Origin of the sequence: Anabaena sp. AL09 (assembly GCF_001672255.1) — a bacterium.
Taxonomy (GTDB): domain Bacteria; phylum Cyanobacteriota; class Cyanobacteriia; order Cyanobacteriales; family Nostocaceae; genus Dolichospermum; species Dolichospermum lemmermannii.
Genome location: NZ_LJOQ01000020.1, coordinates 12,931 through 70,601 on the forward strand (window position 1 = coordinate 12,931; position 57,671 = coordinate 70,601).

At 38.5% G+C, this 57,671-nt stretch carries 48 protein-coding genes and 1 riboswitch (1 of these 49 running past the window's edge); of the genes, 34 read left to right on the forward strand and 14 right to left on the reverse strand.

Going from position 1 to position 57,671, the window contains the following annotated elements; all coding sequences use genetic code 11:
• Window positions 1-426: tetratricopeptide repeat protein (locus AN490_RS03565; protein ID WP_300000012.1), on the reverse strand; the 426-nt coding region annotated here is incomplete at its 3' end.
• Window positions 427-533: 107 nt separating this feature from the next.
• The gene (locus AN490_RS03570) at window positions 534-992 is read right to left on the reverse strand and encodes an NADAR domain-containing protein (RefSeq protein ID WP_300000014.1); all 459 of its coding nucleotides are present in this window, start codon (window positions 990-992) and stop codon (window positions 534-536) included.
• Between the two features lie 17 nt (window positions 993-1,009).
• Here AN490_RS03570 and AN490_RS03575 point away from each other — a divergent pair, with 17 nt between their 5' ends.
• The 3 genes from AN490_RS03575 (at window position 1,010) to AN490_RS03585 (ending at window position 6,071) form a co-directional block, all read left to right on the forward strand.
• Window positions 1,010-1,144, forward strand: coding sequence for a hypothetical protein (locus AN490_RS03575; RefSeq protein WP_256370355.1), 135 nt, complete (start codon window positions 1,010-1,012; stop codon window positions 1,142-1,144).
• Between the two features lie 424 nt (window positions 1,145-1,568).
• Entirely contained in the window at window positions 1,569-4,667 is a 3,099-nt protein-coding gene (locus tag AN490_RS03580) for a plasmid replication protein, CyRepA1 family (RefSeq protein WP_300000016.1), read from the forward strand.
• Window positions 4,668-4,760: 93 nt separating this feature from the next.
• On the forward strand, window positions 4,761-6,071 hold the full coding sequence (locus AN490_RS03585) for a tetratricopeptide repeat protein (protein ID WP_300000018.1): 1,311 nt from the start codon (window positions 4,761-4,763) through the stop codon (window positions 6,069-6,071).
• 146 nt (window positions 6,072-6,217) lie between these two features.
• Here the strand turns inward: AN490_RS03585 and pyrE are convergent, their stop codons facing one another.
• The gene (pyrE, locus tag AN490_RS03590) at window positions 6,218-6,835 is read right to left on the reverse strand and encodes an orotate phosphoribosyltransferase (RefSeq protein ID WP_300000020.1); all 618 of its coding nucleotides are present in this window, start codon (window positions 6,833-6,835) and stop codon (window positions 6,218-6,220) included.
• A gap of 404 nt (window positions 6,836-7,239) precedes the next feature.
• On the opposite strand from pyrE, the gene AN490_RS03595 reads away from it, so the two are divergent.
• The 11 genes from AN490_RS03595 to AN490_RS03645 all read left to right on the forward strand — a co-directional run bounded on the left by AN490_RS03595 (window position 7,240) and on the right by AN490_RS03645 (window position 19,201).
• Window positions 7,240-7,485 carry a FeoA family protein gene (locus AN490_RS03595; protein WP_213716835.1) on the forward strand — a complete coding sequence of 82 codons (246 nt, stop codon included), beginning with the start codon at window positions 7,240-7,242 and terminating at the stop codon, window positions 7,483-7,485.
• A complete protein-coding gene (feoB, locus tag AN490_RS03600) occupies window positions 7,482-9,281 on the forward strand; it encodes a ferrous iron transport protein B (RefSeq protein WP_300000023.1) in 1,800 nt (599 codons plus the stop codon). Before AN490_RS03595 ends, feoB begins: the two co-directional genes overlap by 4 nt.
• Before the next feature lie 18 nt (window positions 9,282-9,299).
• Window positions 9,300-9,713: a deoxyhypusine synthase family protein gene (locus AN490_RS03605; RefSeq protein ID WP_300000109.1), complete on the forward strand. Its 414-nt coding sequence runs from the start codon at window positions 9,300-9,302 to the stop codon at window positions 9,711-9,713.
• A 179-nt stretch (window positions 9,714-9,892) separates the two neighbouring features.
• Window positions 9,893-10,105: a chlorophyll a/b-binding protein gene (locus AN490_RS03610; protein ID WP_148764697.1), complete on the forward strand. Its 213-nt coding sequence runs from the start codon at window positions 9,893-9,895 to the stop codon at window positions 10,103-10,105.
• Window positions 10,106-10,355: 250 nt separating this feature from the next.
• Window positions 10,356-11,255 carry an MbnP family copper-binding protein gene (locus AN490_RS03615; RefSeq protein WP_300000026.1) on the forward strand — a complete coding sequence of 300 codons (900 nt, stop codon included), beginning with the start codon at window positions 10,356-10,358 and terminating at the stop codon, window positions 11,253-11,255.
• Entirely contained in the window at window positions 11,252-12,400 is a 1,149-nt protein-coding gene (locus AN490_RS03620; protein ID WP_300000036.1) for a methanobactin export MATE transporter MbnM, read from the forward strand. The genes AN490_RS03615 and AN490_RS03620 overlap by 4 nt, the downstream gene beginning before the upstream one ends.
• Before the next feature lie 455 nt (window positions 12,401-12,855).
• Complete coding sequence (locus AN490_RS03625) at window positions 12,856-14,946, forward strand: TonB-dependent receptor (protein ID WP_300000037.1); 2,091 nt, start codon at window positions 12,856-12,858, stop codon at window positions 14,944-14,946.
• A gap of 17 nt (window positions 14,947-14,963) precedes the next feature.
• Window positions 14,964-15,824, forward strand: a complete 861-nt coding sequence (locus tag AN490_RS03630; protein WP_300000038.1) for a (2Fe-2S) ferredoxin domain-containing protein — start codon at window positions 14,964-14,966, stop codon at window positions 15,822-15,824.
• Window positions 15,825-15,888: 64 nt separating this feature from the next.
• On the forward strand, window positions 15,889-17,100 hold the full coding sequence (locus tag AN490_RS03635; RefSeq protein WP_300000039.1) for an ABC transporter substrate-binding protein: 1,212 nt from the start codon (window positions 15,889-15,891) through the stop codon (window positions 17,098-17,100).
• The gene (locus AN490_RS03640; protein WP_300000041.1) at window positions 17,100-18,188 is read left to right on the forward strand and encodes an iron ABC transporter permease; all 1,089 of its coding nucleotides are present in this window, start codon (window positions 17,100-17,102) and stop codon (window positions 18,186-18,188) included. Before AN490_RS03635 ends, AN490_RS03640 begins: the two co-directional genes overlap by 1 nt.
• Entirely contained in the window at window positions 18,185-19,201 is a 1,017-nt protein-coding gene (locus tag AN490_RS03645; protein WP_300000043.1) for an ABC transporter ATP-binding protein, read from the forward strand. Before AN490_RS03640 ends, AN490_RS03645 begins: the two co-directional genes overlap by 4 nt.
• Before the next feature lie 162 nt (window positions 19,202-19,363).
• Here the strand turns inward: AN490_RS03645 and AN490_RS03650 are convergent, their stop codons facing one another.
• The 8 genes from AN490_RS03650 to AN490_RS03685 form a co-directional block, all read right to left on the reverse strand.
• Window positions 19,364-20,143, reverse strand: coding sequence for a hypothetical protein (locus AN490_RS03650; RefSeq protein ID WP_300000045.1), 780 nt, complete (start codon window positions 20,141-20,143; stop codon window positions 19,364-19,366).
• Window positions 20,144-20,596: 453 nt separating this feature from the next.
• Window positions 20,597-21,418 carry an ABC transporter ATP-binding protein gene (locus AN490_RS03655; protein WP_300000047.1) on the reverse strand — a complete coding sequence of 274 codons (822 nt, stop codon included), beginning with the start codon at window positions 21,416-21,418 and terminating at the stop codon, window positions 20,597-20,599.
• Window positions 21,393-22,205 carry a cobalt ECF transporter T component CbiQ gene (cbiQ, locus tag AN490_RS03660; RefSeq protein WP_300000049.1) on the reverse strand — a complete coding sequence of 271 codons (813 nt, stop codon included), beginning with the start codon at window positions 22,203-22,205 and terminating at the stop codon, window positions 21,393-21,395. The genes AN490_RS03655 and cbiQ overlap by 26 nt, the downstream gene beginning before the upstream one ends.
• Entirely contained in the window at window positions 22,202-22,504 is a 303-nt protein-coding gene (locus AN490_RS03665) for an energy-coupling factor ABC transporter substrate-binding protein (RefSeq protein WP_300000051.1), read from the reverse strand. The genes cbiQ and AN490_RS03665 overlap by 4 nt, the downstream gene beginning before the upstream one ends.
• Entirely contained in the window at window positions 22,491-23,273 is a 783-nt protein-coding gene (locus AN490_RS03670; RefSeq protein ID WP_300000053.1) for an energy-coupling factor ABC transporter permease, read from the reverse strand. Before AN490_RS03670 ends, AN490_RS03665 begins: the two co-directional genes overlap by 14 nt.
• Window positions 23,274-23,297: 24 nt before the next feature.
• Window positions 23,298-23,438: riboswitch (cobalamin riboswitch) on the reverse strand.
• Window positions 23,439-23,697: 259 nt separating this feature from the next.
• Entirely contained in the window at window positions 23,698-24,246 is a 549-nt protein-coding gene (locus AN490_RS03675; RefSeq protein ID WP_168652352.1) for a fasciclin domain-containing protein, read from the reverse strand.
• A gap of 103 nt (window positions 24,247-24,349) precedes the next feature.
• Window positions 24,350-26,395 carry an NAD-dependent DNA ligase LigA gene (gene ligA, locus AN490_RS03680; protein WP_300000056.1) on the reverse strand — a complete coding sequence of 682 codons (2,046 nt, stop codon included), beginning with the start codon at window positions 26,393-26,395 and terminating at the stop codon, window positions 24,350-24,352.
• 165 nt (window positions 26,396-26,560) lie between these two features.
• On the reverse strand, window positions 26,561-27,625 hold the full coding sequence (locus tag AN490_RS03685) for a vWA domain-containing protein (RefSeq protein ID WP_300000058.1): 1,065 nt from the start codon (window positions 27,623-27,625) through the stop codon (window positions 26,561-26,563).
• A 103-nt stretch (window positions 27,626-27,728) separates the two neighbouring features.
• Between AN490_RS03685 and AN490_RS03690 the strand changes: the two genes are divergently transcribed.
• The 8 genes from AN490_RS03690 to murI all read left to right on the forward strand — a co-directional run bounded on the left by AN490_RS03690 (window position 27,729) and on the right by murI (window position 41,180).
• Window positions 27,729-28,700: a glycerophosphodiester phosphodiesterase gene (locus tag AN490_RS03690; protein ID WP_300000060.1), complete on the forward strand. Its 972-nt coding sequence runs from the start codon at window positions 27,729-27,731 to the stop codon at window positions 28,698-28,700.
• On the forward strand, window positions 28,693-29,883 hold the full coding sequence (gene chrA / locus AN490_RS03695; RefSeq protein WP_300000062.1) for a chromate efflux transporter: 1,191 nt from the start codon (window positions 28,693-28,695) through the stop codon (window positions 29,881-29,883). The genes AN490_RS03690 and chrA overlap by 8 nt, the downstream gene beginning before the upstream one ends.
• Before the next feature lie 288 nt (window positions 29,884-30,171).
• Complete coding sequence (gene pruA / locus AN490_RS03700; protein ID WP_300000064.1) at window positions 30,172-33,156, forward strand: L-glutamate gamma-semialdehyde dehydrogenase; 2,985 nt, start codon at window positions 30,172-30,174, stop codon at window positions 33,154-33,156.
• Between the two features lie 119 nt (window positions 33,157-33,275).
• A complete protein-coding gene (locus tag AN490_RS03705; RefSeq protein ID WP_271821172.1) occupies window positions 33,276-33,500 on the forward strand; it encodes a hypothetical protein in 225 nt (74 codons plus the stop codon).
• A gap of 550 nt (window positions 33,501-34,050) precedes the next feature.
• Complete coding sequence (locus tag AN490_RS03710) at window positions 34,051-35,463, forward strand: cation:proton antiporter (RefSeq protein ID WP_300000066.1); 1,413 nt, start codon at window positions 34,051-34,053, stop codon at window positions 35,461-35,463.
• Window positions 35,464-35,992: 529 nt separating this feature from the next.
• A complete protein-coding gene (locus AN490_RS03715; RefSeq protein WP_300000068.1) occupies window positions 35,993-37,843 on the forward strand; it encodes an N-acetylmuramoyl-L-alanine amidase in 1,851 nt (616 codons plus the stop codon).
• A gap of 241 nt (window positions 37,844-38,084) precedes the next feature.
• Window positions 38,085-39,956 carry an N-acetylmuramoyl-L-alanine amidase gene (locus AN490_RS03720; protein ID WP_300000070.1) on the forward strand — a complete coding sequence of 624 codons (1,872 nt, stop codon included), beginning with the start codon at window positions 38,085-38,087 and terminating at the stop codon, window positions 39,954-39,956.
• A 369-nt stretch (window positions 39,957-40,325) separates the two neighbouring features.
• Window positions 40,326-41,180 carry a glutamate racemase gene (gene murI / locus AN490_RS03725; RefSeq protein WP_300000072.1) on the forward strand — a complete coding sequence of 285 codons (855 nt, stop codon included), beginning with the start codon at window positions 40,326-40,328 and terminating at the stop codon, window positions 41,178-41,180.
• A 58-nt stretch (window positions 41,181-41,238) separates the two neighbouring features.
• Here murI and AN490_RS03730 read toward each other — a convergent pair whose 3' ends face one another.
• Window positions 41,239-41,511 (reverse strand): hypothetical protein, encoded by a 273-nt coding sequence (locus AN490_RS03730; protein WP_325064818.1) that lies wholly within the window; start codon window positions 41,509-41,511, stop codon window positions 41,239-41,241.
• Window positions 41,512-42,263: 752 nt separating this feature from the next.
• Here AN490_RS03730 and sds point away from each other — a divergent pair.
• Window positions 42,264-43,235: a solanesyl diphosphate synthase gene (sds, locus tag AN490_RS03735; RefSeq protein WP_300000074.1), complete on the forward strand. Its 972-nt coding sequence runs from the start codon at window positions 42,264-42,266 to the stop codon at window positions 43,233-43,235.
• A 222-nt stretch (window positions 43,236-43,457) separates the two neighbouring features.
• Here sds and AN490_RS03740 read toward each other — a convergent pair whose 3' ends face one another.
• Complete coding sequence (locus AN490_RS03740; protein WP_041458069.1) at window positions 43,458-43,931, reverse strand: hypothetical protein; 474 nt, start codon at window positions 43,929-43,931, stop codon at window positions 43,458-43,460.
• A gap of 211 nt (window positions 43,932-44,142) precedes the next feature.
• On the opposite strand from AN490_RS03740, the gene hetZ reads away from it, so the two are divergent.
• From hetZ to AN490_RS03795, 11 genes are all read left to right on the forward strand, one after another.
• The gene (hetZ, locus tag AN490_RS03745) at window positions 44,143-45,330 is read left to right on the forward strand and encodes a heterocyst differentiation protein HetZ (RefSeq protein WP_015080665.1); all 1,188 of its coding nucleotides are present in this window, start codon (window positions 44,143-44,145) and stop codon (window positions 45,328-45,330) included.
• A 194-nt stretch (window positions 45,331-45,524) separates the two neighbouring features.
• On the forward strand, window positions 45,525-46,301 hold the full coding sequence (locus tag AN490_RS03750) for a PatU (RefSeq protein ID WP_300000076.1): 777 nt from the start codon (window positions 45,525-45,527) through the stop codon (window positions 46,299-46,301).
• Between the two features lie 261 nt (window positions 46,302-46,562).
• On the forward strand, window positions 46,563-48,899 hold the full coding sequence (locus tag AN490_RS03755) for a DUF3488 and DUF4129 domain-containing transglutaminase family protein (protein WP_300000078.1): 2,337 nt from the start codon (window positions 46,563-46,565) through the stop codon (window positions 48,897-48,899).
• 446 nt (window positions 48,900-49,345) lie between these two features.
• Window positions 49,346-49,612 (forward strand): extracellular matrix/biofilm regulator RemA, encoded by a 267-nt coding sequence (gene remA / locus AN490_RS03760; protein ID WP_015080662.1) that lies wholly within the window; start codon window positions 49,346-49,348, stop codon window positions 49,610-49,612.
• Between the two features lie 266 nt (window positions 49,613-49,878).
• Window positions 49,879-50,484: a guanylate kinase gene (gene gmk / locus AN490_RS03765; protein WP_168697111.1), complete on the forward strand. Its 606-nt coding sequence runs from the start codon at window positions 49,879-49,881 to the stop codon at window positions 50,482-50,484.
• 63 nt (window positions 50,485-50,547) lie between these two features.
• Window positions 50,548-51,159, forward strand: a complete 612-nt coding sequence (locus AN490_RS03770) for an IS607 family transposase (RefSeq protein WP_300000084.1) — start codon at window positions 50,548-50,550, stop codon at window positions 51,157-51,159.
• 19 nt (window positions 51,160-51,178) lie between these two features.
• Window positions 51,179-52,129 carry a transposase gene (locus AN490_RS03775; protein WP_300000086.1) on the forward strand — a complete coding sequence of 317 codons (951 nt, stop codon included), beginning with the start codon at window positions 51,179-51,181 and terminating at the stop codon, window positions 52,127-52,129.
• Window positions 52,116-52,355 (forward strand): zinc ribbon domain-containing protein, encoded by a 240-nt coding sequence (locus AN490_RS03780; RefSeq protein ID WP_300000088.1) that lies wholly within the window; start codon window positions 52,116-52,118, stop codon window positions 52,353-52,355. Before AN490_RS03775 ends, AN490_RS03780 begins: the two co-directional genes overlap by 14 nt.
• 189 nt (window positions 52,356-52,544) lie before the next feature.
• The gene (gap, locus tag AN490_RS03785; RefSeq protein ID WP_300000090.1) at window positions 52,545-53,570 is read left to right on the forward strand and encodes a type I glyceraldehyde-3-phosphate dehydrogenase; all 1,026 of its coding nucleotides are present in this window, start codon (window positions 52,545-52,547) and stop codon (window positions 53,568-53,570) included.
• Between the two features lie 154 nt (window positions 53,571-53,724).
• Window positions 53,725-55,155: a pyruvate kinase gene (gene pyk, locus AN490_RS03790; protein WP_148764744.1), complete on the forward strand. Its 1,431-nt coding sequence runs from the start codon at window positions 53,725-53,727 to the stop codon at window positions 55,153-55,155.
• A 123-nt stretch (window positions 55,156-55,278) separates the two neighbouring features.
• Window positions 55,279-56,280, forward strand: coding sequence for a transaldolase (locus AN490_RS03795; RefSeq protein ID WP_300000093.1), 1,002 nt, complete (start codon window positions 55,279-55,281; stop codon window positions 56,278-56,280).
• A gap of 387 nt (window positions 56,281-56,667) precedes the next feature.
• Here AN490_RS03795 and AN490_RS03800 read toward each other — a convergent pair whose 3' ends face one another.
• On the reverse strand, window positions 56,668-57,671 hold the 3' portion of the coding sequence (locus AN490_RS03800; protein ID WP_300000095.1) for an MAE_28990/MAE_18760 family HEPN-like nuclease. 31 nt of this gene lie beyond the right edge of the window; 1,004 of the gene's 1,035 nt are visible here — the last part of the coding sequence; its start codon lies off the right edge, out of view; the stop codon is at window positions 56,668-56,670.

Sequence of the window (57,671 nt, forward strand, 5' to 3'; positions counted from 1 at the left end):
CCAACTGCGATCGCCCACAGCCCTAAATATGGGTAAAGCTTGGTTGTAAAAGACCAGTGCCTTTTGCTTTTCTCCTAAATCAGAGTAGACAAGACCGATATTATTGAGAGTGATAGCTTCCCAACTGCGATCGCCCACAGCCCGATACAATAATCTAGCCTCCTGCAATTTTTGAATTGCTTGTCGCAGTGACTCTGCTGATCCTTGTTGATAAAGTGCCTTTCCCTCTTCCAAAAGCCGTTCTGCATTTTCCTTTGTTGCTGCTGGAGATTGAGCAATTTTTGAGGAATCATCTTTTGCCAAAACACGGCTAGAGTCAGTAACTGCACTCACACAACCAAACAACAGAATACTAGTAGACAAAGTTATATAGCCCTTACCTACCAGTAACATCAGCCAATCATGTTGTTGTTTTCTACTTTTCATCAGAATTAATACGTGGTAAAATAGCAACCTCTGTTTATAATATCAGCTTTTTTTGATGATATTCTCAGTAAACAATATTTTATACAAGCGACTAGTATAAAAGGTTTTCATCTTTTCAAGAATTGTGAGCGGATTTCTGCACGTACACTCATGAGGATTTTACCGAGATGATTTTCTCCTGTATGATTTGCACCACAGCCCCAGAAACAGTCTGTAGGGGAATTTTCTATAAGCATTTCATCACCTGTGATTAATAATATTTCCCTAATATCAGCATGAGTGATAAATTTTTGTAGTACCCCAATCCGCATAACTTGAGTTTTGACCAATTCCCAATCTGGACGGAAACGACGAGAGGGACAACGCCCTAAAGCAGCAGCCTGTTCAGGACTAACAGCAGCGCGAATTAAAGGTATAATGGGAGCATCGGGACTACCAACAAACTTTTGTGCTTGATAATAATGCTCAACGGTAGGCCAGTCAGTACCGTCAATGTTAATACTGTGGGGAGAAAAGTTAGAAAAACAACCATAGGGCTGGGAAACTTGATAAAAGTAAATAGTCATTTGCAAAATTCTCTTTTATGACTACAGATGCTTTTGAACAAACAAATTGGGTGTGGGAATTTTCCTTATTCCAACAACAAGTAGGGGAATGGATAGAATACCAATTTTCCCGGTTTCAAAAAACTTTACCAGAATTACCGCCTGGTTGTTGAGATACTCACCGACCTAAAGGTGCGGTGATTCTTGACGCTTCACCGACTGACGCTAACCTTTGCTAGTCTTACTCTGTCTCTGCACCCGTTTAGAGTCGTGGCAATGGCCTATCCCGACACTTAGGCTTGGCTGAGTGCAAGCTTTTTTCAAAAAACATATTGTCTATTAAGTTTTTCTGGGGATTTTATTTCTTGGAATTCCCCAAGCTATTGGTAATAATATGACCCGTGCTGCTTCTGAGTTACGCAAACTGTCTATCTATGCTCCTTGCACAGCCCTAACCACACCTTGATATATTCACAGAAGTATTTATCAAAACAAAGTAAAAAAAATAACACTGAAATTTGAAAAATTATTTTATAAAAAATCAGCCTAGCCGTGCTAAAGTTTTGATCTTGTTATATTCCTTAGCTGCTTCAGCTTATGCATCTGCCTTCTTTACATCCACAACATTTTGAAGAATTAGTCAAGAGCAGTGGTATAAACTTAGACTTAATTCCTTTGAATTTCAAATCGCTTCAAGGCATAAATGCTTATGAATATTTGCTGATTTCTGACCAACTCCCTCGCACCAATACAGGGATGATTAAAAACGCTTGGTTACAGCGGTATAACCATGTTACAGAAGGTGGTTGGTGGTGTTCTGGACTAGACCCTCTCAATAATTGGCATAAGATGGAATGGGGATGTTTTAAACCCAACCAACCGCGACAAAATCAAAAAGGTAAATCCATCAAATATGAACATCCTCCCAGCACCCCCACACGCATATTTTGTTTACGCATATCCTTACAAATTTGGCAACAAGTTGGCCAACGTTACAACTTAGCCATACCGGAAAATATTACTATTAATCATGATGGTGAAGCCGAAGGTTTTTGGTCATGGGTAATTAAAAATAAAATAGCCATTGTCATTTGTGAAGGTGTGAAAAAAGCCGCAGCCCTTTTAAGCCAAGGATATGTTGCTATTGCTATTCCTGGTATTAATAGCGGTTATCGAGTTATTAAAGATGAATTTGGCAAAGTTACCCGGCGGCAATTAATACCTGATTTAGCAGTATTCACAAACATAAAACGCAACTTTTATATTTGTTTTGATTTTGAAACCCAAGCCAAAAAAATTGCGGCTGTCAATAATGCTATTTCTCAATTGGGTTGTTTATTTCAACAACAAAACTGTCCTGTTAAAGTTGTCGAACTTCCAGGCAAAGAAAAAGGAGTTGATGAATTTATCATTGCCAAAGGTGCAACAGCCTTTGATAAAACTTATGGTCAAAGCCTAGATTTAGATATTTATATTGCCCAAACCAAACCCCATACAGAGTTAACAATTCCCGCTGCACTTACTGTTAACCGTCCTTATTTGGGAAAAATTGCCTTTCCTACCTCTGGTTTAGTAGGAGTGAAATCAGCCAAGGGTACAGGTAAAACCACAGCATTACAAAGCATTGTTCAACGAGCAAAAAATCATAATCAACCAGTTTTATTAATTACCCATAGAATCATCTTGGGACGGTTTTTATGTGATAAAATCGGGATTAAATGGGGTTTTGAGCATGAATCATGGCGGATAGAAACTGATGAAGTAGCTGTTAAGTGTCCGTTACCAATTACGCCATCTTTGGGATTATGTGTAGATTCAATTTGGAAATTAAAACCCGAAGATTGGCACGGTGCAATATTAATTTTAGATGAGGTTGAGCAGTCTTTATGGCATTTACTCAATAGTAATACCTGTAAACAAAAACGAGTTAAAATTCTTCGTATTTTCCAACAACTAATTTCTACAGTTCTCACAACAGGAGGTTTGATAATTGCCCAAGATGCCGATTTATCAGATGTATCTTTAGAATATTTACAGACCTTAGCCGGAATTAAATTAAATCCTTGGGTAGTTGTCAATGAATGGAAACCGGAAAAAGGTTGGGATACAACTTTTTATGATTCACCCAATCCCACACCCCTAATTCATCAATTAGAATTAGATTTAATTGCTGGACGTAAATGCTATGTTACTACCGATAGTCGTTCTGGTCGCTACAGTTGTGAAACTATTGAACGTTATTTAAAAGAACGTTTACAGAAACTCAGAAGAGAATTTCCTGAAACTTTAGTAGTTAGTAGTCATACTACTAATACACTTGGTCATGCAGCCGTTGATTTGATAGCTGCTATTAATCAAAAAATCACTGATTATGATACTGTTTTTGTTACCCCTAGTTTGGGAACAGGAATTAGTATTGATGTTCAACATTTTGACCGAGTTTATGGCATTTTTCAAGGGGTAATTCCTGACTCAGAAGCCCGTCAAGCTTTAGCAAGAGTTAGGGATAATGTTCCCCGTATTGTTTGGTGTGCTAAACGCGGTATTGGCTTAATTGGTAGTGGCAGTACAAATTATCGGTTACTATCTAATTGGTATCAAGAAAATCAAAAAGAAAACTTAGCTTTATTAAGTCCATTACATAAAATAGATGTAGATTTACCTCTAGTTTATGATCCTATTCATTTACGCACTTGGGCAAAATTATCTGCTAGGGTAAATGCTTCTATTCGTCTTTATCGGCAATCAATGCAAGATGGATTAATAACTGATGGTCATCAAATTCAAATGCGAAGTAATGAAGTCCAAAATAACATTCTTCGTGATTTGCGTTTAGCCTTTTTTGCCACTGAACCTAGTGATGTAGAAAATCGCAAACGGTTAATTGTAGAAATTGTTAAAGTGCAGAAAGATTGGGGACAAAGTCTTCAAAAAGCCAAGGAAATTAAACGCAAAATCAAAGAAATTAAGCAGCAAAATCAATCAGCAGCAGCAAATTCTGTAGCTAATGCTAAAGATATTGACTATGTGGAATATGAACAGCTATTAACTAAACATTCTCTTAGCAATGGAGAACGTCATCAAGTTGATAAATATATTCTCAGACAAAGGTATGGAATTGTAGTTACTCCCCAGCTCAAATTACAGGATGAAAAAGGTTATTATGGACAATTATTAATTCATTATTATCTGACTCATGAAAGTGAATATTTTCATGTAAAAGATCAGCAAGAATGGAGTCAGCAGTTATTGTGGGGTGAAGGTAAAGTTTTTCTCCCAGATTTAAGAACTTATACGTTGAAAGTAGAAGCTATGCGGGCTTTAGGAATAATGCAATTTCTGGAAACAGAAAGAGTATTTAGTGAAAATGACGCTGATTTAATTTGGCTAAAAAATGTAGCTGGACAAAGTAGTAGACATATTAAACGCGCTTTAGGTATTGATTTAGTTAGAGGTAAAGAATCTGTTGCGGGAATTAAGTTATTAAGCCGACTTTTAGGTTTGTTAGGTTTGAAATTACAGCAAGTCAATGATGGTTATAAAATTGATTTAGACACTCTAAATGATGGTAGAGATAAAATATTTGCAGTTTGGCAACACCGTGATGATTTGATGTTAACTACTTTACATAATATGGAATGTGAAATTGTAGATTTATCTAAAAAGTCTCAACAGGAAGCTGTACTGATAAGTTAAACAAAAAAACAGATCCCCGACTTCTCAAAGAAATCGGGGATATATCTGATCTATCTGTGGTAAAATCTATTTTGTGTGCTTACAAGTTACAAAATGAATAAAAATATTGATTTTGATGTTGTTAATGCTTTACACCAACAGGGTTTAGATCATTATCATGATGGTAATTATCAACAAGCACTGGCTAATTTTGATGCGGCTTTAGAATTATATGCTAATTTTTCGATGGCTTATATTAATCGAGGTAATATTTTTCATATTTTAGGTAATTATGAAAAAGCTATTGCTGATTATAATCAATGTATAAAAATCAATCCTAATTTTCCTGAAGCTTACCATAATCGGGGTAACAGTTATTATGCTTTGCAAGAATATCAAAGTGCAATTTCTAATTATAATCGTTCTCTAGAAATTAATCCTAAATTTGGTGCAGCTTACTACAATCGGGGTTTAGTTTATGCCCGTATTCAAGATTATTATCAAGCAATTGCTGATTTTAATCAAGCATTAAAAATAGTTCCTGATGATATTCAAGCATACTATGAACGGGGTTTAGTCCATAGTAATTTGGGAGATTATGAAAATGCCATTAAAGATTACAACCAAGCATTACAAATTAATCCTACATTAGTTTCAGTATATGGTTTTCGAGCAAATGCACATCACCACCTGGGAAATTATGAAAATGCGATTATTGATTATAATCAAGCATTACAAATTGATCCTCATTTAGCAACAGCTTACTATGGAAGGGGCATGGTACGAGAAGCTATACAGGATCTTATTGGTGCAGTTGCAGATTATACTCAAGCTATAGAAGTATCTCCAGAATTTGCCTCAGCTTACTGTAAGCGAGGAGATGCTTACAAGTTGTTAGGTAATATACAAACAGCTATTCAAGACTATAACCAAGCATTAAAGATAGATTCTGATTCTTTAGCAGCATATTATCATCGAGGAAGTAGTCGTTATATAGCTAAAGATTTTACAGGAGCAATTAGTGATTTTACTGAAGCTTTACGATTAGATTCCCAGTCTGCTGTATTTTATAGCGATCGCGCTAATGCTCGTTATGCCCTAAAGGAGTATCAAAAAGCTATATCAGATTATACTCAAGCCATCAGCATTAACCCTAATTTAGCTGAAGACTGGTTTAATCGAGGTCGTAGTCACTTTCTAGTAGGAGAATTAAATATCGCATTAGCAGATTTAAACCAATCTATTCAATTGCAACCACGCTATCCTTTAGCTTATTTAGTCAGAGCAGACATACATAGACATTTGGGGAATCAGCTAGACGCAATCGCCGATTTCCGTAAATCTGCTGATCTCTATTCTCAGTCAGGAAACACGCGATATTACCGGGAGATTACCAATCTGATTTCCAGAATTTCTCAGTCGTGAACAGGGAACAGGAAACAGGGAACAGGGAACAGGGAACAGGGAACAGAGTATAAATTTATTTACTTCCTTCTTCCTTCTTTCTTCTTTCTTCTTCCTCCTGATAGCGAAGCGTGGCGTTAGCCATACTCCTCAACTCCTGCTATAAATTAATTAATTTCTCGATAGCGTTTTTGAAGATCCTGAATTGTGAATAAAGCCTCAAATTGTAACCCAGCCGACTCATATAACGCCCCACCACCTTGCAATCTATCTATTAGGGAAATTACCCTGTCTACCGTATAACCAGCCGCCTGTAACCGCTCCACAGCCTTGAGCGCAGATTGTCCAGTTGTTACCACATCTTCCAAAACTACGACTTTTGCACCCTGGGGTAAACTGGGACCTTCAATGTAAGCCATTGTCCCGTGTCCCTTGGCTTCCTTGCGAATAATTAAAGCTGGTATCAGTCTATTTTCATACACAGAAACCACACTAACTGCGGAGACAATCGGATCAGCCCCCAAGGTTAAACCAGCTACAGCTTGAGTATCTTCAGGCAACATTGGTAACAATAACCTCGCCATAGCCAAAGCACCTTGAGGATGGAGTGTGACTTGTTTACCATTAATATAGTAAGAACTACGTTGTCCAGAGGAAAGAACAAAATCACCTTCTTGATACGCAAGCTGGCAAAATAAATCTAGTAGCTTTTGACGGAGAGTAGTTAAATCAGTGGTAACTGCCCAAATATCTGTGTTGCTAGAGGTTTGAGTGGAATAAGACATTACAAACAATTAAAAGTTGTGTTAAACCAAAATTGAAACTCAATAGAGTTATATTTATTAAGCATAAATTAAGATTTACCCAAAACGTAGCGAGAATTAAATTAATTTAATTCTGTCCGCAGAAACGAGCTTGGCTTTCGCGCTGAGAGTGTCAATCTCCCTCTTCGCTGATGACTACCTTACCTCGAAAGATAAAGTAATTGTAGATGTTGTAAAACAGTCATTATCAAGATCCCCGACTTCTTAGAGAAGTCGGGGATCTGACTCTTACACGCAAATCAAATAGATTTGCTATGTAGTACAAAATTACAAAAAACTGCTTGAAATAATTTCTGATCTTTTTTGTAAAAATATGAGATTATATTGATAATTACTCTCAATACAACTGAGAATTTTTCTAAATAATGGTAAAAAATCATCTTGGCTTGTTACAGCCTGGTCAAATTGCCACAATTACTCAACTGCACAGTGAATCTGGATTACAACAACGCCTTCTAGCAATGGGTTTCCGCACCGGTAGGCAAATTGTGATGTTGCGTCGGGGATGGCTTTCTGGTCCACTCCATGTCCGCATTGGCACAACAGAAGTGATGCTACGTTGCCGGGAAGCTAGAGAAATAGAAGTTATAAATGTGAGTAGGGGAATATGACTATCAAACAGATTGCGGTTTTGGGAATGCCAAATACTGGGAAATCTACCTTTTTTAACCGTTTTACAGGTGCTAATGCGAGTATCGGCAACTGGCCGGGGATGACAGTAGATTTGATGATGGCAAAAATCAAGGTTGGTGAGGAAGAAGCCGAGGTAGTAGATTTGCCGGGAATTTATGATTTACGGGGTTTTTCGGAAGATGAAGCCGTGGTGCGGCGGTTTTTGGAAAGTACACCAGTTCACTTAGTAATAATTATTCTTAATGCAACTCAACTTGACCGCCAAATTAGTCTAGCTTTACAGATCAAACATTTACATCTTCCCGCAGTATTATTACTAAATATGGCAGATGAAGCCCCAAAATTTGGGGTGAAAATTGAGCCTAATAGAATAGCCAAGCATTTGGGAATACTAGTGCTGCCCATTAGTGCTAAGTATGGTGATGGTTATGATCAAGCAGTAAAAGCGATCGCACAAACTCTCCAGCAACAGCAAGAAGCAGTCACAGCAGGTTCTTTAGCACAGTGTTCTGCGTGCGATAGCAAAATTGCCTCAGAAATGAGCAGCTTATTGGAGGATGCAGTGTATACTCCGGAACAAGTTGAGGAAAACCTGACAACACGCTTAGATAGAATTCTGTTACATCCAGTATTTGGCTTACCGTTGTTTTTTGCAGCCATGTTTTTGATGTTCCAGATAGTATATGCCCTGGGAACACCTGTGCAAAAGTTTATGGGAGATACCCTGGACTGGTTTAAGGGAGTAGCACTAGAACCAGTATTAGGCGGTTTACCAGCATTTTTGAAAGGTTTCTTAATTGACGGTCTTTATACTGGTATGGGAACAGTTGCGGCTTTTATCCCCATCATTGTTTTATTTTTCTTCTGCATGGCCATTGTAGAAGATAGTGGTTACTTGTCGCGTTCAGCATTTTTGATGGATGCTTTTATGGAACGATTGGGGTTAGATGGTCGTTCTTTTGTCATGTCGTTGATGGGATTTGGCTGTAATGTCCCCGCAATTATGGGAACAAGGGTGATGCGTTCCCCTGGGTTGCGAATGCTTTCCATGCTCGTTATCCCCTTTTCTTTGTGTTCAGCACGACTGAATGTATTTATTTTCATGACTACAGCTTTATTTTCTCCTCACATTGCACCTGTAGTTTTATTTAGTTTGTATTTATTTAGTTTTGTCGCAGCTATTTTGACCGCATTTTTGTTTAGAGGCAGATATCCGAATAAAGAACCATTGGTATTAGAATTACCACCTTATCGCTTTCCCACCATCAAGCAAATGTGGTTACGTGCTTGGGGAGAAATTAGACATTTTTTAAAGTGGTCAAATCGGTTTATTATCTTTGGTGTGGTAGCGATTTGGTTATTAAATAATTTGCCTTTTGGTGTCCCAATTGCCAGTTCCCAAACATTATCAGGAATGATTGGTCAAGCCACACAACCATTATTAGCACCAATTGGAATTAATGCTCAATTGGCTGTAGCTCTGATTTTCGGCTTTATTGCTAAAGAAATTGTTTTAGGTGGTTTAGCGGTAATTTACGGTAAGGCTGAGGGTGCAGATTTAATGGGGACTATTGCCCATCAAATAGATTGGGTACAGGCTTATAGTTTTATGTTATTTACTCTCCTTTATGTCCCTTGTTTGTCAACTGTTGCTGTTTTGAAAAGTGAATCTAAAAGTTGGAAATTTGCAGTTATATCTGTAGTTTGGTCTGTTGGTTTAGCTTGGGTAACAAGTTTTATTTTCTATCAAAGTGCAAGAGCTTTAGGATTTTAATTTTTCACAGCAATTTTTATCTGCTTAGACCATTCCACGAATGGCTCAGATTTCCGGGAGTTAACCCAGTGTAAACTAGCTTCAAACTATACTGGCTTGGTGATGATTGGTGGTGGTGTGCCGAAAAACTTTGCTCAGGATACGGTGGTAGCAGCGGAAATGCTGGGTTTTGATACAATTATGCACAAGTATACAATTCAAGTTACCGTTGCTGATGAACGAGATGGGGCTTTATCTGGTTCTACTCTCAAAGAAGCGCATTTTTGGGGCAAGGTGGATAAAGCTGCTGAACAAATGGTATTTGCAGAAGCAACTGTGGCTTTACCATTGATTGCGGGCTATGCCTATCATAAGGGTAATTGGCGCGATCGCCAACCACATCATTTAGCTGATTTATTTACCAAATCTCAATCTAAGGTACTTGCAGTATAGGTTTCCTCAACGGCTTTGCTGACAAATTTTTTCCTTTCAGCCCTAACTGAACTTGATTATACGGTATACCTAACAGACTTTGTACGGTATCCCGTATTTTTTATTTATGTCAAGCCCTTGCAAAAAATGTTTACAAAATGTTATATTAATTTACATAAGAAAACAAAAAAGAAAAAAACATGACAGCTAAAGGCTTTACCACCAACGAACTCGGTCAACTCAACAGCTTTGCGATTGAACCCAAAGTATATGTAGACGAAACCCCAAGAGTAGGTTTTACAGAATACGCAGAAAAGCTCAACGGACGTTTAGCAATGATTGGTTTTGTCTCACTCATAGCTGTGGAAGTAATCACAGGAAATGGCTTTATTGGATGGTTGACAAACCTGTAAATCAGTTTTTGAATCAACAAATAAAACATTAATTAAATTAGGAAAATATTAAATAATCTCACATGGAGTCTTAGTTTTTTAAACTAAGGCTTCTTTTGATTTAAATATGTAGCGATTTCTCCAAACCCACAAAATCGAAAATCAAGTTTGACAGTTTGTCTTTTGACTTAGTGATTTATTTAACTGAAAATTGAATACAGTAGAGATACGGCTACTTTCAGACTAACTTTATATATTCATACAAATAACCATGAAACGGCAATTATTATTAACATCTACCACAACAGCAGTAATTATTTTGGCTGGAAATTTTGGTGATGTTACCAAAACTGTAGCTCAAACGAGTAACACCCAAGAAGTAAAAATTAATTTTCAAGCAAGAGTAGATAAACAACCTTTTGAATGCGGTAAAACCTATACTTTAGGTAAACCAGCCACAAAAGTTACTCCTGATGACTTCCGTTTTTATGTATCTGATCTTGCCTTAATTGATAATAATGGTAAATCTATACCTGTGAGTTTAACACAGGATGGAAAATGGCAATATCAAAATGTCGCTCTTTTAGACTTTGAAAATAAATCTGGTGGTTGTGCTAATGGTACAGTCGAAACACGCAATCAAATTGTTGGGACAATACCCAAAGGTAATTATCAAGGGTTACAATTTACTTTAGGTGTTCCCTTCAATCTTAATCATGCTGATTCTGTCACTGCATCATCACCATTAAATCTGACTTCTTTATGGTGGAATTGGCTATTTGGTTATAAATTTGCTCGTTTGGATTGGAAAACCCAAACTCACGATTCTCAGGTAAAGCATGGTGAAAAAAGTGAAAAATCTCAGGGTTTTCCGATTCATTTGGGTAGCACTGGTTGTCAAGCAATTGAGGGAAGTCAAAAACCATCAACTTGTAGTAATTTGAATACCTCAAAAGTCATTTTCACCAAGTTTGATGTTAATAAAAATGTCGTAATCGCTGATATCGCATCCTTAATAGGAAACACAAATTTAACAATTAACAAAAAAAATACACCTCCTGGTTGTATGTCATCTCCTGATGATAGTGACTGCAATGTGATTATGACTAATTTCGGTCTACCTTTTAATGGTAAACCTGCTGCTAAACAGAAATTTTTTAGAGTTGAATGAAATTATCTCGCTGGTTCACCTTGCTGACAATTTGTCTGTACTCAGTTTGTTTATCAATGGGAATGAGTACAGCTATTTCTGCATCTTCAACTTCAGCATATAATTGGAATATTCCAGTTTGGATGCCTAAACCAACTGTACCAGCCGATAACCCGATGAATTCCCAAAAAGTGGAATTGGGAAGACATCTTTTTTATGAGCAACGGTTATCAATTACAGGTGAATTTTCCTGTGCTACTTGTCATCTGCAAAAATTGGCTTTTACTGATGGTAAAACGGTAGCAGTGGGCGCAACTGGGGAAAAACATCCTCGTAACTCCATGAGTCTTGCTAATATTGCCTACAATCCCGTATTAACTTGGGCTAATCCTTTAATAACAAAGTTAGAAAATCAAGCTTTAGTGCCAATATTTGGGGAACATCCAGTAGAAATGGGGATGGTAGGAAGGGAGAAACAAATATTAGCAATGTTGCGGGATGATTCAAAATATCCGCAGATGTTTAAAGATGCTTTTAGAAATGAGAAAAATCCCATCAACCCCAGCAATTTAACGAAAGCTTTAGCAGCTTTTGAACGCAGTTTGATTTCTGTGAGTTCTCCCTATGATAAATATCGCTTTGGTGGTGATGCTAATGCCATTTCTCCAGCAGCGAAACGGGGTGAAAAATTATTTAACAGCGAAGATTTAGAATGTTTTCACTGTCATGGGGGAATTAATTTTACAGATTCAGTTATGCACGAAAAATTAGCTTTTCAAGAAATTGCTTTTCACAATACTGGACTTTATAATATTGATGGCAAAGGTTCTTATCCAGCAAATAATACCGGTGTTTATGAAATAACTTCCAAACCAACAGATATGGGTCGTTTTAAAGCTCCTACTTTGCGGAATATTGCCCTTACTGCTCCCTATATGCACGATGGGAGTATAGCGACCTTAGAAGAAGTAATTGACCATTATCAAGAAGGTGGCAGAACTATTCATACAGGGGAACTTGCCGGAATTGGTAGTACAAATCCTTTCAAAAGTGAATTTATTAGTGGGTTTAAATTAAGTGAATGTGAAAAACAGGATTTACTGGCATTTTTACGAAGTCTGACTGATGAAGAGTTTATTAAAAACCCCGCTTTTAGTAATCCATAAGGAGATAAAGTAACAAAGTAATTATCAATATAAGTAGGTGAACTGAAAAATTTAAAGGTATGTGAAGAAAAGTAAAATCGCCCAAAACTCTCTTCCTGTTCCCAGTTAAGAGTTCCCTGTTCCTACTTAGCATTTCCTAGTCTAATGAAGTACAAAATTATCCGCGTTTATCTTGCTATAACGACAATTTTCAATGCCAACCTATTTAGACATCAGTATAAAAAGTATGCTGCTCTTGGTGACTAGTTGAATTGAGGCCAAACTGCTATTGCAATTTTTACTATTTATGCGATAATGATTATTATTCTCACATAAATGCAGTGCGACTTCTTTCTATCTTTATTGTTGCAGTCTTTTTCTGGCGTGTAATTGAGTAAATTACCGTCCTGGTTAATGAAAAACACTGCTACTTTGACTTGCTCAAATTTTCAGTTATACAGGTGTTTAGGTAAAAAATGTCTACTAATTTAGTTGCGAAACTGGGAATTCAAATTGTTGCATCTAGTGTAACTATGACCTTGGGCATATTGTGTGAGAATTACAAAGTTATAGCAGCAGAAATTCCCCAACACGAAGAACCAGTCACAGAGAAAATTACTCAAAATACACCAGCAGATACTGAAGAAAAAGAAGCTGATATTGAAATAAATGTCATTGAAAAATTATTAAATGAACCTGTTTTTTCACCCTTTCGTCAGGAAGGAACAGTCAAAGATTCTACTCGGCCAATTTATGTAATTACGGGTGAAGAAATGGCAGCGCAAGGTGCGAGAACTGTCAGAGAAGCGCTTAAATTTCTGCCTGGTATATTAGGTGATGGTACAGTAGGAACAGAAGTTAATGCTTTAAGTGGTCAATTAATTCGTGGTTCTAATACTGGTCAAGTATTAATATTACTTGATGGTAGACCAATTAATAATGTGGGAAGTGGTGGTTTTGATCTTTCTGAATTTACAACTAATAATATTCAAAGAGTTGAAGTATTACCAGGAGGAGGTTCAACTCTGTATGGTTCTGATGCAATTGGGGGAGTAATTAATATTATCACCCGTCGTCCTACAGAGAAAATTACCACAGAAGCAAAAGTCAATTTTGGTGCTTACGGACTTAACCAACAGAGTATTCAAAATAGCGGTAAAAAGGGTGATATTTCTTGGGTTGTAGGTTACAACCGTACCCAAGCTGAAAATAATTATCCTTTTTCTATTCCTGAAGCTAATTTTTCAGGAACTCGAAAAAATAATGATGCACTTTATAACAATTTCAATGTCAAATTAGAAGCAGATTTAGGAAAACGAAATACTCTAAGTTTTTCGACTTTATATTTAAATAAAGAACAAGGAACACCAGGAGGAGTGCCAATTCCTTTTCCAGTCAATGGACAAGCTTTTTTTAATTCACTTACAGATAAAAATCGCAAATACACAGATCAAGTTTTAACTGATTTAACTTGGAATTCAAAATTAGGAGGTGGAGATGATTCTTTATTAACAGCTAGAGTTTATGGTGATTTTTTGAATACTCGTTTTGATCCTAGTGGTTCAAGTCGCTTTGAAACCAACCAAACTTCCTACGGAATTCAAACTACACACAGTTGGAATTTTGCTAAAAATCAAAGTTTAGTTTATGGCTTTGATTATCGCACTGTCAATGTTCGGAATACTTCTTTTAGCTATTCCACTAATAAAGAAACATTGAACTATGATAATGATATTAATCAAGGAGCATTATTTGCCAAATATGAAGTAGCATTAATTCCTAATTTAACTGTAAATTTAGGTTTACGTCAAGACTTTAGCACCTTGGTAAATGGTTCAGTTACATCTCCTTCTGTGGGGACAAAATTTGCTGTTTCTGACTCAACAACTTTAAGAGCAAATTATATTCAAAATTTCCGAGTTCCCACCATTGCTAACTTATTTAATGTCAATCCTAGCAATATTGGCAACCCAGAACTTAAACCAGAAAGAGGTGATAGTTATGATATTGGTATTGACCAAAAACTTGGTGATATTGGTTTACTAAGATTAACCTTTTTCAAAAATAGTGTATCAGATACAATTGCCTTTAAGCGACTGATACCACCAGTAAATGGTAATACAGGAACTTGGGAAAATATCGGACTGGTGGAAACTACAGGAATTGAGGCTAGTTTGAATTTGCAACTGGCCAAAAACGTTTATACTTTCGTTAATTACACAGCAAATGATCCACGTATTTTGAAAAGTTCTAATGCGGCGGAAATTGACAAAGAACTGCGCTTTGCTGGTGCAGATAAATTAAATTTGGGAGTTTCTTATGAAAATCCTCAAGGTTTGTATTTAGGTTTATTAATGAATTCCTTAAATGGATATCCTACTAATAATACAAATACAGAATTTTTATCTGGTTATACCACCTTTGATTTTAAACTGCGTGTACCTTTAAATGATAAACTGGTGGTTACAGGTAGCCTGGAAAATCTCTTTAATCAGCGTTATCAGTTGTTTCCTGGTTTTCCTGACGGAGGGAGAGGTTTTCAAGTTGGTTTGAGTTCTACGTTTTAATACAAGGAGAGTTTTTTATGGCTGATTTTAATTGTTGGGTAACACCAGTAAATGAAAAAACAATTGAAGCTACGGGAAATGATTGGCAAATTGAGTATGAGTTTTTTGATTGTCAAGGTGATGTTCTGGCTTGTTTAGCTTATACTTTATTTCAAGAAAATTGGCATCAAGTTGGTTTGGGACATTTGGAACAAGGTAGTGTTTTAGAGTTGGAGTTTCATGAAGCACCTAAAAAATGCGTTCTCTATGATGGATATTTAACTGTTATTACTAGAGATTGGCATTTTCATTTATGTATTGAGGAAACTCTAGGTGGTCCTAATGCTGAAACTTCTATCGAAGTAAGACAGCAACGTTTGATTAGTAAGGGTGCATTTTATAGAAGGATAAATCCCGAAGGAGAACCGAGAAGTTGGGGTATTCAATTTTGGAATGGTGCTGGTGAAAAGGCTATGACGATATTTTTACCTAATCCCTATGTAGAGGATGAAAATTTGCTTCCTGAAGGTAAGGCTGATTTTAGAAAGTTGGATTTTTATCAGGAACTTAGAGATGTTTATGTATTAGGTAAAAAGCCCATTCCTTTTACTAAAAATCCTCTCAAATGTGCCTATATTGCAGTTTGCACTTCTGGACGTTGTTATCCTTCTCGAAAATGGCAACCTACTTTTGAGGCTTTAAAGGCTGCTGTTGAGAAGGCGGAATTAGATTTGGAAGTGAGAACAAGTGGTTGTTTACAGGTTTGTAAGTTAGGGCCTGTTGTTTATCATTCTACTGATAGAACTTGGTACAGTCGTGTTAAGCCGGAAGTTGCAGAAAGAATTGTACAGGAACATTTGGTTGAGGGGAATAAGGTTGTTGAATATATATATCCTTAGTTGGTGTTTTTCTGGGGTAATTTTCTCACGCAGAGGCGCAGAGGCACAAAGAGAAATATGGAAGATGGTTTTTAGGAAGTCTCAGGTTATTATTTTTCTATGTCAGTTGTTTTTAGTTGCTGTTTTGGTTGTTTCTTGTCAAGGTTCTCAGAATAGTCCGGTTGTTAGTTCAGTTAATAATGGCTGTGTTCAAAAGTATGATTCTAATGTTGATTATTTTCCCAATAAGGTGAAGGTTACTCATGCTATCGGTTTTGCAGTTGAATATTATAAAAACTACAAAGTCGTGACGATTAAAAATCCCTGGAAAGATGCTAAAACAGGTTTTAAATATGTTTTGGTTCAATGCGGTACACCAATACCACCAGGGTTCGAGAAATCCCAAATATTTACTACACCTGTAAGTTCTGTGATTTCTCTTTCTACAACTCATTTACCACATTTTTCTAAGTTAAATGTTGTTGATAAGTTAATCGGTGTTAGCGATATTAAACAAGTAACTACACCAGATTTTATTGACAGAATCAAGGCTGGTAAGGTGGTATCTGTTGGCAATAATTCTACTGTGAATGTGGAGAAAGTTTTAGAACTTAATCCTGAGTTAGTTACCACTTTTGGTACTGGAAATCAACAAACTGATAGTTTTCCTAAGTTGTTGGAATCTGGGTTAAAGGTGGCGATAAATGCTGAATATATGGAAGATACGCCACTGGGGAGAAGTGAATGGTTAAAGTTTACTGCTTTATTTTTTAATAAGGAGGAAGAGGCGGAAAAAATCTTTGCTGCAATTGCTAAGAAATACGAAGATATTGCTACTAAAGCTAAAGCTGTTAAAAATCGTCCGACTGTGTTTGTAGGCTTCAATTTTAAAGGGACTTGGTATACACCAGGTGGTAATAGTTATGTGGCTAAATATCTAGCCGACGCAGGTGCAAATTATCTTTGGAGTGAGGATAAATCTTCTGGTAGTTTACCTATATCTTTTGAAGCTGTTTTTGAACAGGCTGCTAATGCTGATTATTGGTTGAATCTTAGACAATCTTGGAACAGTTTAAAAGATGTTGTGACTGAAGATAATCGTTATGGTGATTTTCATGCTTTCAAAAAAGGAAATCTCTATAATAATAATGCTCGCCTTAGTCCCAATGGTGGTAATGACTACTGGCAAAGTGGTATTAGTAACCCTGATGTGGTTTTATCTGATTTAATTAAAATATTTCATCCAGAAATATTACCTAATTATAACCTATTTTACTATCAGAAAGTGAATAAATAATGTTAATCAAAAAGCATGAGGTTATTAATAAATTTTTACTCTGGAAATTTATTAATAAGAAATATTTGATTTTCTCGATTTTACTACTATGTTTAATTTTGGCATTCTTACTGGATTTAGGTTTTGGGGCTGTGAATATTCCCATTCATGAGGTTATGAATATCTTGCTGGGACAAGAAGCAGAAAAGACAACATGGACAAATATTATTCTTAAATTTCGTTTACCTAAAGCTTTAACTGCAACATTAGCTGGTGCAGCTTTAGGGGTAAGTGGCTTGCAAATGCAAACTCTATTTAAAAATCCTTTAGCGGGTCCTTTTGTATTAGGAATTAGTTCTGGTGCAAGTTTAGGAGTAGCGTTGGTTTTACTGACAGCAAGTTTGACTGTACCGACGTTATTAACTGATTTAGGAATGATTGGTGATTTTAGTTTAGTCATAGCGGCAAGTTTTGGTGCAGCATCAGTATTAGGGTTGATGTTAGTTGTTTCCCGTCGTGTACAAGATACAATGACTTTATTAATTTTAGGTTTATTATTTGGATATGCGACAAGTGCAATGGTAAGTATTTTGTTGCAATTTAGTTCACAAGAACGGATTCAAAGTTATATAATGTGGACTTTTGGAAGTTTCACTGGGGTAACTTGGCAACAATTAGCTATTTTAACTCCAGTTATTTGTGTAGGTTTATTAATTGCTGTGCTGCAATCAAAATCTCTCAATGCACTTTTATTAGGTGAATCTTATGCACGCAGTTTAGGGTTAACAGTCCAAAAAACCAGATTTTCTGTGATTAGCAGTGCTTCTATATTAGCAGGAGCGATTACTGCTTTTTGTGGACCGATAGCATTTTTAGGTGTAGCAATTCCCCATCTTTGCCGCAGTCTTTTTAATACTTCAGATCATCGGATATTAATTCCTAGTGTTATTATTATGGGAGCAATTTTAGCCTTATTTGCTGATTTGGTTGCCCAAATTCTGATAAATCAAATGGTTTTACCTTTAAATGCTATTACTGCTTTGATAGGAACTCCTGTTGTTACTTGGGTAATTCTACAACGTAACTCTAGAAAATCTTTTCCGTCATGAGTAACTCAATTCTGAAAACTCATAATTTAACTATTGGTTATAAGACTTCCCAGAAAACTATTCGGAATGTTGCATCTAATATTTCTACATCTTTGCAAACAGGAGAATTAGTTTGTCTACTTGGTCCTAATGGTGCTGGTAAGTCTACTTTATTGCGAACTCTGGCAGGAATGCAACCACCAATTGCTGGGGAAGTCAAACTTTTAGAAAATGATATTTACAAGTTACCACCACAGGAATTAGCAAAACTTTTAAGTTTGGTATTGACTGAAAAAATTGATGTGGGAATGTTATCAGCTTACGCTTTGGTGAGTATGGGCAGATATCCTTATACTGACTGGTGGGGAAAGTTAACACCTGAAGATGAGGAGATTATTAATTGGGCGATGAAATCTGTGGGAGCGGTAAATTTAGCCCAACGGAATGTGAGCGAATTAAGTGATGGTGAACGACAGAAAATTATGATTGCTAGGGCTTTAGCGCAGTCGCCTATGGTGATGTTATTGGATGAACCAACAGCATTTTTAGATTTACCACGCCGGGTGGAAATTATGCAATTGTTACGTCAATTAGCAAGGGATACAAATCAAGCAATTTTGCTTTCTACCCATGATTTAGATTTAGCTTTGCGCCTTGCTGATAAAATTTGGCTGTTAGGAATTAATGGTATTCTTCACGTTGGCGCACCAGAAGATTTGATATTAAGTGGTGCATTTGCTGATACTTTCCGCAGTGAAGGTGTGGAATTTAATATTTTTTCTGGGGAATTTAATCTGCATATACCTGAAAAAGGAACAGTTAATTTAATAGGTGAAGGTGTTGCTGCTATTTGGACAATTCGCGCCTTAGAAAGAGTAGGATTTACAGTTTTACAAGGTGGTAAATCTGCACAAATTACAGTAGAAGTTATTTCTAGTCCTGAACAATTTGTTTGGCAAATTACCAAGAATAGGGATGTTTCTATATATTATTCTGTGTCTGAAGTAATTAAATTTTTGAACATCATTAGATAGTATCCGCTCAATAAATGGGGGTGGACTACCTGTTCGGGAACGATTTTACGCCATTTGAGGCTTGTCATGGAAGGATTTACCCCGGATTATTGAGCGGTTACATTAGATAAATCATGAATGGGAGATGTAAATCTCCCACTTCTTTAACAAATTGTCTTTTGATTAAACAAGATAACTGGTATTTGGCACAATGGGAAATATTGCATACTCATACCAAGCTGTCCAGATAAAACTCCGAATCCAGCGTTGACGTTTTTCTGCACTTAATTCATACGCAAATGCACCGGAAGATTCATCAATGGAAGATAAATGGGAGTTACAACCACAGCCATGTTGATAGGTAAAACCGTATTTGGAGGCTATACTTTGCACTTTCATTTGGATTGCAAATACCTTACCTGCGTGGAGGATAGCATCCCAAGAACGTTTATGTTCTATATCCCGTTGATCAAATCTTAAAGCCCGTTCTTCAAACACATGATCTCGATAAATTGGAGCTAAATGCACATGATAGAAACTAGCTGGTAAATCATATCCAAATTCATCAAAAAGTTCTAACCCAATGCGAGCTACTTTTACTTCGTTACTGTACTCAGAACCCTTTGATTCAAGATTATGTAGAACTTCTGCAAAGTTTGGATAGTTATGAACCATAAAGTCATGTCCATAAAATTCCAGAGTTTCCTGTGCCATTTGTCCAAATAGCTGGGAAAATGACGGTATTAAATGAGATAAATGGGGGCGTTCATTAAACAAATCAACATCACCATATTGCAGTTTATATTGAAATAACTGCGCCATTTCCACATAAATTTGTGGATTACTGAATCTGACGTTTGCTCTACCTTTAGCGATATCTTGCCATACAGAAGGTAGTTGAGAAAGGGTAACGGCATTTTCACCAACAATGACTGCAACACTAGAGAGTTCTTGAAGCTGCATATCTGATTCCCACAGAGAGTTTAATTAGTTAAGTAGGTGGACGTGAAATAACCAAAATGTGTAACGATATGTAAATTTACCTCAATACGTTATTCTGGTTGAGTTTTAGCCATTTCACAAAACGAGATATATTTTGATTTTCCTCCGCCCACCTACTTAGTTTACTGTAAAGAATCCCTTTTTTATCTTTTCAACATAATAATAAATGTTTGAGAGACTGTCTTTTGACATTTAACTTACAAGTAGGTTGGGTTGACGCAAGGAAACCCAACATTTCGGAATTTTGTTGAGTTGCGCTTCCAACATTTCGGAATTTTGTTGAGTTGCACTTTCAACATTGTCGGAATTTTGTTGGGTTGTACTTCCAATATTGTCGGAATTTTGTTGGGTTGCGCTGTCGCTTAACCCAACCTACAATATATGCACAAAAATATATTACGGTTAAATCTATTTTCAACCATCTTTTAATATTCGTTGTCGGACTCGTTCTATAATTATTCCCTCTTCAGGAGATAACCCATTAACTAACATTTCATATATTAATGGTACACCCAATTCTAATTCTTCCAAAAGTGTCCGCTGGCTAAATACATCTTCTGGTGTTCCTTCTAGCATCAATTGTCCTTGATCCATGACAAAAACCCAATCTGCCCAACGATAGACTAAATCTAAATCGTGAGTTGCCATTAATAGAGTATTTCCATTTTTATGAATTTTCTTGAGGGTTTTCATCAAGTTTCGAGTATGTCTTATATCTAAATATGCCGTTGGTTCATCTAATACTAAAAGTTGTGGTTGTAGTACCATGATATCAGCTATGGAAACTCGCTTTTTCTGTCCTAAACTTAAATGATGTACTGGCTTTTCTGCTAAATCAGTTAACCCAAACTCAATTAAAGCTTGTTCGACTCGATTCTTAATTTCTGTTTCCGGTAAACCTAAATTACACAAACCATAAGAAATATCTTCCTCAACCGTAGAAGCTACTAATTGTTGTTCTGGATCTTGAAATACTAAACCAACTTTTTGGCGAATTTTACTGAGATGTTGACGATTATAAATTAATGGTTTACCACACCATTTGACAATACCAGAGTTTGGTTTATAAAGTCCATTAGCTAATAAGAAAAGTGTGGTTTTTCCACAACCATTTTGACCAATTAAGGCACACTTTTTACCGGAAGAAATCCTCATGGTTAAACCATTTAAGGCTGATTTTTCTGAACCTGGATAAGTGTAATGTACCTGTTCAAATTCGAGTAAATATTCCTGCATTTTGGCAAATTTCTAATCCTATTAATAATACACAGCCACAAATTGCTTCAATGATATATCGTGGAGATGAACGATAACGTCGGGGATGCCAAAATCGCAATTCACCACTAAAACCCCTTGCTTGCAATCCTAGAGAAAATTGACTATATTGTTGTAGAGTCCGTTGTAATAATTGTCCGATTAATAATGCTAAACTTTTCATGCTAGTATGCCAATTGCGGTAGCCACCACGAGAATTTTGTGCTGTCAATAATTCATTAGCTGTTTTGAGTAAAATGAAAATAAACCGATACATTAGTAATAGCAAATCAGTTAAAAGTGCTGGAAATCTCAACTGACGGAGAGTTTGCAAAATTTCTGTGAACGGGACAGTTAACATGAGAAAATATAAACAAGATGTAGAAGCTAATGATCTAGTTACAATTTCCCATGCTTGAATAATGCCACTACGACTGATATAAATATAGAAATGTCCAAAATTTAGCCCATACCATGAGTCTAATTGTGCAGTTTGCAAATTAGCAATTGCAACTCCATTTACCATTAGTGCTGGTAAACTTGTTAAACAAAAAACTATGGTAAACATTAACAATCGCCAATAAACACCAACCGGAATTTTTGCATAAATTACTGTCCAAATGCTCATCCAAATTACTATCAAGATTTGGACTAAAGGATGAGCGCAAAGAGAAATAATCAGAGTCGTCAATGCAAAAATAAGTTTATGTTCTGGTGGTAATCTTCTCAGTTGATTAGTATAAGCTAAAGTATCTAATTGTAGGGTCATTCTTCACGTTTTGGCTGTTGAGAACGTCCTTTATAAATACCTATTGCATAACCAACTACTCCCGCACCTAACGCCGCTTGAGAGGCAAATAATAAACTAGCTATTTCTCCACTGGCTGGTTCAAATGGCGATTTAAACCAGGGTTTATATTCAGGTTGGATTTCTGTAATAGCGGCTTTGGCTCTATCATCAGAACCAGCAAATTTACCACCCCGCACAAATATTAATGGTGCAACTGCTAAAGCTAAAACGCCTAATATTAAAAACCAGTTATTTAAACTTTTTTTAGATTGGTTCATGACTTTGATTTTTTCCCTTAATTAATTGCAGAAGTTCCAATTCTTGAGGATTATAAGATTGTAACCAGTTCCAAACCAAGACAGTTAGTAATCCTTCACTAATTGCTAAGGGTACTTGAGTAATAGCAAAAATTCCCGCGAACTTGATAAATGAAGCGATAAATCCGCCCACAGGTACAGGAAAAGCCAAGGCAAGTTGGATAGAAGTAATAATGTAGGTGAGTAAATCTGCCAAAGCCGCGGCTAAAAATATGGCGATTTTTTGTTTACCACTCAGGCGCATTGTGAGATTATAGATCCAATAAGCTGCGAATGGGCCAGCGATCGCCATCGAAAAAGCATTTGCACCCAAGGTAGTTAATCCACCATGTGCCAGTAACAAAGCCTGAAATAACAAGACTAAGCTACCCAAAACTGTCATGGTCAGGGGTCCAAACAGCACCGCACCTAACCCTGTTCCTGTGGGGTGAGAACAGCTACCTGTGACAGAAGGGATTTTCAACGCTGACAGCACAAAGGTAAAAGCACCAGCCAAACCTAACAAAAGTTTCAATTCTGGGTTAGCTTGGGTAATGCGAGTCAGACTCCGCAATCCTAAAACAAAAAATGGTAATGCCACAACCCACCAAAATATCGCCCATTGCACAGGTAAAAACCCTTCCATAATGTGCATTGCGTAGGCAGGTTTGGGAAAATTAACTACCAGGTAAAAACTAATAACAGCCATGAAGATGAGATTAACTAACCCCGGTTTTTTCCTAGATATCATCTGTACCTCGCAGATTTATATAAACATCTTTTCTTTTTTATCGGCGGGCATCCTGACTCACCATATTATGGCTCACAGTTGCGGGACAGCGCCGGATTTGCACCAGACTTTCCCCCTCACGTCCAATGGCTGTTCCCCATCAGAACCGATTTTGGTAACTATATCACATAAAAATAAGAAATAAATCACAATATCATGTTGTTAATCTGCAAGGTGGCAAAATAAATCTAGTGTCAATTTACCCAACTACTTACAAGTCATTAAAAGTTGTGTTACACCGAAGTTGAAACTCAACAGACTGAATACCATTTTGGAAATTTACTACGTCAGTAAAAATAATGGGTTCTGGAGTTTGATTTACTCACCCCAGAACTCAAGACTATTCTGCAAATCATCCCACAAATTATTGGCTTGAAAAAAAATTCTACAACTTCACGTCAGGGGGAAGCAGCACTTTGTCAATTACATGAATTACGCCGTTACTAGCTTTGACATCTGCTTTGGTAACTTTAGCATTACCTATAGTGACTCGACCTTTCTTAACTTGAATCTTTACTGAAGCACCTTCAACTGTTTTGACATCACCAGCCTTGATGCTTTTAGCAGTAATTTCCCCAGGAACTACATGATAGGTCAAAATCTTGACTAAGGTGGCTTTGTTTTCTGGCTTCAACAGTTTTTCTAAAGTTCCTTTTGGCAAAGCTTTGAATGCGGCATCTGTAGGTGCAAATACGGTGAATGGTCCTTTAGCTGATAAGGTTTCGACTAAACCAGCCGCTTTGATAGCTGCTACTAAGGTTGTGAAAGAACTGTTACCACTGGCTACTTCTACAATTGTCCCGACAGTCTGTGTACTGGTATGGGGTGTAGCAGGTTTTGCCGCAGGCTTAGTTCCAGCGAAAGCGGGAACACTGACGAAAAGAGTTGTGGCTGCAATGGCAATACTAACTGTTTTGGTAAATAGGGAATTCATCGTTTTTCACGGTTAAAAGTGTTTAAGATGTGAAAATTCTTGTTAATTTATCTTCACAATAAAAACTGTAACAGAATTTAACAATTTATGTCTGTTGACTTACTTATTCTGTCAGCATTGCCAATAATTGCGCCTCAGTCAATTGGCTAATTTCCAACTTCCGCGCTTTCTCTAACTTAGAACCGGCATCTGCACCTACAACTAAAAAGTCTGTTTTTCTGCTAATTGAATCAGTAATTTTACCGCCTGATTTTTGAATTAAAGCTTTGGCTTCATCGCGTTTTAAAGTTGGTAATGTGCCAGTAACGACAAAGGTTTTACCAGCAAATTTTTGATTAATTTCGCCCACAGCTTGGGCTGCTGTGCTGTTTGCTAATTCTAAACCAATAGCCTGGATACGGGATATTAAGCTTTGATTGGCTGGGGTGCGAAACCATTGATAGACTGATTGGGCAATTTCTGCACCGATACCATAAACACCTGCAATATCCGATTGTCTGGCGGCTGTTAAGTCTTCGACGGTGGTAAACTTCTCTGTTAATAATTGGGCGTTGACGCTGCCAACGTGACGGATGCCTAAACCATATAATACTCTAGCCCAGGGTTGCGTTTTTGATTGGGCGATCGCATTGATCAATTTTTCCGCCGATTTTTTTCCCATGCGTTCTAATGCACACAAGTCTTCTATTTGCAAGTCATATAAATCAGCAACGGAATGGACTAAGCTTTTATCTACAAGTTGATACACCAACTTTTCGCCTACACCTTTAATATCTAACGCGTCACGACTGACCCAATGTTCAATTTCACCCTTGAGAATGGCGGGACAGGAAGCATTTATACATCTAGTAACTGCTTCTCCAGTTTCCCTGACTACTATCTGTCCACACGCGGGACAATGGGAAGGCATAATGAAAGGTTGGGTATCAGCGGGACGCAGTTCTTTAATTACCCGGACGACTTCGGGGATGATTTCCCCGGCTTTGCGAACAATCACGGTGTCGCCAATACGGATGTCTAATTGTTCAATGCGATCGCTATTATGTAAGGTAGCACGGGAAACTGTTGTTCCTGCTAATTGTACGGGCAACATTTCCGCTAAGGGAGTTAATGCCCCGGTTCTGCCGACATTGACAGTAATTTTTTCTACACGGGTTGGGGCTTCTTCGGCTGGATATTTTAAGGCTATAGCCCAGCGGGGAAACTTCTGTGTAAACCCCAATTGTTCTTGCAGTCTAAAAGTATTTAATTTGACGACAACACCATCTGTCATATAGGGAGAATTCAGCCGTTCTGTATCCCAATATTGATAATATTCAACAACTTCAGCAATAGAATGGCAGAGTTTATGATTGGTATCAACTCGAAAACCAAGTCTTTGCAATAATTCTAAAGCTTCCCATTGGGTATTCGCAATACTGGAATCATCCAACCCCGTAATATGCAAAGTATAAGCAAAGAAATCTAACTGTCGTTGTGCGACAATGCGGGAATCGAATTGTCTAAGCGTACCAGCCACAGCATTGCGCGGGTTAGCAAATACCTGTTCACCAGCTTTTTGTCTTTTCTCATTAATTTCCTTAAACACCTGTAAAGGTAGAAACACTTCTCCCCGTACTTCCACTTTAGCAATATTTTCCAATCCGTCAAAATTCAAACGCAGGGGAATTGACCGAATAGTTCTCACATTTTGGGTAACATCTTCACCCATTACCCCATCTCCTCTCGTTGTCCCCCTTACTAAAAGCCCATTTTCGTAAGTTAATGCTAAAGCAGCACCATCAATTTTTAACTCAGATACATATTCTATTTCTCCGGTATCATACTGAGTTGGCGAGTGTCGCCGCCAACGTTGATCCCAACTTTGCAATTCTTCAATATTGAAAGCATTTTCCAAACTATACAGCGGGATATTATGGCGGACTGAGGTAAAATGGGTTGCAGGACGCTCACCAACGCGCTGAGTCGGACTGTCAGAAGTAATTAATTCTGGATTTTGCGTTTCTAATTCTTGCAATTCTCGATACAGTCGATCATAAACCGTATCCTCCATAATTGGCGCGTCTAGAACATAGTAGGCATATCCAGCTTGTTGTAATAAACGCCGCAATTCTTCTATGCGTTTTAGGTCAGTTTTTGTTGGTAACATTAGATTGATGATCAAATATAATTTTCAAAAGACAACAGTGGTCACAATTAAGAATTTAGAATGACAATCTTACTTTAAATATTAACTTAATCTTGTGCGATCGCCGATTGTGAATAATCAGATACCCAACTTCTTTAATCAGTCGGATATCCATGATTATATCTATTATTTATCCCAATCTTGTACCTCATATAAAAATCGAGTGTTACCAATTAACTTTCGATTCGCTGAGGTACTTTGGACAAATACCACATATTTTTCCAGACTACTAGGTTTAATTCTCATTGTAGCATCCATCGGTAAACCCAGCATTTCTCTAGCAGCACTGCCTGCAAATAAATCACCTGTGACTCTATCCATCAAAATAATTTCTTTTTTAGCTTGGATAGTTTCAGTTTTAGTAAACTCATAAAAACCCCTACCTACCTTAAAGCTTAAACCATTTTCTAAAACAAAAGCCTTAATAGAAATATCATTTTCTACATCCAAAACTTGAAATCTTCCTGGTGTTACAGCCCTTAAATCAGTTGATTCATAGTAGGATGTAGTCTCACGTTTCATCATGGTGTTAAATATTTTATTTAACCCCCGACTCATGCGCCCTTCTTCAATAACTTCCTGTTCATAAGCCTGTAACTGTTCATTAGAAGATTGTTGATAACAAACAGCCAAAAATAAATCTGTAATATAGGAAAATTGGTCAAGATTAAGATGAAAGCCCCCAGATTTATTCGCTAATTCCTGATAAAATGGTGTAGCATGAGAACGATTTAATGCTTGGACTCCATATACAGAAATTCCTAATTCTGATAATTTTTCTAATTCCTTACGCCAATTTAATTTTTGCGGATTATGTGCTGGTGCATGGGGAATATCATCACCAATTAAAACTAGTGATTTAGATGCAGATTCACTCCAATTTAAAGATTGTGATTCATGCAATACTAACTCATAACATTCCGGTGCATCTCCTCCTCCAGTCGGTTCTACATTCTGCACAAAATCACAAATTGCATCTACATCATCAGAGATATTAAATATTTTTGTGACATAAGTTGAACCTTGATCACAATAGTCACCATGAGCAATAATCCCAATTTTAATTAATGGTAATTCATCCATTAATCTGGTAACAGTTTGTTTAATCTTCTTTCTGACTTGGGTAAGACAGGGATACATACTTCCAGTTGTATCAAAGCTGAAAACAACTTCTATATTACTAGTTGTCATAGTCCGATAATTCAGATAATTATGTTATGATTTTAGCGCAATTTGAAATTGTTGTCCAAAATAATGATAATTCTCAACATTTTGTCACTTAATTACCAAAAATATGAATCAAGAAATTAAACATCCTCTCATTATCGCTCATCGCGGTGCAAGTGGCTACCGTCCTGAACATACTTTAGCAAGTTATGAGTTAGCAATTGATTTAGGTGCTGATTATATTGAACCTGATTTAGTGATTACTAAAGATGGTATTTTGATTGCGCGTCATGAAAATGAAATATCAGAAACTACCGATATTGCTAATCATCCAGGATTTGCTCATTTAAAAACTACGAAAATTATTGATGATGAAATTAAAACTGGTTGGTTTACAGAAGATCTTACCATAACAGAAATCAAAACTTTAACAGCACAAGAACGCATTCCCCAACTTCGTCCCCAAAATACAGCTTATAACGGTATATTAACTATTCCCACTTTTCAAGAAATCATTGATTTAGCAAAGCATAAAAGTCAATTAATTGGTCGCCATATTGGCATTTATCCAGAAACAAAACATCCCAGCTATTTTCAAGCTATTGGTTTACCATTAGAAGATACTTTATTATTGAATTTGCAGGAAATTAATTTACCGATATTTATTCAATCTTTTGAAGTTAGTAACTTGAAAGAATTATCTCAGAAAACTGATTTACCCTTAGTGCAATTAATTAATGATATTGGTAAACCTTATGATTTTGTGATTGATAATGATCCTCGCACTTATACAGATTTATTAAGTCAAAAAAGTTTGAAAGAAATTGCGGAATATGCCCAAGCAATAGGTGTGCATAAAAACCTATTGATTCCTAGAGATATTCATGGTAAATTATTATCACCGACATCTTTAATTGTAGATGCTCATGCAGCTAATTTACAAGTTCACGCTTGGACTTTTAGAAATGAGGATTTTTTCTTACCTTTAGACTTGCAAGGAAATCCGCAAAAAGAATATGAAATATTTTTTAGTTTAGGTATAGATGGTGTATTTAGTGATTATCCAGATATAGCTTTAACTGTCAAACTCAATGAATAATTTATCATTCAATCGCTTAACTCAAGTTGCTAAACTTTTTCTCAAATTAGGCATTATTGGTTTTGGTGGACCAGTTGCCCATATTGCTATGATAGAAGATGAAGTAGTTAAACGTCGTCAATGGTTGACACAAGAACATTTTCTAGACTTATTAGGGGTAACTAACTTAATTCCTGGACCCAATTCCACAGAAATGGCTATTCATATAGGATACATTTATGCAGGGTGGTTAGGCTTAATTGTTGCGGGAGTTTGTTTTATTTTACCTGCGGTTTTAATTACAGGTTTATTTGCTTATTTATATGTCAATTATGGGACTTTACCCCAAGTTTTACCTTTACTTTATGGAATTAAACCTGTTGTTTTAGCAATTATCATTAATGCTATTTGGGGTTTAGGGAAAAAAGCAATAAAAACACGACAATTACTGATAATTGCCATAGCAGTTGGCTTAATTACTGGGTTTGCTAAAGTTAACGAAGTTATGGCTTTATTGCTAGGAGGAATATTAGGAATGATTTGGTTATGCAGTAGTAATCAAATTAATTTAATGATAATTGGTTTAACTACAAGTACATTTTTGCAAACTACTGCAACTGTGAATACAGCTATAAATAATCATGTATCTGTACCTTTGTGGCAATTGGGTTTATTTTTTCTCAAAGTTGGTAGTGTGCTGTTTGGTGGTGGTTATTTATTAATAGCATTTTTACAAGGAGGATTAGTAGAAGAATTCGGTTGGTTAACACAACAACAATTATTAGATGCTATTGCTATTGGGCAATTTACTCCTGGTCCTGTACTTTCTACTGCGACATTTATTGGTTATATAATTGCTGGATTTCCGGGGGCAATTGTGGCAACTTTGGGAATTTTTCTCCCCTCATTTTTACTTGTTGCTGCTTTAAATCCTTTCATGAATCCTATTCGTAATTCATCTTGGACAAGACCTTTTTTAGATGCTGTTAATGTTAGTGCTGTAGCTTTAATGGTATTAACTACAATCCAATTAGGAATGGCTACTTTAATAGTACCAAAAACTCCTTATGTGGATTTTTTAGGTTTAGGAATTTCTATTATTTCGGCAATTTTAGCAATTCGCTACCGCATTAATGCTGCTTACTTGATTTTAGGAGGTGGTATTATTGGTTGGAGTGCGTTAATGTCCGGTTATCTTGGTTAAGAAGATAAATTATCTGCTAGAATTTTCGCATTGCGATTACTTGCTTCTTTGCGTCATACTTGCAATTGTGCATTTGTCGGGTTTTTGGTACAACCTCCTAAGCAAACTATACCTGTCCCCAAAGATACTAAAGCTCAGTTTTTCCACATATTCGATAAAACGACATTCAAAACTACTAGGAAAGGTTACAAAATGGCGCTAACTAAGTTAGAAATAACACCGTAATCCATTTTGAGAAAATCATTCAACATTACTTCAAAAAAATATTGTTTGGAAACTGACAAATTTATGGTATTACAAGTAGAAAACAGCACTTACGAAGCGAAAACCCAAGAAATTGCTAAACAGGTTCTCGCTGCTACCCAGGAAAATCGCTCATTTCTATCTGCTTTACGCGACCAAATGCGCTGGGATGATAAACTACTCGATTGGGCTATGAGTAATCCGGGTTTAAGAGTACAATTATTTCGGTTCATTGATACTTTGCCCGCAATACATAGTAAATCAGAAATCGCCTCCCATATGCAAGAATATTTGGGAGATGAATCGGTAGAACTACCCACAGCTTTAAAAGCAATCTTAAATTTTGCTAACCCCGATTCTATGCCCGCACAGGTAGCAGCGACAACCGTGGGAACTGCTGTAGAAACTTTAGCACACAAGTATATTTCCGGCGAAAATATTAAGCAAGTCATCAAAACCGTTGAGAGACTGCGAAAGGAGAAAATGGCTTTCACCATTGATTTACTCGGTGAAGCGGTAATTACGGAAGTAGAAGCGCAATCTTATTTAGAAAGATACCTGGAATTGATGCAGCAATTGGTAGAAGCATCAAAAAATTGGGCGAAAATTCCCGCTATTGATGAAGCTGACGGCGAAAATATCCCGAAAGTTCAGGTTTCTGTCAAATTAACGGCGTTTTATTCCCAATTTGACCCTTTAGATGCTCAAGGTAGTGAAGCAAGAGTCAGCAATCATATTCGGACTTTACTCCGTCGCGCTCAAGAATTGGGTGCAGCAGTCCATTTTGATATGGAACAATATGCCTACAAGGATATTACTTTTACCATTCTCAAAAAACTGTTACTGGAAGAGGAATTTCGTCAACGCACAGATATTGGCATGACAATCCAAGCATATCTGCGTGATAGTGAACAAGACGCTAGAGATATCATTGCTTGGTTAAAACAACGCGGTTATCCTCTCAGTATTCGCTTAGTTAAAGGTGCGTATTGGGATCAGGAAACTATTAAAGCTGCTCAAAAGCATTGGCCACAACCAGTTTATAATGATAAAGTCGCCACCGATGCCAATTTTGAGACGATTACGCAACTATTACTCGAAAATCATGAGTATGTCTATTCTGCCATAGGAAGTCATAATGTGCGATCGCAATCTCGCGCCATAGCCATAGCGGAAAGTCTCAATGTTCCCCGTCGTCGCTTTGAAATGCAAGTTCTGTACGGCATGGGTGATAAAATAGCTAAAGCTTTGGTAGATAAGGGTTATCGCGTACGGGTTTATTGTCCCTACGGTGATTTGTTACCGGGAATGGCTTATTTAATTCGGCGGTTGTTGGAAAATACGGCGAATAGTTCGTTTTTACGGCAAAATCTGGAAAATCGTCCCGTTGAGGAGTTGTTAGCACCTCCAATTATAGATATGTTTCGCGCAAAGGCGCAAAGGAGCAAAGAAGAGAAGGAAGGTTTTGTTGGTGTTGCGGATACGGATTTTGCTCAAGGAGAAAAAAGGAAAAAATCAAGTTTAGCTTTTGAAAATGTGCGTCAGCAGTTGGGGAAGACTTATTTACCTTTGCTGAATGGGGAATATGTGAATACAACTACTTTTGTTGATTCTCTTAATCCTTCTAATTTTAGTCAGGTTGTTGGTAAGGTGGGCTTGCTAAGTGTTGAACAGGCTGAGGAAGCTATGCAATTTGCAAAAGCGGCTTTTCCCGCTTGGAAGAAGACCTCAGTTAAGCAACGCGCTGATATTTTGCGTCAAGCTGGGAAGTTAATGGAGGAACGACGCGCTGAACTTTCCGCTTGGATAGTTTTGGAGGTGGGGAAACCTGTTAAGGAAGCTGACGGGGAAGTTTCGGAAGCTATTGATTTTTGTCTTTATTATGCTGAGGAAATGGAACGGTTGGATAAGGGTGTAATTTATGATGTGGTTGGGGAAACCAATCGTTATATTTACCAACCCAAAGGAATCGCTATTGTGATTTCTCCCTGGAATTTTCCTTTGGCTATTGCTTGCGGTATGACTGTCGCTGCTTTGGTTTCGGGAAATTGTACTTTACTCAAACCGGCGGAAACTTCTTCTGTTATTACTGCAAAATTTACAGAAATCTTAATGGAAGCGGGAATCCCTAAAGGTGTTTTTCAATACGTTCCTGGTAAGGGTTCTCAAGTCGGCGCTTATTTAGTTAATCATCCTGATACTCATGTCATTGCTTTTACTGGTTCTCAAGAAGTAGGTTGTAGAATTTACGCAGAAGCCGCAATTCTCAAACCTGGTCAAAAGCATCTCAAGAAAGTGATTGCGGAAATGGGTGGCAAAAATGGCATCATTGTTGATGAAAGTGCTGATTTAGACCAGGCTGTTGTCGGCGTTGTCCAATCTGCTTTTGGTTATAGTGGTCAAAAATGTTCTGCTTGTTCACGGGTGATTGTGCTTGAACCCATTTATGATGCGTTTGTGGAAAGGTTGGTAGAAGCCACAAAATCCTTGAATATTGGGGAGACGGAGTTACCCAGTACCCAAGTTGGTCCGGTAATTGATGCTATTTCGCGCGATCGCATTTTGGAGTATATTCAAAAAGGTAAACAAGAAGCAAAAGTCGCGTTAGAATTACCCGCACCCAGTCAAGGTTATTTTATCGGTCCGGTGATTTTTTCGGAAGTACCCGCAAATGGAGTCATAGCCCAACAGGAAATATTTGGCCCTGTCTTAGCGGTAATTCGAGTTAAAGATTTTCAAGAAGCAATAGATGTTGCCAACGGCACAAATTACGCTTTAACTGGTGGTCTTTATTCTCGCACACCTTCCCACATTGAACAAGCGCAAGCAGAATTTGAAGTTGGGAATTTATACATTAATCGGAATATAACTGGTGCAATAGTATCTCGTCAACCATTTGGCGGGTTTAAGCTTTCTGGAGTCGGTTCAAAAGCAGGAGGACCAGATTATTTGCTGCAATTCTTAGAACCACGCCATATCACAGAAAACATCCAACGTCAAGGTTTTGCCCCAATTGAGGGTGCTGAATAATTAATAACTTGTAGGGGTTTAGCAATGCTAAACCCTTGCAAATTATTTACCATATCTTGACAAATTACTTGTAATCTTGTATTTTTCTTTAGCACACAGGTTTAAATTAACAGAAAACAATGTCTAGCAAATTTGATGATTTTCTAAGTTTATACGGGAGTAAATTACCGTTACATCTTGTAGATAGTTCTGTTTATGTAAATGATACACTAGAAATAGCTAATAGAATTGCTATAGACTTGTTTGGTGAAGAAGTATCTGAAAATACAGTTATTTCTATCTATGACAGAATTAAAGGAAAACACGATGAATTAAAAGATGCTGATGAAGATTATGAAGATTAAATAAACATAAAATAAGATGTTGGGTTTTCTTAACCCAACATACCGTGATTTTAATTATTTATTCAGTGTTAAAACATAACTAACCATAGTGCTAAACCAACAGAAAATCAGCTATATTGTGCCGACGTAATCGCAATTTATAATTGCTTATATTGAAAATCACGGAGTAACCATTATTATCCTGTCAATCCTTAAATCCTGGATATCCTGATTCTGACTATCCATTTTAATATATCCCCGACTTCTTCAATAAGTCGGGGATCTGAAACTAATTATCTATTTTTGGGACACTCTGGTAAGCTTTTATCAGCGTAATTACAATCAAAATGAATTAACGCTTTTCTACTAGATTCAAAGACTCCAAATCTATAGTATCGCTTAAATTCTCAGCATAATGCAAGTTTGTAGCTTTGTCCGTGTAAACGCGATTTATAACCGCCGGTCTAATTGTATATCACAACTTATAGCTGTTATTAGCGGTGTATATATACCTGAATAAATTCCCGTCAAAAAAAGAGTAAAAATAAAGAAATTGTTATTCAGATAACCAATGCAGCTTATCAGTGCAACCATTCCCTTATTGGCCACAGCCACAGCCACCGCAGACAGTTCCATGGTATTAGCCGCTGTCCTCTTAAGCTTAGTCGTAATTTACTTTGCCAGCAAAGTTGGTGGAGAATTATGTAACAAAATCGGCTTACCAGCAGTTTTAGGTGAACTTCTCGGTGGTGTAATTATCGGTGTTTCCGTACTCCATTTGTTAGTCTTCCCAGAAGGTGGTACAGACGCTTCTAATTCCTTAATCATGACCTTCTTGCAACTCACCGCTGGATTAACCCCAGAAGCCACACCACAGGTATTTGCAGCGCAGTCTGAGGTGGTTTCAGTTTTATCAGAATTGGGTGTAATTATCCTCCTGTTTGAAATTGGCTTAGAATCCAACCTCAAAGACCTCATGGCTGTTGGTGTTCAAGCCTTCGTAGTGGCTACAGTCGGGGTAATAGTCCCCTTTGCAGCAGGTACAGTGGGATTAATGACCATATTTGGGATTAGTGCCATTCCCGCGATTTTTGCAGGTGCAGCTTTGACAGCAACCAGTATTGGTATCACCTCCAAAGTTCTTTCCGAATTAGGACGCTTGAATTCTAAAGAAGGGCAAATTATTCTCGGTGCAGCCGTTATTGATGATGTTTTGGGAATTATCGTTCTCGCGGTAGTTGCCAGTTTAGCCAAAGATGGTGTAGTTGATGTGGGTAACGTCATTTATCTGATTATTAGTGCCAGTGCTTTTCTCATTGGGGCGATAGTTTTTGGTAATGTCTTTAATAAATCATTTGTAGCGATCGCAGATCAACTCAAAACCAGAGGGGAATTAGTCATCCCTGCCTTCATTTTTGCCATAATCATGGCTTACCTCGCCTCAGTCATCCATTTAGAAGCCATTCTTGGGGCTTTTGCCGCCGGGTTAGTTCTCGAAGAAACCGACAAACGCAAAGAACTCCAAAAGCAAGTTATCCCCATTGCTGATATGCTAGTTCCAGTTTTCTTCGTCACAGTCGGGGCAAAAACCGATTTGGGAGTCTTAAACCCAGCCATTCCTACCAATCAGGAAGCCTTAATCATGGCAACTTTCCTGATCACAGTCGCCATCATTGGTAAAGTAGTGACAGGCTTAACAGTATTTGGTCAACCCGGCATTAACCGCTTGGCCATTGGTGTGGGGATGATTCCCAGAGGTGAAGTTGGCTTAGTATTTGCTGGTGTCGGTGCAGCTAGTGGTGTCCTCTCAAAACCATTAGGAGCAGCAATTATTATGATGGTTATTATTACCACATTCATCGCTCCTCCCCTGTTGAGATTTGTATTTCCAGAATCAAACACCTCAGCAAATTTAGATAGCAACTCTGGCAAAACATTAGCAGTAGAAATACCACAATCTCTCGTAACTACAAAAGATGATTAGTAATTTGAATTTCACCTCAAATTCTGCTGTAAATCGCACAGAAGATAGTTGAAAATTTTCTCTGCTGTAGTTTTTACATTTACTATATCAGGAGGTTGGAAGAAACTTCTCTCATCCAATCTCCGTCTCCTGTAATCTGGAAACCCTCTAATTTTAAAAATGGTTATTATTTCTACCTTTAATTAAATTTACTTTTTGGTTTTCTTTTGGTTTTATAAAACTTTCCTTTCCCCCCCATTTTAGTAGCCTTGATAATGTTTTGTATTCCTATTTTTTCTCAGGACAGTTTTTACAGCTTAAAGATGTTTTTAGTAATTATGGAGGATAACCCGCCAATCTATGTCAGTAATTGACAGTGGTGGGTGTTTTTTGTATGTGTCCATATCATTATTAGTAGGTTGGCGTTAAAAATTGTCGTTGGGGCAAGGGAACAGGGAACAGGGAACAGGGAACAGGGAACAGGAAGAGAGTTTTGGGCGATTTTACTTTTCTTCACATACCTTTAAATTTTTCAGTAGGAGAAAAAGCCGTGAAACTACAATGGTTACTACCTGCTACCTTTGGTACTGTACTCATGCTATCGTCGCCAACTTTAGCCGCAAAATTGGAATCTTGGCGATTTGATCGAAATCAAAATCTCTTAGAAATTAATACAAATAGTGCTGTAAAACCAGAAGCACAATTAGTTTTTACCCCCACTCGGTTAGTAATTGATTTACCGGGTGTGAAATTCGGACGTTCTCAGTTAACTCAACAAATAGGTGGAGGAATTCGGGAAATTCGCATTGGTCAATTTGATGAACAAACAACCAGGATAGTTTTAGAATTAAGTCCTGGTTATACCCTAGATCCAAAACAAGTGAAATTTGTGGGTAAAAGTGCTAATCGCTGGACAGTACAACTACCAAAATTAGAATCTGATTCCAACTCATCTGCCACCAATAATAACACTAACAATAATAATAATTACAATTTAGTCGGCATAGATTCCCAGGCAAAACCTGAATTTTCACCCATTGCTAAAATTGCTAACAGCAGGAGGGGAACAACTCAAATTGAGAGTTTGCAAATTACTGGTGATGGTTTTTTTATGCGGACAAATGGCGGTAATCCTCAAACTAGAATCATCAGAAGTCGAGATAAAACTACGGTATTTATTGACATTCTTGATGCAACTTTATCAGCAAATTTAACACAAGGAAATTTAGCCGTTAATAAACACGGTGTGGACAGCATTGGATTTACTCAATTGCAAACAACACCAACATCTGTCCGCATGACCTTAAAAATCGCCACAAATAGCCCTGATTGGCGAGTAACCGCTAGTAGCGGCGGTTTAATTATCCTTCCCACCAGGGGAATGGTTAATGCCCCTGAAACTGATAATTTTCCCCCCACCAGAAACAATAACGACTCAATTGCGACAATTGAATCTATAGAACTTGCGGACAATGGCACACAATTATTAATTAAAGCTGACCAAGTTATATCCGCTACTACAGGTTGGGATAAAAGTTCTGGTTTGTTCCGGATCACCATTCCTAATGCTAAATTAGCCAATGAAGTCAAAGGCCTTACTTTTGATGCTAATAGTCCTATTATCAAACTTCGTCTGCAACCGCAACCGCCAAATACTGTAGTTATCTTGATTCAACCTGCATCAGGTGTTACACTAGGTGTACTCAATCAAGCAGGAGACAAATTCCTGGCTCTAAAACTGCAACAATATCGTCAGATTAGACCACCCATGAATTTACCTCCCCTATTACCACCCAAACAACAACTACCTGACCTTAAACCCAGACAACCACAAATTACCCCAAGGCGCGACCTTCGTAAAGGCAAAATAGTAGTGATAATTGACCCCGGACATGGTGGTAAAGACTCAGGGGCAATTGGTATCGGTGGAGTGCTGGAAAAGGATGTTATTTTACCAATTAGCAAAAGAATTACTGAAGTTTTGGAACGAAATGGTATCCAAGTAATTATGACCAGAGACTCTGACTACTTTGTCACTTTACCAGGACGAGTGACCATGGCAGAACGGGCTAATGCTGATGTATTTGTCAGTATCCACGCTAATTCAGCAGGTGCAAATCGTCCAGAAGTTAGTGGTTTAGAGACTTATCATTATGATAGTGGTTTAAGACTAGCTCAGATTGTCCATAGTAAAATTCTGCAAAGTCTCAATGTCAGAGATAGGAAAGTGCGGAAAGCTAGATTTTATGTGCTTCGCAAAACTTCTATGCCCGCAATTTTGGTAGAAACCGGTTTCTTAACTGGTAGAGACGATGTTGCCAAACTGAGAACTTCAGCTTATCAAAATCAAATGGCCGATGCGATCGCCCAAGGCATACTTCAGTATTTAAAATCCAGATAAAAAGTTACTTTTATCACCTGTCATCTGATTCATCACCAACCCTAGAAAAATAAATTTGCTGACCAAATGGCATCAGTAAACCAATTATATGCTATAATTCTACGCCATTAGCCGTGTCTTACTACCAACACCAAAATCTTTTACTTGCACAAAGTTAAATTTGCAGCGGTGATGGTCTGAAGATTAGCCCATAAGTCGAGATATTGACAAATCCCATCAATAGGAATCAGGAGAAAGGATTGTGAAACTACATTGGTTAATACCTAGCACTTTTGGAACGGTCTTCATGCTATCTTCGCCCGCTTTTGCCGCGAAATTAGAATCTTGGCGGTTTGATACCAATCAAAATCACTTAGAAATTAACACATCTAGCGCTGTCCAACCCCAAGCCCAACTTATTTTTAACCCCACCCGTTTGGTAATTGACTTACCAGGAACCGAACTTGGTCGTCCGTCCGTAACTCAACAGATTGGTGGCAAAATTCGCACTATTCGTATCGGTCAATTTGATGACCAGACAACACGCTTAGTTATCGAACTAGCCCCTGGTTACACCTTTAACCCCAAGCAAGTCAAATTTATTCCCACCAATGGCAAACGCTGGATAGTAGAATTACCACAGCCAGAAATTGCTTCTGGGCAAACTGGAGAACCATCACTACCCCCAACATCAGATCAATCATCTGAACCAACACTAGACCCCAGAAGTATTTACAACGTAGTTACAGCAAATCGGATTACCCCATCTACTAATCGAGAAATCCCCCCAGGGGTAGTGCAAATTGATCAATTCCGAGTTACAGGGGATGGGTTTTTTATTAGTACCAGTGGTGGAAATCCTCAACTGCAAGTTAATCGCAGTCAAGACAATCGCTCTGTTAATATTGATATCATTGGTGCAGCCTTATCACAAAATATGGGACAACGGGATCTAGTGATTAATCGCTATGGAGTCCGTCGTATCCAATTTAGCCAATCATCCAGTAATCCATCTACTGTTCGCATGACCTTGCAGTTAGATAGCAATAGTCGCAATTGGCAAGCCCTACTTAGTGGTAACAGCGGTTTTGTCGTCATCCCAGATCGTTTGGCCAAATTACCTGATAATAACCAATCCTCCGCACCATCACTGAGTGACTCCCCCGCAATTATTCAATCTGTAGAAATCGGTGGTAATGGCACACAATTACTAATTCGGGCAGATCAAGCCATATCTGCTACCACTGGTTGGGATAGAAGTTCCGGTCTATTTCGCATCACCATTCCCAATGCTAAGTTAGCTAATCAGGTCAAAGGTCCGGTTTTTAGTAGTAATAGCCCTATTCTGAAAGTCCGTCTCCAACCCCAATCTGACAATACTGTAGTTGTTCTTGTTCAACCTGCATCTGGTGTTAGCTTTGGGGTACTTAATCAAGTCACATCTCAATTATTAGCACTACAATTACAAACTAACCTCCGCGCTCAACGCCCTCCGATTACACCACCTATCCCTTCTATCCCACGACTAGATCCTCCAAGTTTTAGCACAGACCCACCGCAAACAAGACCCCAGCCCCGTCTACCAGTTCCTAATGGCAAAGTTTTAGTAGTTATTGATCCTGGACATGGCGGTAAAGATTCTGGCGCTCCTGGACTGGGTGGTTTGCTAGAAAAGGATGTCGTTCTACCTATTAGTACAAAACTGGCGAGAATTTTAGAACAAAACGGTATCCAAGTTGTCCTCACGCGAGATGCTGACTTTTTTGTGGAACTGCAAGGACGAGTGGATATAGCCAAGCGGGTTAATGCTACTTTATTTGTCAGCATTCACGCCAATTCTGTGGATAATCGGTCTGATGTTAATGGTTTAGAAGTCTATTATTACGACAGTGGTTATGCTTTAGCAGAAACTGTTCGGCAAACTATTCTCCAAAATATTAGTACCCTGAATAATCGAGGCACTCGGAAAGCTAGATTTTATGTGCTGAGAAAAAATACTATGCCTGCTATTTTAGTAGAAACAGGTTATATGACCGGTCGAGAAGATAATCCCCGTTTAGGATCACCAGAGTACCAAAGTCTTATGGCTGAGGGCATAGCTAGTGGTATTCTGAATTATTTAAAACAAAGATAATGATCGTCTGTTGTTCGTTGTTCGTTGTCAGTTGTTCGTTGTCAGTTGTTCGTTGTTTTTTGTTTACCACTGACCACTAACCACTAACCACTGTACGGGCGAAGCATTTGGAGAACTATTTTTGGCAATGACCGATAATTTATCTTCCAAATGCTTCGCCCCTACTAACCGGCAATGACCGATAATTTATCTTCCAAATGCTTCGCCCCTACTAACCACTAACCACTAACCACTGACCACTGACCACTGACCACTGTACGGGCGAAGCATTTGGAGAACTATTTTTGGCCATGACCGATAATTTATCTTCCAAATGCTTCGCCCCTACTGACCACTAACCACTGACCACAATCCAAATTAATACTTGCTGTGTATTCATCTTCTATTTTTGATAGTCATTTTGATACTTTCTCCCCTCAAGAACCTCAACGCGCTCCGATTGGGGTATTTGACAGTGGTATCGGTGGGTTAACCGTACTGCGACAAATTTATCAACAACTCCCCAACGAATCAATTATTTATGTGGGGGACACAGCCCGCCTTCCCTATGGTATTCGTTCCCAACTAGAAATTCTCCAATTTGTCCGAGAAATCCTCCATTGGATGCAGCAGCAACGGGTGAAAATGGCAATTATGGCTTGTAACACCAGTTCGGCTCTGGCATTAGATATAGTCCGTCAAGAATTTAATTTCCCCATTTTAGGAGTGATTCTACCAGGGGCAAAGGCAGCAGTCCAACAAGGACAGCGAATTGGTGTCATTGCTACTCCAGCTACGGCTCAAAGCAATGCCTACCGTCAGGCTATTTTAGAAATTCAACCCCATGTCCAAGTTTGGCAGGTCAGTTGTCCCGAATTTGTGCCACTAATTGAACAAAATCGCATTCATGATCCTTATACTACTGAAATCGCCAAAACTTATCTAGAACCTTTGCTGAAGCAGGAAATAGATACTTTAGTTTATGGCTGTACCCATTATCCCCATTTGTCACCAGTTTTGCGATCGCTCCTCCCTACCCAAGTCAAACTAATTGATCCAGCAGTTCATGTAGTAGCTGCTTGCTCTCAAGAATTAGATATACTAGGGATTAAGAATATTCATCCACCAATGCCCACCCGCTTCGCTGTCAGCGGTTGTCCTCAGCAATTTACCCAGTCTGCTTTGCAGTGGTTAGGCTATACCCCAATGGTAGAACAAGTCTGTTTTGCTGATGCTGTCGTATAATAAGGGGAGAAAGAAGAAAGAAGAAAATTTCTCCCTCTCCCCTCTCCCCTCTCCCCTCTCAGTGACTATTCATAGCTTCAGTCACATTTGTCGTTAATCCTCTTTGCTGCTTGTACTTATCTTGGACAGCATCAGAATCGCTTTGAGAAAGACCTTTTTTGCCCGTTCGCTTGGCTAATGCTAATAATAAATACACACTAAATAAGTATCCAGCAGCTAAAATAAATATCATCATGGGCATATTTCCGTAAATCATTGTTCCCCCATCTTTAATTACTAAGGAAGATAAAATTGCACACAAAACTAGCGAAACCTTAGTTAATCCAAGCACACCCTTGATAACTGTAGTTAGCTATACTAAACTTTCCAGTAGAAAATACATTTTCTCCGGTCCATTAATTTATTTTCTTTAATATCAACTTTCCCAGGCCATACATCCGACAGCAGTAAAGTTGCTAAATAGCAAAATTTAACTGCGCTCATCAGCAGTCTACCTAGCCTGTGTTATTGACTTCATACCAATTTAAATAGATATACGCCAATACCCAACGTGCGCTGAATACGTTGAGTTACTTCCATAAGTGGAAAAGCATAATTCAACTCAAAAGGCATGATTATCGCCGAGAATCTAGGAATTATTCCCATTTTTTCTTTGGCGACGAGTTATTTTAGACCCACAACACTAATGCGTAAAATCACCCAATGATGGTTTTACTTAGGAAGTGAATAAGCTGAAAAATTTAATATCTCTAGGTATTAGCCTAACACAGCCAGCCTGAATTTGAAGCTAATTTTTTCACTAAATTTAAAAAATTTTCGTTGCTGACAGCGAATTTGCGGTTGTTGGTAATGCGCGTTATTTTATTAACATTCTACCTTTGATAACTACGTAGAATTGGGGTGACAAGAAATGAAGCGACATTAAAAGAGCATTTATGATAACATATTTTTAATTCAAGCTCCGAATAACTTAATAGGTATTAAAAATCAGATTCCCAGAGGAAAACTTTGCGCTGACACTGGGTTATCTTAAAATTAAAGAATATGTAAACTTTCGTAACCTAAGCCAGAGTCCGCCTATCCATGACCCCAGCCACCTCCCTGTTTACCCCTGTGGAAGCAGACCTGCAAATACTAGCAGATAACCTTAAACAGCTAGTTGGAAATCGCCACCCCATTCTCTATGCCGCAGCCGAACACTTATTCGGTGCTAGGGGTAAGCGAATCAGACCTGCGATAGTGCTGCTGATATCGCGGGCAACCATGCTACAAGAAGATATTACACCGCGTCACCGACGACTGGCAGAAATTACAGAAATGATCCACACAGCCAGCTTAGTCCATGATGATGTAGTAGATGAGTCAGATGTCCGCCGTGGTGTACCGACAGTACATAGTTTGTTTGGTAATCGCATTGCTGTACTGGCCGGGGATTTCCTCTTTGCTCAATCCTCTTGGTATTTAGCAAATCTCAATAATTTGGATGTTGTTAAACTGCTTTCGGAAGTAATTATGGATTTAGCCGCTGGAGAAATCCAACAAGGGTTAAATCGTTTTGATGCTGATCTTTCTACAGAAACCTACCTGCAAAAGAGTTATTACAAAACAGCCTCATTAATTGCCAACAGTTCTAAAGCCGCTGGCTTAATTAGTGAAACATCCCTAGAAACTGCCGAACACTTGTACAGTTACGGTCGCCATTTAGGTCTTTCCTTCCAAATAGTAGATGATATTCTTGATTTCACCAGTTCCACAGACACCCTGGGTAAACCAGCGGGTTCTGACCTCAAAAGTGGCAACCTAACAGCACCAGCTTTATTTGCCTTGGAAGAAAAACCTGACTTGGCAGCCTTGATTAACCGAGAGTTTGCCCAAGAAGGGGATTTAGAAAAGGCATTGGCACTAATTCATGATAGTCGAGGTATCCAGCGAGCTAGAGAGTTAGCTGCTCACCATGGCAAATTAGCCACCGAGCATATTGGTATTTTAGAACCATCAGCATCCCGCGAAGCCCTGATGAATTTGACCGACTATGTCCTAAGTCGTCTCTACTAAAAAAAATAGGGGGCAGGGGGAGCAGGGGGAGTAGGGGGAGTAGGGGGAGTAGGGGGAGTAGGGGAAGAATCTCATTCTGGCTAAATCAGTTGAAACTTTTACCAGATAAGAAATATACCCATTTCAATAGTCTCCCTACCTCCCCTACCTCCCCTACCTCCCCTACCTCCCCTACCTCCCCTACCTTCATAAAGACGGAATATTTTTTTATTTGGAAGTCTCTTAGGCAATATTGGGAGGAATTATTTTTTTGCCTTTAAATTCCTGTAATCGTTGCTGAATCAGCCTTTCTAGTTGAGAACGCCGCACTTCTACAGTATTTGTTATATTTCCTGGTGTTTCGATAAAAACTATGCTGTGTACTGGTTTCAGGGCTACCAATTGGAATAAAATTTGAGTAACATCCATGAGGGTTGGCAGCAAGTGAGGGTCACGCCCATCATCTGAGATTAGGGAAACATCTTGTATGGTAGGGAAAGCGTAAATAACTTGCTTTTCTATTCCTGGATTTGCGCGGTTGCTCAATGTAGTTAAAACCCAATCCTGCTCAGAATTTTGGAGAATAAAGTATTGGTAGTGGTTTAACTTTTGGGCAATAGCGATTAATACAGGAGCGATTGATACCATAATCTGTGGTGTCACGCCATCCTGGGGTGCATTGTCTATCAGCAATTGAATTTGTGCTTCTAAATCCATCATGAGTTGTAAATGACTTTTGGATAATGGCTAAAACATGAGCGCAAAATATCCCACAAAATGGGGGTTCACAAGTTCAATCTTCTTACGCCACATATCCTTACTGTAGATTGGTTTGCGTTTGACTTGTACACAAAAACCATGCAGCTATTATCTAAGGTCTGACAAGTCGTGTCCAAAGTATGTTAGGGTCTTTTTGAGAACTGGGACTATGAATTCAACAGCAATCGCAACTAATCAGGGGAAAATTTCTATCAGCGTGGAGGTCATCTTTCAATTCCTATTTAAGGAACTTCAACAGTCAACTAAGGCTTCGGAGCAAAATTGTCACGATGTATCTGTGAGAATTACTAACGAAGTTTTGCGGATTTGTAATGAAAGTAAACGCATTCAAACTTCCGGATCTGTAGAAAGTTCAGCCATGAGCCTAGCTAAACATCGGTTACAACAGTGTATCCGCTACTATCAGTTAGGTTCAAGTCGTGGCAGGGTAGAATTACATAGCACATTGAGTGCCATTGTTTACCGTTATATTAATCCCCCTCACAAGCAATTAAGCTATCAAGGGCGGTTGACGATTATTGAAGATTTTCTCCAGAGTTTTTATCTGGAGGCTTTAAATGCTTTTAGAAGGGAGAACCAATTAGGTCTTACCTATCGTCCCCATACTCTCTTGGAATTGGGAGAATACATGGCATTTACCGAACGATATGGTAAACGGCGGATTCCCCTCCCCGGTAGGCAGCAACAGTTAATTATTCTGCGAGCGCAAACTTTTTCTAAACAGCAGCCTTTAGAAACAAGTGTAGATATAGAACAGGCATCATCTGGTGGGGGTGGTGAGTCTGACGGTTCTTGGGAAGAGCCAGCTATCCACCAATTGCGCTCGGCTATGGCAATGCAGCCCGAACCAGAAGAAGATACCCTGCGCTCGGTTGTGATTACTGAATTAATAGACTATTTAGCAGAAAAAGAACAATCTGACTGTGCTGATTACTTTGCTCTTCGTCTTCAGGATTTATCAGCACCAGAAATTGAGTCAATTTTGGGTTTAACATCTCGGCAGCGTGATTACTTGCAGCAACGGTTTAAATATCATTTAATTCGGTTTGCTCTTTTACATCGCTGGGAATTGGTACATGAGTGGTTAGAAGTTTCTTTACCAACTAATTTGGGTTTAACTCCAATTCAATGGGAAACTTATACAGCCCAGTTAGATAATAAAGAAAGATCCATCTTAGATTTGAAGCAAGCAGGAAAACCTGATGAGGAAATATCTAAGACTTTAGGCTTGTCAATGGCACAATTACAGAAACGTTGGTTTAAGATTTTGGAACAGGCTTGGGAAATTCGGAATTCCTTAGTGTCCGGATCTAGTGCATCTACCCATGAATGGTGACTTGTGAATCTTCACAAAATCATCAACTTGCTTGGGTATTGAAAAATTACAGATTCAGCACCTACTTGTACAGCTTGTTATAATGTGAGGAAATTGACGGGGTAGACATTCATTTCCAGATGGTAGCCAAATGATTGGTGAACTCAGATTGACAAGAAAAGCCCCAAACCTTTCAATTGGGAGAAATTCCTACTGTGCAAGAACGTTTTCAAGCTATTCTTAAGCGTCGTTTACAAGACCAAGTAGAAAAAAATCCGCCGTTGTTCCCCTGGGAAACACAATCAGTGGAGTATCCTGACTGTGTAGAAGAACAATATCTGGGATTAGTTCCTGTTTGGGGGTGGACGGTCCACCAATCTAAGTTAAATTTACCGATTCCTTTGCCCGAAAAAGTTTTTTGGCAATTGTTGGCCAAATGTCAGGTTTTATTGACATCTCCCCTACCTCTGGGAGCTAAATTAGTTCAGGTGGTAGAAAGTATGTTTCCTACCGATACTCAAGTCATCAATGATTTGGCTGGGTTAGTGTTGAGAAGCTCTTATCGTTCTGCTGATACTTTGACAGCTACGGCTGATGTTGAGAGCGATTATTTTGATTTATTACCACGTCAACAAATGGCATTGTCGTTAATGGCAGCCAAGCAACTGTTAGAAAATCTAACTTTGCCGATTTCATTTAATCAGCCACTGCTAGAAAGACAATGGCTCACTACGGTGGGGACTTTGAGTATTCGAGTAGAATTACGGAATTTAGGTAAATTTACGAAGTTGACGGTTCAGGGTGAATTACCTACATTGGGGATTTTACAACTCCAGGGTAATCCTACTCAAGAATTTGTGAGGTCTGAGACTTCAGAAATACCGATGATAGAGTTACAAATTGATAGAAATCAGCCAACTTATACTTTGGCAGTGGAGTTTCCCGAATTGGATCAACAGCCTTTATTGTTGGCTATTCAGGTGAAAATCTAAGGCAAATGCCATATCTAGGAATTAGATGGGAGCAATGGCAACTGATGTATAATAATCTTGATTAATTTTCTGGCTTTAAAACTTAATTCTCTTGGGAATCAACAATATTAATTAAAGGTGTATCTAGAACCCTAGCTATGATCAGGATACTTGTACTCTTAGGGAGTATACGGCTAGGATAAGGGGGTGAAGACAAGATAATAGTTTTCATACCTAGCATTGTGTCCGCAGCGTCTACATCATAGCTTTGGTTGTTTGAAAATGTTTAATTTATCCAGGATGAATCGGTTTTGGCGTTTATCGGTAGGTAATCAGTGGCAACAAACTAGAGGAAAATCTCCAACAAGGGAAGTGGAAGATTCAATTCCTTTACGAGTGCTGGTGATGGCTTTGGTAATTTTGGGGATTGTGGCCACGGATATTGCTGGTGAAACTCAATTTAGTCTGTGGACAGTACCATTAACTATGGTAGGAACGGGGTGGAGTTACTACCGTCGCCGTAGTTCTAATATTCCTGTGCAGTTCTGTATTGCGATGGGAATGTTATTGGCTTTGGGGGCTTTTTTTGGGCGGTTTATTGATAATTGGAATGATACTCGGCTAAGTTTGGCAGAGTTATTGATTCAATTGCAGCTATTACATAGTTTTGATACGCCCCGACGCAAAGATTTGGGCTATTCGATTGTGATTGGGTTGATATTGCTGGGTGTGGCGGCGACGTTGAGCCAAACTATGACGTTTGCACCTGTGTTGCTATTATTTTTAGGAATATCTCTCCCCACTTTAGTGCTTGATTACCGTTCTCGTCTAGGGTTCAAGCAATCTACTTCGGAAAAATCTGCCAAAAAGAACAATTCTAGTTTCAATTTTAAATTTCTAATTTTAAATTTTTTGTTGATTGTGGCTTTAGGACTGGGGATTTTTGCAATTTTACCCAGATTTCCTGGTTATCAGATTCAGTCTTTTCCTGTGAGTGCGCCCCTGAAAATTCCCGAAAATTTCACGGGGCGGAGTATTATCAACCCCGGTTATGTCCGTGAAGGCAAGGGTAATGGTCAAGGTAATGACAATTATAGTGGTAGTGGCTCAGGAAAAGCTGGTGAACCAGGAAAAATAAACAGTAATTTTTATTACGGTTTCAATAGCGAGATTAACCAAAACCTGCGGGGGGAAATGAAACCCAAGGTGGTGATGCGTGTGCGATCGCAAGCAGCAGGTTTTTGGCGCGTCCTGGCCTTTGACAATTATACGGGTAAGGGTTGGAAAATTTCCCGGAATGATCAAGTTACTACCCTCAGACAATCATCCTGGACTTCCCGCATTTCTATTGATTTTGCACCCTTCGCTACTCTCACTAAAGAGGTAGTGCAAACCTATAATTTGGTGACAGAGTTGCCTAATCTGATTCCGGCAATGTCCTATCCCAAAGGTTTGTACTTTCCCACACCAATGATAGCGGTTGATCAAGAAGATGGTTTACGTGCGCCAGTACGGTTATCAGAAGGGCTAACATATACCGTAGTTTCGGATGTTCCTTACCGCGATCGCTCTTTATTAGGTAAAGCATCAACTAAATATCCAGCCAATATTAAAAACTATTACCTGCAAATCCCGCCAAAAATTGCCGATAAAGTCCGAAAACGCACCGAAGAAGCACTGGCTAGTTATGATCAACAAAGGGTTTCCCGTTCTCCAGGGACGAAAAGCCTAGATTCAGCTTATGAAAAAGCTCTTTACTTAGCCCAGTATGTTAAACAAAATTACACCCTACCGACAAACCCTTTAGATTTGCCTTATTTGGATGAAAAGGATGACTTGGTAGAAACCTTTTTATTCAAAAATAAAGGTGGTTATCCAGACCATTTTTCCACTGTATTAACGGTGATGCTGCGTTCTATAGGCATTCCAGCGCGGTTAGTAGCGGGATTTGCGCCAGGAGAGTTTAATCCGTTTACAGGAATGTATGTTGTCCGCAATACTGATGCCTATGCGATGACGGAAGTTTATTTTCCTAAGTATGGCTGGTTTACCTTTGATCCAATTCCTGGACATCCTTTAATTCCCCCTTCGATAGAAGAAGATCAGACTTTTAGTGTGCTGCGGCAATTTTGGAATTGGGTGGCTGGTTGGCTACCTTCACCAATTACAGCTATTTTAAATACTGTATTTGGGACGATATTTAGCTGGTTATTCCCAGGAATAGCTTGGTTTTTGGCTTTATTTACTAAAGGTTGGTTGGGGGTATTAACTGGTTTAATTGTGGGGACAATCGCAGCCTTTTTAGGTTGGCTGGGTTGGGGACAATGGCGTAAGTGGCTAAATATCCGGTGGTTAAAGAAATTACCGCCAATGGAAAGACTTTACCAACAAATGCTGCAATGGACTGCTAACAAGGGTTTAGGTAAGCATCCCAGTCAAACACCTCTAGAATATGCCCAGGTTTCATACCAACACCATTCTCCAGAAATAGCTGAGGTGATAGATGAAATCTGTCATGCTTATGTGAGTTGGCGTTATGGTGGACATACTCCCAACTGGCAGCAGTTACAACAAAGATGGCAAGCATTGAAGAAAGTTAAAAGGAATCGCGTTTCTTGATCATTTGGGGCATTTATGAATTGCCCCTACGGCTTTTATTCTAGGCTCAAAGATTGGGTAATTACCATTAATTATTGCTCCTGAATCTTGCCAATAAGATGTCTTTGAGTCTATAATAGTAAATCCTGTGTAATCTACTTTTTTAATTCCCAATCCAGTACTGCAGTACTAGCAGTTTAACCATTCCCAACTTCAAAAAGCTCATCTCACCTATACTTATTTTAAATTCAAAAGAAAGCGTGACTAGCTTATATGGATGTAATTTTGCATATATCTTATGGAATATTTTTAAGAAATTCCGTTGATAATATAGCTAAAAAAAGCATTTGTTATGAAAAAACTCAGATTAACGTGGTTTAAATCGTTGTAACTCCGATTCTTTAGCGATAACATGGAAATAAGTTTGCTACAAGCTTTTCATTTCTCGTTTAGCTGAAATTTTTTTTATGGAAATTCAATTAATCAATATCGGGTTTGGTAATATCGTCTCTGCCAACAGAGTCGTTGCCATCGTCAGTCCAGAATCTGCTCCCATTAAACGCATTATCACCGATGCTAGGGATAGAGGTCAACTGGTTGATGCTACCTATGGACGACGGACTAGGGCAGTGATTATTACTGATTCTAGTCATGTTATTCTCTCTGCGATTCAACCAGAAACCGTAGCCAATCGGTTTGTGATTTCTCGTGATCATCATGTTGTAGATAATTAATCATTGGCATAATTATCAACCCAACTCTATTTGTACCATATCGGCTGTACTATGTGAATTAGACTGGTTTTCTGTCACCAGTGCTACAAATTCTTTAGTCTTGATGCTATTTTGAAGAGTAAGGATAAGAAATACTGCCGCAGAGGCTGATACCGTAGGTATTTAACCATCTCAAATCCTAAATTCAAAATAGTATTAGTTATTTTAGTCGCTAAAACAAGACTAAGGAATCATTTGTATTTATTAATTCACTTTTTTCACGGATAATGCAAGTTTTACCTACCCATAATGGTGCAAATACGAAAGAATGTCCGCCTCTGGGCAAACTAATTGTTTTAACCGGTCCGAGTGGAGTCGGCAAAGGTACGTTAATGAATGAAATTCTCCGGCGTTATCCAGAATTGCATTATTCAGTATCTGCAACGACTCGTTCACCTCGTCCGGGAGAAATCAATGGTAAAAACTATAACTTTATTAGTCGGAGTCAGTTTGAACAGTTAGTTACTCAAGGCGAATTTTTAGAATGGGCAGAATTTGCTGGTAACTGTTATGGTACGCCCCGTGAAGCTGTTTTGAACTATATTCAGTTGGGTAAGTTGGTGTTGCTAGAAATTGAACTAGCAGGAGCAAGACAAATCCGTCATACATTCCCTAGCGCCCTGAGTATTTTTATTTTGCCACCTTCATTTGCAGAACTAGAAAACCGCATTCGTGGACGGGGACAAGATTCGGAAGAGGCTATTTCTCGTCGTTTGCAACGTGCTGAAGAGGAGATTGCCGCTGCTAACGAATTTGATATAAAAATTATCAATGATGATTTTGAGCAAGCTTTAAAGGAAATAGAGTTAGAGATAGGACGTAATTTACCATGACATACTAGACATAGCCGGACATTCGTGGTATGATAGGACAAGCAACAAACTTAGTTCTATCAGATGACAGTAAATTATGTACCTCCAAGAGTCGCTGCTACCAGATTGGGAGTCAGCACCAAAACGCTTGAAAGGTGGCTTGAAGACGGGAAAATCGAAGGCATCTTTACCCAAGGTGGACAAAGAAGATATAACCTCGATTCAATTATCCCTGTTCGACATGGCAATCCGCCAGACGAACGAGCCACTATTCTATATGCCAGAGTTTCAAGCCGCAGTCAGAAAAACGACCTTGAGCAACAAGTTCAGTTTCTCCAGTCTCGTTACCCTGACGCAGAAATCATCACTGACATCGGCAGCGGACTCAACTTCAAGCGAAAAGGTCTTCAAACCTTACTGGACAGAGTTCTCGGCAACACTTGCAAGCTTGTTGTCATTGCCCACAAAGATCGGCTTTGTCGCTTTGGATTCGATCTTATCTCATGGCTCTGTGCTAGGCAGCAAACTCAAGTATTGGTTCTCAACCAAGCGAACCTCAGTCCAGAACGCGAAATGGTTGAAGATATTCTTGCCATTATCCATGTCTTCAGTTGGCGATTGTACGGACTCAGAAAGTACAAAAAACAAGTCGCTGAAGACAGTGAGTTACCGAGTGTATCCAGTAAAGGAACTTGAGTTTATTTGGAAAAAATGGGTGGCTGCCGTTCGCAAGGTTTACAACATTTCCATTGCCTACTTAAACGAAAATCAAGGGTTTAGTAAGGTTGGTAAAAAAGGTGGAAAAATGGGGTTTAGAACCATGCTTAAAGCCTCCGGTTTAATCCCTCAATGGTGTTTAGATTTGAATGTTTCTAAAATACTAGACAACGCTGCAATGGAAGCATATAAAGCCTGGTCAGAAACAGCCAAAAACCCCAAAACAATTAATAAAGGTAAAGACAAAAAACCGCATCATCAAGCAGGACTAAGGATTGCTAAGTTCCGAAGTATCCGTGACCAAAAACTAACCATTCAATTTGACCCGTCAGCATATAAAAATGGTAGATGGATGGTATCAACAACTAAACATCTACCGCGTCCTGAATTTAGAGGACAAGATTTTTGTGTTTTAACTGACGGGTCTTCAGAACTCACCTACAACAAGGGTCGCTGGTTTGCTCACTTCCCTGTAGAATTGCAGCAGACCGCAAGTGTTACAAATAAAATAATTTCACTTGACCCCGGCATCAGAACTTTTATGACTGGTTTTGATGGCAGCGACTTCTTAGAGTTTGGGAATGGAGATTTCAACAAAATAGCTAAACTTTGCTCACACCTTGATAAGCTTAAATCAAAGCATGATCTAAGCGTTGGACACAAATTCAAACGTCTTAGATCCAAACTTAGACTGGCGATGGAAAGACTCAGAACTAGGATTAAAAATCTTCGCTCTGAGTGCCATAAACAAGTCGGTTCATATCTAGCCAAAAACTATGATGTGATTGTACTTCCTACCTTTGAGACTTCCCAAATGGTTGTTAAAAAGAAACGGAAGCTAAGGAGCAAAACAGCTAGGGCAATGATGACTTGGGCATTCTATCAGTTCTCTCAAACTCTTGAACATTTGTGTAACCGTTACGGTTCCTTTCTTAGTGAGAATAACTGAAGAATATACATCGAAGACTTGCACGAAATGCGGACACGTTCATAGAAAACTTGGTAGTTCTAAGAACTTTGTTTGCCCTAATTGCGGTTATGAAATACCGCGAGATTTTAATGGAGCCGTGGGGATTTTCCTCAAGGCAATGTGGGATACCACCTTTACCAACTCAGTTGGTGATGTTATACTAGATATTCACGATATCTCAGATGTCGGGGAATGTCTCGGTTAAAAGTATCAGTCTCCTCTATGAACACACGAAGATTTTAATGCAAGTAATCAATGAACAATAGCTAAACCTTAAAATATGCCAGTTAAATTAACTTTATGCCTTTTGTGACTGTAAGAATCAGCTAAGTCAGACTAGAATTAACCGGGCCAGTTAACCTTTGCTGAAATTCCCAACACAGGAGGTTTAATTTTGACGAAGTTGAAAATTGGTATTAATGGATTCGGTCGAATTGGTAGACTTGTGTTACGTGCTGGTCTTACTAATCCCAATATTGAATTTGTAGGAATTAATGATTTAGTTCCCCCCGATAATCTGGCTTATCTTCTCAAGTACGACTCTACACACGGGAGATTGAAAAGCAAAGTTGCAGCCAGAGAAGACGGGATAGTTATTGACGGTCATTTTATCCCCTGCGTATCCATGCGAAATCCCGCCGAATTACCTTGGGGTAAATTGGGTGTAGATTATGTTGTTGAATCCACAGGACTCTTCACAGACTACCCTGGGGCGGAAAACCACCTCAAAGCAGGTGCAAAGCGGGTTGTGATTTCTGCACCGACAAAAGAACCAGAGAAAGTAAAAACAATGGTCATGGGTGTAAATCATCACCTATTTGACCCAGCAAAAGACTTGATTGTCTCCAATGCAAGTTGTACTACAAATTGTTTAGCCCCCATTGCTAAAGTCATTAATGATAACTTCGGTTTAGCCGAAGGGTTAATGACCACAGTTCACGCCACAACAGCCACTCAGCCCACGGTAGATGGTCCCAGTCGTAAAGATTGGCGCGGTGGACGGGGTGCTGGTCAAAATATTATTCCCTCCGCTACAGGGGCAGCTAAAGCGGTGGCTTTGGTATTACCAGAATTGAAAGGTAAATTAACTGGAATGGCCTTGAGAGTTCCCACTCCTGATGTCTCCGTGGTTGACTTAACTTTCAAAACTACTAAAGCCACTTCTTACAAAGAAATCTGTGCAGCGATGAAAAAAGCTGCGGAAGGTAATTTATCAGGTATTTTGGGTTACACCGATGAAGAGGTAGTATCTACGGATTTTCAAGGTGATGACCACTCTAGCATTTTCGACGCAGGGGCAGGAATTGAACTCAATGCCAATTTCTTCAAAATTGTCTCCTGGTATGACAACGAATGGGGTTACTCCAACCGCGTCATTGATTTGATGTTGTCAATGGCCAAGAAAGAAGGATTGATTTAGGAAATCGGTGATTAATGACACTCCATCTCCAGTGTAAAATTATCCATCTTCTTCCTTCTTCCTTCGTGTTCTTTGCTTCTTCGTGGTTCATTTAATCTATATTCTCCATGGGCTTAACGGAGTGTGCTACCTTAACGTTACTCCTTACATACTTATGCGTCGCACTAAAATTGTTTGTACTATTGGACCTGCTACATCTTCACCTGAGAAGTTAGAAGCTTTGGTAAGAGCAGGAATGAATATGGCGCGGTTGAATTTTTCTCATGGCGCTTATGAGGCTCATGCTCAGGTTTTTCATCATTTGCGGCAAATTAGCAAGGATTTACACAAGCCAATTGCGATTATGCAGGATTTGTGTGGTCCAAAAATTCGGTTGGGAAAATTACCACCGGAAGGACTGATGTTAGAAGCTGGGACTGAGGTAACTTTTGTTTTACAAGAGAAGGGTGAAACTATTGATGAGTTACCCTTACCTCTACCTACTCTCTTTGCTATGATGCGATGTGGTGAAACGATTTTAATTAATGATGGTCGGGTGAAATTAACTGTTACCAGTCGAGACGCTGATAGAATTCGCGCTCATGTGAATATTGGTGGTTTGATTTCTTCTCATAAAGGTGTAAATTTACCTGCAACTCCTTTACCTGTAAGTTCAATTACAGAAAAGGATTTAATGGATTTACGTTTTGGGATACAATTAGGAGTAGACTGGGTGGCGGTTTCCTTTGTGCGATCGCCCCAAGACCTCGAACCTGCACGCCGGATGATTGAAGGCGCTGGCTCAAAAATTCGTCTCATTGCCAAAATTGAACGGGCAGAAGCTGTGGAACAGCTAGATGCTATCATTGCAGCCGCTGACGGTATTATGATTGCTCGTGGGGATTTAGGGGTGGAAGTACCGATTTATGAAGTCCCCCTGATTCAAAAAGACATTGCTCGTCGTTGTAATCAAGCTGGTAAACCCGTGATTACAGCTACTCAAATGTTAGAGTCCATGATTAGCGCCCCCGACCCTACTCGCGCTGAAGCTACGGACGTGGCTAACTCAATATTAGATGGCACAGATGCGGTAATGTTATCTGGAGAAACCGCAATGGGTGAATATCCCATAGCTGCTGTCCAAACTATGCACAATATTGCATTAAGAACAGAAACCGTACTTCAAGAGGGAAATAGACATTCTTGGAGTCCGAAAGCGGGTAGTTTGACGGTGACAGAATCAGTATCTCAATCGGTTTGTCGCATTGCCTATGAAACTGGTGCAAAAGCGATTCTCTGTAATACTACATCAGGAAGCACAGCCAAACTCGTTTCTAAATATCGTCCCAGCACACCAATTATCGCTCTTACTTCGGACTGTACCGCCTACCGTCAATTAGCTTTATCTTGGGGTGTAGAACCGCTACTGATTCAACCTGTTCACAATGCTGAAGAAATGTTTGTGAATGTGGTAGACACTGTTGTAAATAGTGGTTTAGTTCAGGAAGGTGACAAGGTGGTGATTACCTCTGGTGTCCCAATTGGTCAATCTGGAACAACAAGTTTAATTAAAGTGCATTCTATTGGACAGCCAATTACAGCATGACGCATCTAAAATGGGTGATTGGGGACTGAGGATTGGGAATTGGTAAACATTTTTACCTCTTGCCTCTTGCCTCTTGCCTATTCACTGACAACTGACAACTGACCACTGACATTGGAGTATGTTATGCCTAAGAACTTACTAGAAGCACTACGGGCGGTGACCGTTGTGGTAGCGGATACCGGAGATATCCAATCAATTGAACAGTTTAAACCTCAAGATGCTACTACCAATCCCTCACTGATTACTGCTGCGGCACAAATGCCGGAATATCAGGATATTGTTGATCAGACTTTACTGAAAGCTAAAAAAGATGCTGGCGCTGGTGCTAGTCAAGCACAGGTGGTATCTCTAGCTTTTGACCGTTTGGCGGTATCTTTTGGATTGAAAATTTTGCAAATTATCCCTGGTCGTGTATCTACAGAAGTAGATGCTCGGTTATCCTATGATACAGATGCTACCGTAGCTAAGGCACGGGATTTAATCGCTCAGTATAAAGCTGCTGGTGTTTCCAAGGAGCGGGTTTTGATTAAAATTGCTTCTACTTGGCAAGGTATCAAAGCTGGAGAAATTTTGGAAAAAGAAGGTATTCACTGTAACTTAACTTTACTATTTGGTCTGCACCAAGCGATCGCCTGTGCGGAAGCTGGTATCACTTTAATTTCTCCTTTCGTTGGTCGGATTCTTGACTGGTACAAGAAAGATACTGGCCGGGATAGCTATCCCGCAGCGGAAGATCCAGGTGTATTGTCTGTAACTAGCATTTATAACTACTATAAAAAGTTTGGTTATAAAACCGAGGTAATGGGCGCTAGTTTCCGCAATATTGGCGAAATTACTGAATTAGCTGGTTGCGATTTGCTGACTATTTCTCCAGGGTTGTTGACAGAATTGCAAAACACTGTCACAGAATTACCCCGCAAACTTGATCCAGCTAAGGTAGCAAATTTATCAATTGCCAAAATTTCTATTGATAAAGCTACCTTTGATCAAATGCACAATGCTGACCGCATGGCTTCTGATAAACTCGCAGAAGGTATTGATGGTTTTACCAAGGCTTTGATTTCTTTGGAAAAACTATTGGCCGAAAGATTGGCTGGTTTAGAAAGTGAAAAGGTAACTGCTTAATAATTGGTGATGGGTAATAGGTAATTGGTAAAATTCTTACCTATTCTCTATTACCTATTACCTGCTCTAGCTACTTTTTACGGGTTGTTTTCGGATTAGCTAATTCATATTTTGAGCCTCTATTTTTAATATTTTAGTGTTTTGCTATAAGCCCTAAATTGATAATTTTGTGGTTATGCAATCTTTGCTAAAAGCACAACTATGAATAATTAATTTTCCGTCAACTTACTTTGATTTCATGTCTGCTATAGCACCTCTCGTCATCGCCGCGATCGCTTTATCAGTGGCTTTGGGTAGGTGATAATATTTACCTGCGGCTGTTTTTTATTATCAGCATTAGAATTTACAAAATTTAAGGATGTTTTAAAATTGATTTTGAGTACAAATTCAAGTTATTAATTGATATAGCTTTAACCCTTCTCTGGCATCAACATCAAATTTTAACCCGATCTCCATTCCTGGGGTTGTTTTAATCTCAGGAATTAACTCACTATTAATACTCTCTATTGTAGCTATTTGACAGTATGAATCACCTACTAAAAATAAACTATCTCCGACTGACAATAAATATTCTCCATCTGCGGTTAAAATTGCAGCTTGAGGTTTTTTAAACCACTCTGTAATTTTACCAATTACTTGAGCTTGACCAATTAATTTTTTATTTTCAATAACTTGATAAGTTACTAATTCAGTTAATGCTTGACACAAACTTTCCACAAAATCACATAATTCTAAAAGTTCCTTAGCAGATAACCAATTATCAATATTTGTTTCATGTGCTGCATCGTTACGATAACTAATAAATGTATCAAGTTCCTTGTCAACTGAGTTTTCATTTGCTCTGATTTCCTTAATAAAATGTATTACATATCTATTTTTTAAAATCCAAGACCATGTATTTGCTACTCCAGCATTTGTTAACAATCTTTCTAGAGTATCTTTGCGTAAATTGTCTTCATGAAATAGAAAAGCGTCTGATACTAGTTCATATTTCTCCTGACCAGTGTTTCCATAGAATAACCCTCGCATTACTGTTTCAGGATTTAAGTGCGAATATCTATTTTTTTTAAGTTCAACTAGCAATCTTCCCACTCCTATTTGGTGGGTATTGCGTATACTTTCTTCTAAGTTTAAATAGTTTGGATATAATTCTGGTAATGATATTAACCAATCTCGAATTAAGTCTTCTACAAAGGTTTCATAAATAGCATATAAACGAGTTACGACAGCACAGTGATCATAAACACGCCCCTCAGTTAATTCAGGGATATCTTGAAACAGATTTGTGAGGACTATTTTTGTTTCTTCTGTATGTAGAGAAACATCACCAAAAGCAATCTCTCGAATTTTCTCGTTAGTTTTAATAATGGAACGAATTGTAGAAATATTAA

Excerpts from the sequence above, each read along its gene's own strand:
- AN490_RS03570 (WP_300000014.1), bottom strand. The coding sequence starts at position 992 with ATGACTATTTACTTTTATCAAGTTTCCCAGCCCTATGGTTGTTTTTCT.
- AN490_RS03575 (WP_256370355.1), top strand. The coding sequence starts at position 1,010 with ATGACTACAGATGCTTTTGAACAAACAAATTGGGTGTGGGAATTTTCC.
- AN490_RS03580 (WP_300000016.1), top strand. The coding sequence starts at position 1,569 with ATGCATCTGCCTTCTTTACATCCACAACATTTTGAAGAATTAGTCAAG.
- AN490_RS03585 (WP_300000018.1), top strand. The coding sequence starts at position 4,761 with ATGAATAAAAATATTGATTTTGATGTTGTTAATGCTTTACACCAACAG.
- pyrE (WP_300000020.1), bottom strand. The coding sequence starts at position 6,835 with ATGTCTTATTCCACTCAAACCTCTAGCAACACAGATATTTGGGCAGTT.
- AN490_RS03595 (WP_213716835.1), top strand. The coding sequence starts at position 7,240 with ATGGTAAAAAATCATCTTGGCTTGTTACAGCCTGGTCAAATTGCCACA.
- feoB (WP_300000023.1), top strand. The coding sequence starts at position 7,482 with ATGACTATCAAACAGATTGCGGTTTTGGGAATGCCAAATACTGGGAAA.
- AN490_RS03610 (WP_148764697.1), top strand. The coding sequence starts at position 9,893 with ATGACAGCTAAAGGCTTTACCACCAACGAACTCGGTCAACTCAACAGC.
- AN490_RS03615 (WP_300000026.1), top strand. The coding sequence starts at position 10,356 with ATGAAACGGCAATTATTATTAACATCTACCACAACAGCAGTAATTATT.
- AN490_RS03620 (WP_300000036.1), top strand. The coding sequence starts at position 11,252 with ATGAAATTATCTCGCTGGTTCACCTTGCTGACAATTTGTCTGTACTCA.
- AN490_RS03625 (WP_300000037.1), top strand. The coding sequence starts at position 12,856 with ATGTCTACTAATTTAGTTGCGAAACTGGGAATTCAAATTGTTGCATCT.
- AN490_RS03630 (WP_300000038.1), top strand. The coding sequence starts at position 14,964 with ATGGCTGATTTTAATTGTTGGGTAACACCAGTAAATGAAAAAACAATT.
- AN490_RS03635 (WP_300000039.1), top strand. The coding sequence starts at position 15,889 with ATGGTTTTTAGGAAGTCTCAGGTTATTATTTTTCTATGTCAGTTGTTT.
- AN490_RS03640 (WP_300000041.1), top strand. The coding sequence starts at position 17,100 with ATGTTAATCAAAAAGCATGAGGTTATTAATAAATTTTTACTCTGGAAA.
- AN490_RS03645 (WP_300000043.1), top strand. The coding sequence starts at position 18,185 with ATGAGTAACTCAATTCTGAAAACTCATAATTTAACTATTGGTTATAAG.
- AN490_RS03650 (WP_300000045.1), bottom strand. The coding sequence starts at position 20,143 with ATGCAGCTTCAAGAACTCTCTAGTGTTGCAGTCATTGTTGGTGAAAAT.
- AN490_RS03655 (WP_300000047.1), bottom strand. The coding sequence starts at position 21,418 with ATGCAGGAATATTTACTCGAATTTGAACAGGTACATTACACTTATCCA.
- cbiQ (WP_300000049.1), bottom strand. The coding sequence starts at position 22,205 with ATGACCCTACAATTAGATACTTTAGCTTATACTAATCAACTGAGAAGA.
- AN490_RS03665 (WP_300000051.1), bottom strand. The coding sequence starts at position 22,504 with ATGAACCAATCTAAAAAAAGTTTAAATAACTGGTTTTTAATATTAGGC.
- AN490_RS03670 (WP_300000053.1), bottom strand. The coding sequence starts at position 23,273 with ATGATATCTAGGAAAAAACCGGGGTTAGTTAATCTCATCTTCATGGCT.
- AN490_RS03675 (WP_168652352.1), bottom strand. The coding sequence starts at position 24,246 with ATGAATTCCCTATTTACCAAAACAGTTAGTATTGCCATTGCAGCCACA.
- ligA (WP_300000056.1), bottom strand. The coding sequence starts at position 26,395 with ATGTTACCAACAAAAACTGACCTAAAACGCATAGAAGAATTGCGGCGT.
- AN490_RS03685 (WP_300000058.1), bottom strand. The coding sequence starts at position 27,625 with ATGACAACTAGTAATATAGAAGTTGTTTTCAGCTTTGATACAACTGGA.
- AN490_RS03690 (WP_300000060.1), top strand. The coding sequence starts at position 27,729 with ATGAATCAAGAAATTAAACATCCTCTCATTATCGCTCATCGCGGTGCA.
- chrA (WP_300000062.1), top strand. The coding sequence starts at position 28,693 with ATGAATAATTTATCATTCAATCGCTTAACTCAAGTTGCTAAACTTTTT.
- pruA (WP_300000064.1), top strand. The coding sequence starts at position 30,172 with ATGGTATTACAAGTAGAAAACAGCACTTACGAAGCGAAAACCCAAGAA.
- AN490_RS03705 (WP_271821172.1), top strand. The coding sequence starts at position 33,276 with ATGTCTAGCAAATTTGATGATTTTCTAAGTTTATACGGGAGTAAATTA.
- AN490_RS03710 (WP_300000066.1), top strand. The coding sequence starts at position 34,051 with ATGCAGCTTATCAGTGCAACCATTCCCTTATTGGCCACAGCCACAGCC.
- sds (WP_300000074.1), top strand. The coding sequence starts at position 42,264 with ATGACCCCAGCCACCTCCCTGTTTACCCCTGTGGAAGCAGACCTGCAA.
- AN490_RS03740 (WP_041458069.1), bottom strand. The coding sequence starts at position 43,931 with ATGGATTTAGAAGCACAAATTCAATTGCTGATAGACAATGCACCCCAG.
- hetZ (WP_015080665.1), top strand. The coding sequence starts at position 44,143 with ATGAATTCAACAGCAATCGCAACTAATCAGGGGAAAATTTCTATCAGC.
- AN490_RS03755 (WP_300000078.1), top strand. The coding sequence starts at position 46,563 with ATGTTTAATTTATCCAGGATGAATCGGTTTTGGCGTTTATCGGTAGGT.
- remA (WP_015080662.1), top strand. The coding sequence starts at position 49,346 with ATGGAAATTCAATTAATCAATATCGGGTTTGGTAATATCGTCTCTGCC.
- gmk (WP_168697111.1), top strand. The coding sequence starts at position 49,879 with ATGCAAGTTTTACCTACCCATAATGGTGCAAATACGAAAGAATGTCCG.
- AN490_RS03770 (WP_300000084.1), top strand. The coding sequence starts at position 50,548 with ATGACAGTAAATTATGTACCTCCAAGAGTCGCTGCTACCAGATTGGGA.
- pyk (WP_148764744.1), top strand. The coding sequence starts at position 53,725 with ATGCGTCGCACTAAAATTGTTTGTACTATTGGACCTGCTACATCTTCA.
- AN490_RS03795 (WP_300000093.1), top strand. The coding sequence starts at position 55,279 with ATGCCTAAGAACTTACTAGAAGCACTACGGGCGGTGACCGTTGTGGTA.